The organism is Plantactinospora sp. DSM 117369 (assembly GCF_053764795.1).
On record NZ_CM132446.1, the window covers coordinates 1,755,140 to 1,812,810 of the forward strand.

The following is a 57,671-nucleotide window of genomic DNA, read 5'->3' on the forward strand; positions in this document are numbered from 1 at the left end:
GTGGTGTTCCGGATCGGCCGGTCCACCGAGGTGCGCCCGTTCGGGGAGCGGCGTAAACCCGTGGTGGCGGCGAAGCTGAAGCCCCTCTGGTCGGTGCGGCGGGCGGAGGTGACCGGGGCGCGTCGACGCTGGCACCGGCTGCACGGCGCCCGGCTCCGGGTGACCTTCCGGGACGGCTCCTGGCTGGAGCTGACCGGCCCGCTCTGCATGGGTCGGCAGCGGGCCGGCGAGCTGCGCGACGCGCTCGGCGGTTGAGCCCGACGATGCCGAGGAGTTCGCCGCTGGACGGCTGGCGTAGGGCGTTCGTGGCCGAGGCCCGGCGGTACGGGGTGCCCGGCGCGGAGATCCGCGCCGCGCTGGCCGAGGTCGAGACGTACTGCGCCGATCCGGGGGCGGATCCGACCGAGGCGTTCGGCGAGCCGACCGAGTATGCCGCAGCGCTCGCCCGCGGGCTCCGCGCGGCGCACCCGGATCCGGACGGCCGGCGGAGATCGCCCTGGCTGGGCGCGTTCGTCGCCGCCAGCACCCTGGTCGGGGTGATGGCGCTGCTCGCCGGGGTGGAGGCGGTGACCGGGTACGGGACCGCCGAGGTCACCGTCGGCCAGCTCGTCTCGGCACTCGCCGGGGTGGCCGGAATCGTCCTCGTCGTCGCGCTGCTGTTCCGGCCGGATGCGGCGTACCGGCCGACTCCGGACTGGCGATTCGGCCTGGTCGGGGCCGCCTCGATCGCTGTGACGACGGTACCGGTGCTGGCCTGGCCACAGGTGGCCGCCCGGCTGCCCGGCTGGTTGCTGCTCGGGGCCGGCGTACTGCTGCTGGTGGCCGCCTGCTGGCCGCTCGCCTCCGGCCGGCTCCTCGCCGACCGGCCGGTCGGGGCGACCCCGGGAGCTGCGGCGCCCGGCCCGAACTGGCGTACCCGGATCGTCCGCTGGGGCCTGCCGGTCGCGCTGCTCTGCGTGCTGGTCGTCGCCGTCCTGCTCGACGGTGGCGTCACCTCCTGACCCCGGCCGGTCCGTCGAGCCGAACCCGGTGGGTCCCGTCGAGCCGAACCCGGCTAGCCGGTTGGGCGGGCCGAGCGGGCGCACAGCCGGGGCAGCTCGACAGTCTCCGCCGGAGGCATGCCTGCTCCGTCCGAGGCATACCTGCCCAATCCGGGGCGTGCCGGCCGAGCGTCCGTCGCGGCACGTCCGGTACTCCGTCCGGTGTATGTGCTGCTCCACCCGCGCAGTCGCGGGTGTCGGCCGTAGGCTGACGCGCCGCCGGCCCGTGCTGCCTAGCGTCGATGCCGTCGACCTCGCGAAAGCGTGAGGCAGGCTTGCCGAAGGAGGAGGCCAGGATGACAACGACGGTCCCGCGATCACCGGACCCGGCCGGAGTGGCGGTCGAGGACGACCACGCCGTGCCGGCGCGCGACGAGCATCGGGCCGGCGGCCTCGCCGGCCGGCGCCGTCCCGCCTGGAACAACCTGAGCCTGGTCTCCCTGACCCTGCTGGGAGTGCTGGTCGGCACCGCCGTCGCCGGGGCGCCGATCACCTACGAGGGCACCCTGCCGTTGGCCACCTGGCTCGCCCTCCTTCTGCTGCTGCGCCGCCGCTGGCCGGTGGCGGTACTGCTGGCCAGCCTGGCGGCCGTCACCGCGTTCCGGGTCGCCGAGCTGACCGAGGCCGGCTGGGTCTGGCCGGCGTCGGTGATCTTCTTCCTGCTGGCGGCCGACGACACACCTCGGCGCCACGGCCTGCGCTGGGCGGTCGGGGCCGGGCTGTTCCAACTGACCTTCGCGGTGACCTGGCAATGGACGACCGAGGGTCAGGACGTGCAGCGGGCGATCGGCGAGGTCGGTGGGGAGGCGCTCGGCCTGGCCCTGACCATCGCGGTCGCGGTCGCGTTCCGGAACTGGCTGCGCTGGCGCGCCGAACTGGCCGCCGGGCTGGCCCACGCCGAACAGGAGCGACGGCTGGAGGCGGATCGCCGGGCCGCGGAGGAGCGGTTGCAGATCGCCCGTGAGCTGCACGACGTGGTGGCGCACACGCTGACCGTGGTGGGCGTGCAGTTGCGGGTGGTGGACGAGGCGCTGGACGACTCCACCGACGAGGCGCGGGCCGCGCTGCGTACCGCCCAGGAAGTCCGGGCCAGGGCGGTGGGCGACCTGCGGTCGCTGATCGACGTGCTGCGTGCCCCGGGCGACCGGCCGGACGCGGACAGCGTCCCGGCCCCGCAGGCCGACCTGGGCGGCCTGGCCGAACTCACCGCCCGCACCCGGGCCAGCGGCCTGGAGGTGGCACTCGACGTCACCGGCGATCCCGGCACGGCTCCTGCCCCGGTGGCGCTGGCCTGCTACCGGGTGATCCAGGAAGCCCTGACCAACACGGTGAAGCACGCGGGCGCGCGGCGGGCGACGGTACGGTTGGTGATCACCCCCGAATCGGTGCTGGTGGAGGTGGTCGACGACGGCAGCCGCCCCGGCACGGCGGCGGTGCCGGGGCACGGCATCAACGGGATGCGGGAACGGGTCGCCGCGCTCGGTGGCAGCTTCACCGCCGGACCGGCCGACGGTGGCGGCTACGCGGTGCGCGCCACGATTCCGGTGGCAGGCTTCCGACCATGACGATCAGCGTGCTGCTCGCCGACGACCAGGCCCTGGTGCGGGCCGGATTCCGCAGCCTGCTGAGCCGGGGCCGGGACATCGAGGTGGTCGGCGAGGCGGCCAGTGGCGACGAGGCGGTCCGGCAGGCCCGTACCCTGCGCCCGGACGTCGTGCTGATGGACATCCGGATGCCGGGCCTGGACGGCCTCGCCGCCACCGAGCGGATCGTGACCGACCCGGAGATGTCCGGCTGCCGCGTCATCATCCTGACCACCTTCGAGACCGACGAGTACGTCTTCGCCGCCCTGCGGGCCGGAGCCAGTGGATTCCTCACCAAGGAGATCGAGCCGGCCCAGCTCCGCCAGGCGGTCGGGATCGTCGCCGCCGGCGAGGCGCTGCTCTCGCCGAGCGTCACCCGCCGGGTCATCGAGCAGTTCGCGCACCGTCCGGTGGCGGCCACCGACACCGGGGCGCGGCTGGCGGTGCTCACCGAACGGGAGCGCGAGGTGCTCCGGCTGGTCGCCACCGGGCTGTCCAACGAGCAGATCGCCGGCCGCCTCTTCATCAGCCCGCTGACCGCCAAGACCCACATCACCCGGGCGATCGCCAAGCTCGGCGTCCGGGACAGGGTCCAGTTGGTGATCGTGGCGTACGAGACCGGCCTGGTCCGCCCCGGTACTCCGGCCGAGCCACCGGGCTGAATCGGGCGCCCGCCGGCTCGGCGGCGAAACCCGGGCGAGCCCGGGTCGGGCCAACGATTAGGCTTGCAGGGTTCTGTCCGGATGCCGCCGGGGGGCCGGCTGCCGCCCGAGAGCTGGAGTCTAGATGAGCACGACCGTCCTGCCCTCGTACGACGACGTCGTCGAGCGCTACGCCCCGGTGATCGGCCTGGAGACCCACGTCGAGCTGGGCACGAAGACCAAGATGTTCTGCGGCTGCCCGACCGACTTCGGCGGCGAGCCGAACACCCGGGTCTGCCCGGTCTGCCTCGGGCTGCCCGGCTCGCTGCCGGTGGCCAACAAGGCGGCGATCGAGGCGACCATCCGGATCGGTCTCGCGCTGAACTGCTCGATCGCGCCGTGGAGCCGGTTCGCCCGGAAGAACTACTTCTACCCGGACATGCCGAAGAACTACCAGATCAGCCAGTACGACGAGCCGCTCTGCGTGGACGGCTGGCTCGACGTGGAGGTGGACGGGGAGACGGTGCGGATCGGCATCGAACGGGTGCACCTGGAGGAGGACACCGGCAAGACCCTGCACGTCGGTGGCGCCACCGGGCGGATCCACGGCGCGACCGAGTCGCTGGTCGACTACAACCGGGCCGGCATCCCGCTGGTCGAGATCGTCACCAAGCCGATCCCCGGTACCGGCGCCAAGGCCCCGATCGTGGCCCGGGCGTACGTCACCGAGCTGCGGGACGTGATCCGCTCGCTGGGCGTCTCCGACGTCCGGATGGAGGAGGGCTCGCTGCGCTGTGACGTGAACACGTCGCTGTCGCCGGCCGGCTCGGCGGAGTGGGGCACCCGCACCGAGACGAAGAACGTCAACTCGCTGCGCTCGGTCGAGCGGGCGGTCCGCTCGGAGATGCTGCGCCAGGCGGCCGTACTCGACTCCGGCGGCCGGATCGTGCAGGAGACCCGGCACTTCCACGAGGACACCGGGGATACCACGTCGGGCCGGTCCAAGGAGACCGCCACCGACTACCGCTACTTCCCCGAGCCGGACCTGGTGCCGCTGGCCCCGGATCCGGCCTGGGTCGCCGAGCTGAAGGCGGCGCTGCCGGAGCTGCCCCGGGTGCACCGGCGGCGGTTGCAGCAGGAGTGGGGGCTGAACGACCACGACATGCAGTCGGTGCTGAACGCCGGTGCGGTCGAGCTGATCGAGCAGACCGTGGCCGCCGGCACCACCCCGGCCGGCGCCCGGAAGTGGTGGCTCGGCGAACTGTCCCGGCGGGCCAACGAGGCCGGTGTCGAGCTGGCCGCCGTGGGCGCCACCCCGGCCCAGGTGGCCGAGCTGCAGAAGCTGGTCGACGCGGGCAAGCTCAACGACAAGCTGGCCCGTACCGTGCTGGAGGGCGTGGTGGCCGGCGAGGGCTCGCCGAGCGAGATCATGGCCGCGCGGGGTCTGGAGGTGGTCTCCGACACCGGGGCGCTGACCGCGGCCGTGGACGAGGCGATCGCCGCCAACCCGGACATCGCGGCCAAGGTGCGGGACGGCAAGGTCGCCGCGGCCGGAGCCCTGGTCGGGGCCGTCATGAAGAGCACCCGGGGGGCGGACGCCAAGACCGTCCGCTCGCTGATCCTGTCCCGGCTCGGCGTCGAGGGCTGACCGTTCCGTTCCGGGAGGGGCTCCGGCGGCGGCGTCAGCCGGTGGGGGTCGGGTCCGGCGGCGGCGCACCGGCCGGCGGGACCGGGCTGGCCGGAGTGGGCGTACCGGGGGTCGGGGTGGCCGGGACCGGTGGCTCCGCGACCACGTGCCGTTCCAGGTTGACCTGCGCCTCGCCGGTGCCACCGAGCAGGATGTCGTCGTACGCCTGGAGCGCCCGCTGCTGGTCGAAGTAGAGCACCGACATCGCCAGCGGGGTCGGCTTGTCGCCCTCCAGGCCGCGCAGCCCCGCCCCGCCGGTGGAACCCTGCACCTGGAGCTGGGTCGGCATCGCGTCCGGCACCCGCGGCAGTTCGCGTACCTCGCGGTTGTGGGTGTGCCCGGCCAGCACCAGCGGTACGACGCCGGAGAGCGCGTCGGCCGACGCCGGATCGTGCACCAGGGCGATGTCGACCGGCTTGCCGGAGGCCCGGATCGTCGAGGCGAGCTTCTCGCCGGTCCCGGTCACCTGGTCGACCGTCTGCGGCAGACTGCCGGACCCGGCCGGCGAGGTCTCCTTGTCCGGGGTGAACCGGGGGTCCCCGATACCGGCGATGGTCAACCCGCCGACGTTGACGATCGAGTTGTCCAGCACGATCGCGTTCGGCTGCCGGCCGACGGCGGCGGCGGTGGCCGGCGAGTCGTGGTTGCCCCGGATGAAGACGTACGGGACCTTCAGCAGGCCGATGGAGCCGACGAAGGACGCCTCCGGCTCACTGCCCCAGTCGGTGATGTCCCCGGTGTCGATCACCATGTCGATCTTGAACTGCTCCACCACGGTCCGGACCACCTGCCAGGCGGTCGGATTCAGGTGCAGGTCCGAGACGTGCAGCACCCGTACGGTGCCCTGCTCCTGGTCGAAGACCGGCAGGGTGGAGACGGTGGTGTAGAGCTGGCTGACGTTGCCGACCATCCGCTGGAGCTGGTCGGCGTACCGGCCGTAGTCGTTGGCGATCCGCCGGGCGTCACCGACGATCGCCGGGGCGTTGACCAGCAACCCCTCGTACCGGGGCTCCTCGATCGAGTCCGGCCGGAAGGTCAGCGCGGCGATGCCCAGGCTGCCGCCGGTGATCACCAGCGCCAGCCCGCCGGCCCAGGCCACCCGACGGGTACGCCGGAAGACCAGCGCCGCCAGGATCATGGTGGCCAGTACGGAGACCGCGACCGTGCGTACGCCGACCCGGATCACCCCGTTGGTCACGTCGCTGACGGCGGACTGGCTGGCCCGGCTGATGCTGGCCGGATCGTCGATCAGCGCCTCGGTGCGCCGCTGGTCCAGCGAGCCGAGCCGGACCGAGAGGTGCGCCGGGCCGGCGTGGCTGCTGAGGTGGAGCGCGCCGAGCGGCGGAATGGTGACCGTGGTGCCGCCGTCAGCTGAGGGCGTAATCGCCATCTCCGCCCGGAACGGCCCGATGTCGGTCTGCATCCGCCCCCCGAGCAGGACTCCGACCACGATCCCGACCACCGTGACGCCGATGATCGACATGGCCAGTCCGGCCCGGCGGCTCGGTTTCGAGGTCAGGGCGGCGCGGCCGCCCCGTACGGCGGTACGCCCCCAGCGCAGCAGCGCCGCCGGGAGCAGCACACGCCGAACCGCCGGGGGTGGTGTGCCCCCGGCGGCTCGGGTGTCATTCCTCCGCCTGTCCATGCTCCATCATCACCTGCCCAGAGCGACATCTTCAAAACCCGCCGCAGGTCCCGCGCCATTTCCACCGCGGGTATGAGCTAGCTCTCCCACGCCCGCCGCCCCGTCGGCGGTGCCGTGCCGGCATGCTGCCGCCCCGCCCGCCGGGGAGGTCAGCTCTTTCCGGCCGCGCCACCGGAGAAGACCAGCCGGAAGATCCGGTCGTCCTCCGGAGCGGGGTCGCGCTTGCCGTCGTGGTTGGAGGTGGAGATCCACAACGAGCCGTCCGGTGCGGCGACCGCCGTGCGGAGCCGGCCGTACTCGCCGACCAGCAGCGGGCGGGGCTGGCCGAGTACGGTGCCGTTGGCGGTGAGTTCCACCAGCCAGAGCCGCTCGCCCCGCAGACAGGCCGCGACGAAGACCCGGTCGATCATCGCCGCGCCGGAACAGGACGCCTCGGCGGTGGTCCAGGTGACCAGCGGATCGACGTACTTCTCGGCGTCCGCGCCGCCTCCACCGCGCCCCTCGACCTCGGGCCAGCCGTAGTTCTTGCCCGGCGTGATCAGGTTGATCTCGTCCCACTGGCTCTGGCCGAACTCGGTGGCGTAGAGCCGCTTGTTGGCGTCCCAGGCGATGCCCTGCACGTTGCGGTGCCCGTACGACCAGACCAGGGAGTTCGGGAACGGGTTGCCCGGGGCAGGCTTACCGGCCGGGGTCATCCGGAGGATCTTGCCGCCGAGGCTCTTGAGATCCTGCGAGAGCCCACGCTCCGAGGCGTCCCCGGTGGTCGCGTAGAGAAAGCCGTCCGGGCCGAAGCCGAGCCGTCCGCCGTTGTGGATGCCGGAGAGCGGGATGCCGGTGACGATCGGTGTCGGCCTGGCACCCAGGGTCAGCTTGGCGATCCGGTTGTCCTCGGACGTCGAGTAGTAGATGAAGACCGTCTTGTCCCGCTGGTAGGCCGGGGAGACGGCGATGCCGAGCAGCCCGCCCTCGCCGGCCGCGTCGACCTCGGCGACGGTCTGCACAGTGCTGACCTTGAGCCCGTTCGTGTCGGACTCCGGGCCGACCTTGAGGATCTTGGCGGTGTCCCGTTCGGTCACCAGCGCGCCTCCGTCGGGCAGGAACGCGATGCCCCACGGGATCTGCAACCTGCTCGCGAGTACGGTGGCCGCGACCTGCTGCCCGGCCCCGCTCTGGCTGGGCGAGACGGACGGGGTGGGGAAGCTCGGCGGTTCACCGGCCGGATCCGGTTCCGGCTCGCCGAAGGCACAGCCACTGGTGAGGAGTACGGCCGCCGCACAGAGTGCGACCGCCGCGCGCCGACGGCTGAGTCTGGGGTACGGGCGAGCGCTCACCCGGACCAGGGTAGTCCGATCCCGTCGCGTGCCGTCGGTTCGCTCGATCATTGAACCTATCTTCCCGAGTCGTCGCTGGTCGGGGCGCCGGCCGGGTGATCGTGCCGGCCCGGCCGCCGTCCGTCGGGTCGCCAGGACCGGTCGACCCGCCACCGTGACGAGTCGCGGCGACCGGGGCGGGTTCCTGGCACCGACCGGGCACGGGGGGCCATCCCAGACCCGATCAATAGCCCAGCTAAGGGGCGAGTGGTGCTGATGAGAAGAATCGGGCATGTCGCCGAGCGGGTTGCCGGTCCGGCCGTGCGAAACTGCCCGGCATGGCGCTCGCCACCACCACATCGGAGCTGACGGAGCCGCCATCCCGGTCCACCCGACGGCGCCCCACTCCCGGGCTGGTCGCCGCCGTGCTCGGGGTGCTCGGCGTCGGCTACCGGCTGGGGCTGCTGCTCGCCGAGGTGCCGCCGAGCAACAGCGACGAGGCGGTCACCGGGCTGGTGGCCCGGCACGTGGCGCAGGGCCGGGAGTTCCCGCTCTTCTTCTACGGCCAGTACTACATGGGCGCCCTGGAGTCCTATCTCGCCGCGCCGCTGTTCGCGGTCCTCGGCTCGTCCACCTTCGTGCTGCGGCTGCCCAACCTGCTGCTCTACGCCGCCTTCCTGGCGCTGATGTGGCAGCTCACCCGCCGGCTCTACACCCCCTGGCTGGCGGCGGCCACCGTCGGGCTGCTCGCCCTCGGCTCGGACCGGATCGTGAAGAACCAACTCATCGCGGGTGGCGGCTATCCGGAGATGAATCCGGCCGGCGCGCTGCTGGTGCTGCTGGCGGTCAACCTCGGACTCGGCGTCGTACGCCGGCCCGGCCCGGCGTACGCGGGCTTCGGGCTGGTCGCCGGACTCACCCTCTGGGACGACTGGCTGATCCTGCCGTACGTCGGTGCGGCCACCGCGGTACTGCTCGGGTTCGGGTGGCGGTCGTTGAACCCTTTTCAAACTCCCGTTGCGGTCCGGCATGGCCGCAGGTGGAAGTCGGGACGGAGGCGTCGCGCTGTCCAGGTTGAAGAAGATTCACTGGGTGGCCGGGCCGGGCTGGCGCTCGGCACCGGGCTGGCGGTCGGACTCGTCCCGATCGTGGCGCACAACCTGACCGCCGCACCCGAACACCGCTCACTGGCCGTCTACGCCGGACTCGGCGGTGGCGGCGCCGGTTCGTGGCCGGAGCGGCTCTACGGCGGTGTCCTCCTCGGGCTGCCGATGGGCACCGGGCTCTGCCCACCCGGCCGGTGCGCGCCGTGGCAGTTGTGGTGGGGAGTCGCCTATCCGGTGCTGCTGGCGGTCGCCGCCGCGCTGGCCTGGCGGGCGCTGCGCCGGGCCACCGATCGGGCGAACCGGGTCCGGCAGGCCGGCCGACTGGCGCTGCTGGCCGGCGCGGCGCTCAGCCTGCTGGCGTACGCCGGCAGTGGTGCCGCCGCGACGACTCCGGTGGAGAGCGCCCGCTATCTCTCGGTACTGCTGATCTCGACGCCGGCCGTACTCTGGCCGCTCTGGTCGGTGCTGACCCGGCCGGACGGAACGGGTCCATCGTGGCCGGCGACATCCATCGGGACGGCCCGTCCCGGCCGGTCGCGCCCGGCCGGGGCGGCGCCGGCCGTCCGGCTGGCGGCCGCGGCCCCGCTCGCCGGGCTCGCGGCCAGCATGGTGCTGGCCAGCGCCGCCCTGGTCGCGGCAGGCCCGGAGCTGGCCCGGAAGGCCGCCCAGCGCCGCGACCTGGTCGCCGGGCTCGACCGGCTGGGCGTACGCCGGTTCTACGCCGACTACTGGACCTGCAACAACATCATCTTCCTCAGCCGGGAACGGATCGTCTGCGGAGTGCTCGGTGCCGACCTGCGGGCCGGCTGGGACCGTCATCCCCGCTATCCGAGACTGGTCGCCGAGGCGCACCGGCCGGCGTTCGTGCTCGCCGAGCGGTCCGCGCTGGACGCGGCGATCCGGGCCCACCTGGGCGACACCGGCCCGCCGATCACCGTGACCGCCGTCGCCGGACACCACGTCTACCAGCCGGCCGGGCCGGTCGGCCTGCCGCTGCGTTGAGGCCCGCCGGGACGGCTCCCGGCACCGGCAACGGCAGCGGGGGAGCTGAGGGCGACCGCTGGTTCCCGGTCGCCGAGGACTATCGTCGGGGTCCGTGAAGGTGTGGATTCCCCATCCCGAGGGCCTGGAGCTGCTCGGCCAGATCCCCGACGGCGTCACCGTGGAGATCGCCCCGACGCCGGACCGGCTCCCCTCGGACCCGGCCGGGGTCGGGTTCTGGGTGCCGCCGTTCCTCGCCCAGGCCGCCGCGGTGCCGATCGCGGCCAAGCTGCCCGACCTGCGGGTGGTGCAGTTGCTCTCGGCGGGGGCGGACATCTGGGCCGGCCGGCTGCCCGAGCACGTCACCCTCTGCGACGCGCGCGGGGTGCACGACTCGTCCACCGCGGAGTGGGTGGTCACGGCGATCCTGTCGTACCTGCGGTCGTTCCCGGTCTTCGCCCGCGCCCAGGCTCGGCACGAGTGGTCGTACGACCAGGTCAACCCCACGGACGAGCTGGCCGGCAAGCGGGTACTCGTCGTCGGCGCGGGTTCGATCGGGGCGGCCACCCGGGCCCGGCTGGCGCCGTTCGAGGTCGGCCTGACCATGGTCGCCCGGACCGCCCGTCCCGCCGAGGGGGTGTACGGGGTCGACGACCTGCCGGCACTGCTGCCCGGGGCGGACGTGGTGGTGCTGCTGGTGCCGCTCACCGACGCCACCCGTGGATTGGTCGACGCCGGGTTCCTCGCCGCCATGCGGGACGGTGCCCTGCTGGTCAACGCCGCCCGTGGACCGGTGGTCGACACCGACGCCCTGGTCGCGGAGCTGGCGACCGGTCGGATCGCGGCGGCGCTGGACGTCACCGAGCCCGAGCCGCTGCCGGCCGGGCACCCGCTCTGGGATCTGCCCAACGTGCTGCTCACCCCGCACGTCGCCGGCTCGGTACGCGGGCTGCTGCCCCGCGGCTACCGGCTGGCCGGCGAGCAACTGCGTCGGTTCGTGGCCGGAACCCCGCTGATCAACGAGGTGGTCAACGGGTACTGACCCGCGGTGGGCCAGTGGCCGGGCTGGTCCGGGGTGGGTCAGTCGCCGGGCTGGTCCGGGGTGGGGCGGGGCTCGCCGAGCGGCTGGCCGCTGGCGGCGACCAGGCCGGGCAGGTCCGCGGCCCGGACCGCCGGCAGTGCTGCCGTCCGGCCGTCCCGGAGGCGCACCACCGCCTGGCCGCGCGGGTCGGACGCCAGCTCCACGATCTCCGACCAGGCGATCCTGCGCTCGCCCAGCAGCGCCCGGATCCGCACGCCGGCCCGGTCGGCGTCGGTGCCGGCCCGCCAGGCCCACCCGCCGACCGCCGCCGGTACCAGCAGCAGCGGGAGGAGATACCAGCGGGAGGTGGCCAGTGGCAGGGTGCCGAGGAACGCGATGACGGCGGCCACCCAGATCGCCTGGCTGTGCCGGAAGCGGAGTGTGCCGGTCTTACCCACCTGGCGATTTTCGCACCCCGGCCCGTCCGGCCCGGCGCGGGCCTCGGCCGGCCGGGCCGAGGGGGTGGCCCGAACCGCTGGCCGGGTCGGGTAGAGCGGGCTTGACCGGCTGGGGGAAGATTCTCCGAGCAACCCGGAGTGGGAGACCCCTACCGTTGAACCTTTTCAACCTGGACGGCGATGCACAGCCGCCTCGAAAGCCGCCTGCGGCCACGACCGGCCACGGGGGAAGGTTGAAAAGGGTTCAATACGTAACCACGCCCCCTGCCGATCGTTGGGGGTTGATAGGACTGGTTTCGGCCGTTCGGTCGGACCAGACCTGACCTGCACCACGTCCGTGCCCCCTCTGCGAAGGCATCCCGCCATGTTCGTGGCGCACATCGCGGACGACCCAGCCCGCCGGCTGATCGTCCGGGTCACCGAGACCGGTGCCCCTCTGCTCTCCGTGGGCGTCCTGATCGCCGCTCACCTCGGCGCGCTCCCGCCCTATGCGGCGGTCGCGGTGACCGTCGGCGCGGTCGCCGCCGTGGCCGCCGCCCGGCTGGTCCGGCTGGCCATCCGACTGCACCGGGGCGGCACCGGCTTCGGCCCGTGCCGGGGCGCCGGCTTCCTCGGCTTCGGCCTGGTCGGCAGCGCGCTCTCCTCGCTGGTCCTCTTCCTGGCGCCGGCCGAGGCCCGGTCGACGGTGGCGCTCGGCAGTCTGGTGCTGGCGTTCGCCCTCTACCTGTTCGGCATGATGATGCTGCCCGGCGCCGCGAGCACGGTGCCGGTACGGCTGCGCCGGGCCTTCGACGGGCTGAGTCTCGGCATCAGTCTCGCCTTCTCGGCCTGGGTGATCCCGCCGGACAGGCTGCCGCCGCTCGCCATGATCGCCGCGCTCTTCGCGGTCGTCGGTCTGCCGGTGGTCACCATCACCACGCTGCGGGCCTACGAGTACCGGCGCTCCGCCGCGCTCTGCGGCATCGGCGCCGGACTGGCGGTCTTCGGGCATTCGCTGATCGCGGTACTGGTCACCTACGGCGCACCGGCGACGTCGCTGCCGCTGGCCGCCATCTCGCTGGTCGCCGGCCCGGCGCTGATCGCCGCCGGTGCCCGGCGGGCCAATCCGGTGGCCCAGCCGACCACCGGACCGACCGAGCCGCAGACCACCCTGACCGCCTATCCGCTGCTGACGATTCCGGCGATCCTGGCGACGCTCTCCGCGCTCTGGCATCTGATCACCGTCGGCGAGTTCGACCACACCTCGATCCTGCTCGGCCTGGCCGTTATCCCGACCCTGGTGGTCCGGGAGGTGCTGGTGATGCTGGACATCCGCCGGTACGCCAAGCGGCTGAGGGACCAGGAGGCACACTTCCGCTCGCTGGTCTCCGGGGCCAACGACCTGACCATGATCGTCGGTGAGGACCTGCTCATCCGCTGGCAGTCGCCGACTGCGGCCCGGCTCTTCGGGCTCTCCGACGCGGACGTGCTGGGTCGGGCGTTCCCCAACCTGATGCATCCGGACGACGCCGCCGACGTCACCCAGGTGCTTACCGACGTGCTCGCCGGGCGTGACGTGCCGACCGGGCGCCCGCAACTGGTCACCGCCCGGCTTCTGGACGGGCACGGCGCCTGGCGGGACACCGAGTCCACCGTCAGCGACCAGCGGGCGGTGCCCGAGGTGGCCGCGCTGGTGGTGCACGTCCGGGACGTCAGCGAACGGCAACGGCTGGAGCGCAAGCTCAACGAGCTGGCCTTCACCGACGAGCTCACCGGATTGGCCAACCGCCGGGAACTGATGCGGACCATCGTCACCCAGCGGGCGATGCCGGGGCACACCGGCGCGCTGCTCGTGATCGACCTGCACGGCATGTCCGGGATCAACGACGTGCACGGGCGGCAGATGGGCGACGCCGTACTGGCCGAGGCCGGGCGGCGGCTGAAGACCGGGGTCGGTGCCGCCGACGTGGTGGCCCGGCTGGGCGGGGACGAGTTCGCGGTGGTGACGGTGGACCGGCCGGTGCTGGCGTACGCGATGGGCACCCGGCTGCTGACCGCGCTGACCGAGCCGTATCCGATGCCCGGCGCGGTGTTGCACCTCGGCACCAGCATCGGCCTCGCCGACCTGTCCGGCGGGGACGGTGTCGACGACGTGCTCCGCCGGGCCGACCTGGCCAGGCTGCGGGCCCGGCAGCTCGGTCGCAACCGCGTCGAGTGGTACGACGACGAGCTGGAGGAGCAGTTCACCCGGCGGCTCGACCTGGAGCGCGAGCTGCCCGGTGCGGTGCAGCGGGGCGAGCTGGACCTGGTCTACCAGCCGGTGCTCGACCTCGACGACCAGCAGCCGGTGGGGACCGAGGCGTTGCTGCGCTGGCGGAGCCCGGCGCTCGGTACCGTGCTGCCGGCCGAACTGCTGCCGGTGGCCGAGGACCTGATGCTGGTGGAGGAGCTGGGCCGCTGGGTGCTGGATACCGCCTGCCGGCAGCTTGCCGCCTGGTCGCAGCGCCCCCGACGGCTCTGGATGTCGGTCAACATCTCGTCCCGGGAACTGACCGCGTCCGACTTCGTCCGCTGGGTGAGCACCTCGCTGGCCGAGCACAGGGTCGAGCCGGACCGGCTGGTGCTGGAGATCGCGGAGCCCCGGGGCGGGGTCGACGTGCCGGCGGTGGTGACCCAGCTCGCCGGTTTGCGGGCGCTCGGCGTACGGACCGCGTTGGACGACTTCGGCAGCGGGCAGGCGTCGCTGGCACAGCTCCGCCGGCTGCCGGTCGACTTCCTCAAGGTCGACCGGACCCTGGTGACCGAGGGCGGCAGCCGGGAGGGCGGGGGCAAGCCCTTCATCGACGTACTGGTCAGCCTCGGCAAGCGGTTCGGCTTGGAGATCATCGCCGAGGGCCTGGAGTCGCCGGGGCAGGTGGAGCAGGCCCGCAAGGCCGGCTGCAAGCTCGGCCAGGGGTACGCGCTGTCCCGACCCGCTCCCGCCGAGCGGGTCGAGGCGTATCTGGAGGAGTTTCCGAGCCCGTCCCGCTGACGACCGCGCGGGCGGCCCGGCGGCCGGGACCCGCGCGGTCCGACCGGTCAGCCGGCCGCGTAGCCCGGCATCGGGTACGCCGCCAGCAGGTCCCGGACCTCGCCGGCGATCCGGTCGAGGGCGGCCTCGTCGTCCTTGATCGCCGCGGTGACCGCCTCGTCCATCCAGGCCGCGACCTGTGGCATCTGCTCCTCGGTCAGGCCCCGGGTGGTGAGTGCCGGGGTGCCGAGCCGGATGCCGGAGGGGTCGAACGGCTTGCGCGGGTCGTACGGGACGGTGTTGTAGTTCAGCTCGATGCCGGCCCGGTCCAGCGCCTGGGCGGCCGGCTTGCCGGCGATGCCCTTGCTGGTCAGGTCGGCGAGGATCAGGTGGTTGTCGGTGCCGCCGGAGGAGAGCGTGAAGCCCCGCTCGACCAGCGCCGCCGCGAGTGCTCTGGCGTTGGCGACGACCTGGTGGGCGTACCGGCGGAAATCCTCGGTGCCGGCCTCCCGCAGCGCGACCGCGATGCCGGCGGTGGTGTGGTTGTGCGGGCCGCCCTGCAGGCCGGGGAAGACGGCCTTGTCGATCGCGGTGGCGTGCTCGGCGGTCGTCATGATCATGGCGCCGCGCGGTCCCCGCAGGGTCTTGTGCGTGGTGGTGGTGATCACGTCGGCGTGCCCGACCGGTGACGGGTGGGCACCGCCGGCGACCAGGCCGGCGATGTGCGCGATGTCGGCCACCAGCACCGCACCGACTTCACGGGCGATCTCGGCGAAGCCGGCGAAGTCGATGGTGCGCGGCACGGCGGTGCCGCCGCAGAAGATCAGCTTGGGCCGTTCCCGGCGGGCCAGGTCGCGTACCTCGTCGAGGTCGATCCGGCCCGTTGCGGCCGAGACGCCGTAGCGGACCGGGTTGAACCACTTTCCGGTGGCCGAGACCGACCAGCCGTGCGTGAGGTGGCCGCCCATCGGCAGCGCCATCCCCAGCACCGTGTCGCCGGGGGAGAGGAACGCCAGGTAGACCGCGAGGTTGGCCGGGGAGCCCGAGTACGGCTGCACGTTGACGTGCGCGACCCCGAAGAGTTCCCGGGCCCGGGTCACCGCGAGCGTCTCGATCGGGTCGACGAACTGCTGGCCCTCGTAGTAGCGGCGACCGGGGTAGCCCTCGGAGTATTTGTTGGTCAGCACCGTGCCGCTGGCCTCGAGGACGGCGGTCGAGACGTAGTTCTCGGAGGCGATCATCCGCAGCTTGTCGTGCTGTCGGGTCGCCTCGGACTCGATCAGCCTCGCCAACTCCGGGTCGGCGGCGGTCAGGCTGGGAATCGGTGGTACGTGCACGGTGGTCGTCCTCCTGGCTGGTCTCCGCCTCGCCGCCGATGCTATCGGTTGCCGGGCGGGCGCCCGCAGTCGATGCCCCGCGCGCGGAGCTGTCGGTGTCGGGTCCCCGGACTGCCGAGGCGCGGCGCTCGGACTGCCGGTGTCGGGCGCTCGGGCTGCCGAGGCGCGGCGTTCAGGGCTGCCGGGGCGGTGCGGTGCTGCCGCGCGGGATGAGGTGCGCGGTCTCGTCCTGGAAGTCGCCGAGCGGCTGCCCGGCGATGGCGGCGAGGAGCCGGCCGGCGGCGTGCGCCCCGTACGCCGGGATGTCCCGGTGCAGCGCGGTCAGCGACGGGTGGACGAGCTGGCAGAGCGGCGAGTCGTCCCAGGCCACGATGGAGACGTCGGACGGCACGGCCAGCCCCATCTCCTGGGCCACCGACAGCCCGGCGATCGCCATCACGTCGTTGTCGTACACGATCGCGGTCGGCCGGTCGGCGGAGCTGAGCAGGCGTCGGGTGGCCCGGGCGCCCTCCTCGCCGCTGTAGTCGGACGAGACGGTGACCGTACGGTCGAGGCCGAGCCGGCGGCAGGCGGTGCCGAAGGTCTCGGTGCGGATCTCGGTGTGCAGCAGCCCGGGCAGGCCGCCGACCCGGGCGATCTGGCGGTGTCCGAGCGCGACCAGGTATTCGAGCACCTCGGTCAGGGCCACGGCCTCGTCGGACCAGACGTGGTCGAGCCCGCCGCTGTGCCCCGGCCCGCCGATCACCACCGCCGGCAGGCGCAGCTCCTCCAGCACCGGCACCCGGCGGTCGTCGACCCGCAGGTCGCAGACGAGTACGCCGTCCACCCGTCGCTCGCCCCACCAGCGCCGGTAGACCGCGATCTCGGCCTCCGGGCTCGCCACCACCTGAAGGGTCAGCGCGTACGACCGGGCGGAGAGTTCCGCCTCGACGCCGCTGATCAGCTCCATGAAGAACGGCTCGATGCCGAGGATCCGGGCCGGTCGGCAGAGCGCCAGCCCGACCGCGTTGGCGCTGGCTCCGGAGAGTGCCCGGGCCGCGCTGTTCGGGTTGAAGCCGATCTCCTGGGCGATGGCGAGAATGCGTTGCCGGGTGGCGTCCGAGACGCCGGGCTGTCCGTTCAGGGCGTAGGAGACCGCGCCCTTGGAAACCCCGGCCCGCCGGGCCACATCCGCGATTGTCGGTCGCTTCACCCGGCGCTCCTTCGTCTGCGACGACCCGAGTACCGGGTGGGCCGGTCGGGTCACCTGCCCGCTGCGTCGTCACCCGCACGCTGCGTCGTACTGCCGCACGAGCCGGTAAAGCTCGCGCAAGCCACGGGAGTGAACTTTTCCGGTTAAGCATAGCGATGCGGTTATCGTGCCGACAGTGCCGGCCGGCCGGCACGGGCTCGGGAGAGCGCCCGGATATTTCGAGGTGGAGAAGGCTGGGCAAGCGCTTACCTGGGGGACTCGGGCATCGATTGCCGGCCATTCGTGGCCGAATCGGGGGCCGTTGACAGGGCGCAGGGCCGCCCGTACGGTGACTTTACTTATCCGGTTCAGTCGACATCTCTCGATGTCTTGGGGGTGCCTCCCGGTCCGGCGACGGTGCCTCCACCAGGCAAGGCGCGCCGAGGTCGCGACCGGCCGGGACCCGAGAAATGGTCGGTCACGACCCGAGGAAGTTGAGGTGCCCGTGACGTCCTGGCAGAGCCTGCACGACGGCTGGTCGCTGACCGCGATCGGCAACCCGGAGGTCCCGGAGGCGGTCGCGTCCGCCCCGGTCCCGGCAACCGTGCCCGGCTGCGTGCACACCGACCTGCTCGCCGCCGGACTGATCCCGGACCCCTACCTCGACGAGCACGAACTCACGCTGGGCTGGATCGGCCGCACCGACTGGTGCTACCAGACCACCTTCCGGTGGGACGGCGGCGACGGCGACCGGGTGGACCTGGTCTGCGCCGGCCTCGACACGGTGGCGACGGTCACCCTCAACGACGTCGAACTCGGCCGCACCGCCAACATGCACCGGAGCTACTCGTTCGACGTCCGGCAGGTGCTGCGGCTTGGCGACAACGTGCTGCGGGTGCGGTTCGACTCGGCGTACCGCTATGCCGAGGCAGAGCAGCGGCGGCTCGGTGCCCGGCCGAAGGCGTACCCGACGCCGTTCAATTTCATCCGCAAGATGGCCTGCAACTTCGGCTGGGACTGGGGTCCCGAGCTGGTCACCGCCGGGATCTGGCAGGAGATCGGGCTCCGCACCTGGCGGACCGCGCGGCTGGCCGAGGTCCGCCCGCAGGTCACCGTCGCCGGTGCCGAGGGCCGGGTCGAGGTACGCGTCGAGGTCGACCGGGCCGACGACGGCGACAGGGCCGAACCGCTCACCGTCCGGGCCACCGTGGCCGGCGAGGTCGCCGAAACGGTGCTCGCGCCGGGGCAGCGCGGTGCCGAGCTGACCGTCACCGTCGCCGACCCCGAGCTGTGGTGGCCCCGGGGGTACGGCGGGCAGCCGCGCTACCCGCTGGCCGTCACGCTGCACGCCGGGGAGCGCGAGCTGGACGGCTGGCAGCGGCAGATCGGCTTCCGCTCGGTACGCCTCTCCACCGCCGCCGACGAGCACGGCTCGGCGTTCACCGTCGTCGTCAACGACCTGCCGGTCTTCGCCCGGGGCGTGAACTGGATCCCGGACGACTGCTTCCCGCACCGGGTGACCCGGCAGCGCTACGCCGAACGCCTCCGGCAGGCGTGCGACGCCAACATCAACTTCCTGCGGATCTGGGGCGGCGGCCGGTACGAGTCCGAGGATTTCTACGACCTCGCCGACGAGCTGGGCCTGCTGGTCGGGCAGGACTTCCTCTTCTCCTGCGCCGCGTACCCGGAGGAGGAGCCGTTCCGCACCGAGATCCGGGCCGAGGCGGCCGAGCAGGTCGTCCGGCTGGCCAGCCATCCGAGCCTGGTGCTCTGGTTCGGCAACAACGAGAACATCTGGGGCTGGCACGACTGGGGCTGGCAGGCGGAGCTGGCCGACCGGACCTGGGGCGCGGGCTACTACTTCGAGCTGCTGCCCGGCCTGCTGGCCGAACTGGACCCGAGCCGGCCGTACTGGCCGGGCAGCCCGTGGTCGGGGCGGCCGGAGATCCACCCGAACGACCCGGCGCACGGCAGCATGCACATCTGGACGGTCTGGAACCAGCTCGACTACACCCACTACCGGGACTACCTGCCCCGGTTCGTCGCCGAGTTCGGCTGGCAGGGCCCGGCCAGCTACGCCACGCTGCGCCGGGCGATCCCCGGCCGGGAGTTGGCCGAGGACTCGCCCGCGATGGCGCACCGGCAGAAGGCCGGGGACGGCCAGCTCAAGCTGGCCCGAGGGCTCGACGCGCACCTGCCGGTACCGCGCGACTTCGACGACTGGCACTACCTGACCCAGCTCAACCAGGCTCGGGCGGTCAGCGTCGGGGTGGAGCACCTGCGGTCGTACCGGCCGGTCTGCATGGGCAGCGTGGTGTGGCAGCTCAACGACTGCTGGCCGGTCACCTCCTGGGCCGCCGTCGACGGTGACGGCCGCCGCAAACCCCTCTGGTACGCGCTGCGCCGCGCGTACGCCGACCGGCTGCTCACCATCCAGCCGAGGCAGGGCGGGCTGGCCCTGGTCGCGGTCAACGACGGGGGCGCCCCGTGGACCGGGCGGGTGGACGTGACCCGGCTGACCCTGGCCGGCGAGCCGAGGGGCAAGGCGTCGGTCGAGCTGTCGGTGCCGCCGTACTCGGAGTACACCTGGGCGCTGCCGGCGGACGTCGCCGGCCCGGACGACCCGCGCGCCGAACTGCTGGTCGCCGATCCCGGCGGGGACGGCGAGCGGAGCTTCTGGTTCTTCGCCGAGGACCGCGAGTTGGCCTACCCGCCGGCCGGATACGACGCCACGGTCGAGCCCTCGCCGGACGGCGTTCTGGTGCGGGTGACCGCCCGGACGATCCTGCGCGACCTGGTGCTCGCCCCGGATCGGCTCGATCCGGCGGCAGAGGTCGACGAGGCGCTGGTCACGCTGCTCCCGGGGGAGTCGACCACCTTCACCGTACGGTCCGCGGCACCGCTGGACCCGGCGGCGCTCACCGCCCGTCCGGTACTCCGCTGCGTCAACGACATGGTGTCGCAGCACTGATCCGCAGCACCTTGATCCGCAGCACCTGATCCGCACCCCTGTTCCCGGACACCGCTCCCGGAAGGATCACCACCGCCCATGAAGCGCCATCTCCCGCTGCTGCTGGCGCTGGCCGGGCTGCTGCTCGCGGCCTCGCCGGCACCCGCCTCCGCCACCCCGGCCGGGTCGCCCGGCTCCGGAGCGCCCGCCGGCTCCGGCCAGTCCCCGGCCGGCTTCGTCGTCCGCAAGGGCGACCAGCTCATGCTCGACGGCAAGCGGTTCCGGTTCGCCGGGACCAACAACTACTACCTGATGTACAAGTCCCGGACCATGGTCGACGACGTCTTCGCCGACGCGAAGGCGGCCGGGTTCACCGTGCTGCGGCACTGGGGCTTCCTCGACATCGGCACCCCGGGCGGGACGGACTCGGTCGCCGGGCCGGCCGACGGGGTCTACTTCCAGTACTGGGACGGGGCGAAGCCGGCGTACCGCGACGGGCCGGACGGGCTGGAACGCCTCGACTACGTCCTCTACGCCGCCCGGCAGGCCGGGATCAAGCTGGTGATCCCACTGACCAACAACTGGCGCGACTTCGGCGGCATGGACCAGTACGTCCGCTGGCGCGGCGGGCAGTACCACGACGAGTTCTACACCGACCCGGTGATCCGGGGCTGGTACAAGGACTGGATCTCGCACGTGCTGAACCGGACCAACACGCTGACCGGGGTGGCGTACAAGGACGATCCGACGGTGATGACCTGGGAACTGGGCAACGAGCCGAGGTGCAAGGGCTCCGGCGTCTATCCGACGTCGCCGACCTGCACCCCGGCGGTGCTGACCGCCTGGGCGGACGAGATGACCCGGCACATCAAGTCGATCGACCGCCGGCACCTGGCCAGCGTCGGGGACGAGGGCTTCTACTGCGACGACCCGACCAGCGCGGACTGGACGGTCAACTGCGGTGAGGGCGTCGACTCGGTGGCGCTGACCCGGCTGCCCGCGGTGGACGTGGTCTCGTACCACCTCTATCCGGACCACTGGGGCACGGACGCGGCCTGGGGCGTGGAGTGGATCAAGCGGCACAACCGGGACGCCCGGCGGCTCGGCAAGCCGGTGATGCTCGGCGAGTTCGGCTACGTCGACAAGGCGACCCGGAACCCGGTCTACCAACAGTGGACGGACGCGTTCATCGCCAGCGGCGGCACCGGCTTCCTCTACTGGATCCTCTCCGGCATCCAGGACGACGGCACGCCCTACCCGGACTACGACGGCTACACCGTCTACTGCCCGAGCCCGGTCTGCACCACGCTGAGCAACGCGGGTGACACGCTCGTCCGGGGGCAGCGCTCCCGACCGCCGGTCGCCGACGCCGACACCGCGGTGACCGAGTCGGGTACGCCGGTCACCCTCTCCCCGGCCGCGAACGACATCGCGTACCGGTCGACGGTGCGGCCGGCCAGCGTCGACCTGGATCCGGCGAGCGCCGGGCAGCAGCGGGCGGTGACCGTGTCCGGTGGCGCGTTCACCCTCGACTCGGCGACCGGGGTGGTCACCTTCACCCCGACGGACGGCTTCCAGGGCCGGACCGCCGGCCAGTACACCATCCGCGACCAGGCCGGTCGTACCTCGAACCCGGCCGACCTGACGGTGACGGTGAAGCCGGCTCCCGGTGACCCGATCCTGATCGCCTCCTGGGAGACCGGGGTCGAGGGCTGGGCACCGGGCAACTGGCAGACCGACGCCGGGACAGTGGCCCAGACGACGGACTTCCACACCCACGGCACGGCCGGGCTGCGGGTCGCGGCCACCGGGGGCGGCTGGTTCGGGGTGACCCTGCCCAGCCCGGTGGACCTGTCGGCCAAGGCGACCCTGCGCTACGACCTGCGGGTCGACGCCACGATCGGCACGTCGAGTTCGATCGCCGTGCAGACCGGCGAGGGGTGGGCCTGGTGCCAGTCCACCTTTCGCTGGGTGTCGCAGGGCACCGCCACGACGGTGACGGTCGACCTGCTCACCGAGATGTCCTGTGACACGGCGGCGCTGGCCGACGTACGTGGGATCCTGATCTGGGTCAGCCCGGGCACCCACGACCTGGACCACCTGCGCGCCGAGTGACCGCCTGCGGTTGACGACGTACGACGGGCCCCTGCCGATCTGGCGGGGGCCCGTACCGTTTCGCGATTGATCGCGTCGAGTTACCCTCTAGATACTTAGAGTTGTCGATAGGGGTCGACGTGGCGCCCGATCAGACTCAATCGCTCCGTTCTCCGCTCCGGACCATCGAAGGGCTCGACCGCACGCTGCTGGCCCAGTGCGGGATCGCCGACGTCGACGACGTCAGAAGAATCGTGAACCACCCCGGCACCGGCCTCGTCGTCACCGCCTACCAGGGCAACCTTGCCGGGGTCTACCACTGGGCGCGTTACCTCGTGGAGAAGGGCTACGACCGTCCGCTCCTGCTGGACGCCAACCGGTACGGCGGGAACGGGCGACTGCCCGCCGCCACCCCGTTCAACCCGGACTGGTTGGCACGGCAGCGGGACCTGGGACTGCCGGTGCTCACCGACTCGGGGTACGTGGGGCCGGGCGACCTTGACGGGCTCGTCGCGATCCTGCGCCAGACGGCGATGATCGACGACGCGATCGCACTGCTGCCGCTGCACCTGTCCTGGCTCAGGGTGCCAGGCGCCCGAGACGCCCTGCTGCGGCAGGTGCGCGCCTTCGCCGTACCAATCGCGGTCGTCGTCGAATACCAGGCCGACCCGTTCGGCGTACGCGGCGTCGTCGACGGGCTGATCGACCTGTTGACCTGCGAGGTGCCGCTGCTCGTACTGCGCTGCGACATCTCCGCGCTGGGCGCGCTCTGCTGCGGAGCGGTCGCGGCGGCGGTCGGCACCCGCGCCGCCCTGCGCCACCTCTACCCCATGGTCCCAACGCCGTCGGGTCGCCGTCGGTCACCGCCAGCGCCGTCCGTCGTCGTGTCCGGGTGCCTGTCGTACAAGCGGCTCGGCACCGTGGCCCGGACGAAACGACGGCACCCGGACAGCAACCTGTGGTGGTGTGGCTGCTCGACCTGCGAGGGCAGGGACCTGGACTGGATACTGCACCGCCCTGAGTGGATGCGGGAGCGGCTGTCCTTCCAGCACTCGCTCAATGCCCTCGTCGAGTTGCGGGAACAGCTCGTCGGGCCGGACCCCCAGCAGGACCAGTTGACCTGGCGGGCCCGATGCGCCAATGCCGCGTACTGGCGTCGGGAGGTGGGCTGGGAGCCGCTACCCGCCCTCGACCGCTGGCAACAGGCGATCGGGCTACCCCCATCGGATGATCCGTCGCCCCCGCCATACCGTCCGGGTCGGAGCATTCCGCCGCAACGGGGGAGTGATCGGACGACATCGCCAGAGTGATCGCCGGTAATGTGCTGAGGGCCATCGTTATGGGGAGGCGATCCGGCGCGTGACTGTGCCACCCACGTTGCAGCAGCTCGGCGACTACCGGCTCATCCGTCCACTTGGGTCGGGAGGCATGGGAGACGTCTACTTCGGTGTGTCGCCGACGGCGGACCGGGTCGCGGTCAAGGTCATCCGACGGCATCTCCTCGCCGATTCGACGGTGCGGCAGCGGTTCGCCGCCGAGGTGGAGAGCCTGCAACTCGTCTGGGGCTCGCGGGTCGCCCGCCTGGAGGCCGCCGATCCGCTCGGTGATCCCGCCTGGCTCGCGGTCGAGTACGTTCCCGGCTCGACCCTGATGCAGCACGTCGAGCAGCGCGGCCCACTGTCGATGCCGCTGGTGGCGATGGCGGGAGCGATGCTCGCCGACGGGCTGGACCGGGTGCACCAGGCCGGTCTGGTGCACCGGGACCTCAAGCCGCACAACATCATCCTGGGCCGGGACGGTCCGGTACTGATCGACTTCGGCCTCGCGGTGCTCACCGAGCGGGGCGACTACCTGACCGATCCCGGTGGGCTGGTCGGCACTCCCGACTACATGTCCCCGGAGCGGATCCAGGGCGAGCGAAACATGGCCGCCGGCCCGGACATCTACGGCCTCGCCGCGACGCTGGTGTTCGCGCTCACCGGGCACAAGCTCTACTCCGCCGGCAACGGACTGCACGGACTGCTGCTCCAGATCACCGACCCGGACGTGCTGCCGGATCTGTCCGGCGTCCCGGTCGAGGCGGTACCGGTGCTCGGGGCGATGCTCGCGCACGATCCGACCGCCCGGCCCAGCCTGGCCGCCGTCCGGACCCGGCTGCTCGCGATCGCGACCGCTGGCGGGGTACCGGTCATCGAGATGCGTCGCCGGGTGGGCGAGCTGACCTTCGACGGCAGCACCGAGATCGTGGTGCCGCCGGAGTTCGCCGATCCGTCGACGGATCCCGAGGACACCCGGCCGGACAGTGACGGCAGCCCCGACGCCGGGCCGGACACGGCGCTTGACCCGGATCCGCCGGTACGGTTGCCGACCACGCTGGTCGACCCCGATCCGCCGGACAAGCCACGTGCCGAGGTCGGCTGGCTGATCGACAAGCTGCGTCAGCAGTACGCCCGCCGCCCCACCCTCTGACCCCGTACGCCGCTCGACACCACTCCGCTCGACACAACAGAACATCCCCTCCCGCGAAGGACGCCCACCCCATGACGCCTCCGCCCCCGCCCGCGGCCATTCAGTTCGCGCCCGGATCGCGCATCCTCGTCCGGGACGAGGAATGGCTGGTCCGGACCGCCAAACCGGCCCGAGACGGCACGATGGTCAAGGCCGTCGGGGTTTCCGAGTTCGTCCAGGACGTCGAGGCGACGTTCTTCACCGAGCTGGACGACGTCCGGGCGATGCGGCCCGAGGAGACCGTACTGGTCCAGGACACCTCGTCGCGGTTCCGGAAGAGCCGGTTGTTCCTGGAAGCGGTGCTTCGGCGTACGCCGTTGCCGCAGTCGGAACGCGGCCTGGCGCTGGCCGACCGATTCCTGCTGGACCCGCTGACGTACCAGCAGCGGCCGGCGGAGCTGGCATTGTCCGGACTGCGGCCCCGGATCCTGCTCGCCGACGTCGTCGGACTGGGCAAGACCCTGGAGATCGGGCTGATCCTGGCCGAGCTGATCCGGCGGGGCCGAGGTGACCGGATCCTGGTGGTGTCGCCGCAGCAGGTGCTGGAGCAGTTCCAGCGCGAGTTGTGGACCCGGTTCGCCATCCCGCTGGTCCGGCTCGACTCCACCGGCATCCAGCGGATCCAGCAGGAGATTCCGGCCGGGCGGAACCCGTTCACCTACTTCAAGCGGGCGATCATCTCGGTCGACACCCTCAAGGACGCCGGCCAGTTCGGTCACCACCTCGACGCGATCGAGTGGGACGCGGTGGTGATCGACGAGTCGCACAATCTGATCAACAAGGGCACCCAGCGCAACGAGCTGGCCCGCCGGCTGGCCGCCAAGACCGACGCGTTGCTGCTGGCCAGCGCCACCCCGCACAACGGGGACAAGAAGTCGTTCGCCGAACTGATCTCGTTGCTGGACCCGGCCGCGATCGCCGACCCCGACGACTACTCGGCCGAGGACATCGCGCATCTCTACCTGCGCCGGACGAAGATCAGCCCGGAGGTACGGGACCAGATCGGCAACCGCTGGGCCGACCGGGGACCGTCCCGGGCCCTGCACTGCCCGGCCTCCGCCGCCGAGGAGCGGATCTTCGCCGAGCTGACCGAGGTGTGGCTGGCCGGCGGGTGGACCGACGCGCCGCTGCGCGGGCAGGACCGGCTGTTTCCGTACACCCTGTTGAAGTCTTTTCTCTCCTCGCACGTCGCGCTCGCGGCGACGGTGGCGGCCCGGTCGAAGAAGGCGACCGGCCGGGAGCGGGTCGCGCTGGACCGGCTCGCGGAGCTGACGGCGGGGATGTCCGACGACGATTCCAGCAAGCTGCGCCGACTGGTGGCGGAGCTGCGGGAGATCGGGGTCGGGTCGGGCAGCCCGGTCCGGGCGGTGGTCTTCTCCGAGCGGGTGCCGACGCTGAAGTGGCTGGCCGAGGTGGTGCCGCGCTGGCTCGGCCTCAAACCCTCGGCGGTACGCACCCTGCACGGCGGACTGACCGACGCCGAGGAGCAGCAGGTGTTGCAGGAGTTCGAGTTGGCCGGGAGCGACGTCCGGCTGCTCTTCACCGGCGACGTCGCCTCGGAGGGGGTGAACCTGCACCAGCAGTGCCACCACCTGGTGCACTACGACATCCCGTGGAGCCTGATCCGGATCGAGCAGCGCAACGGCCGGATCGACCGGTACGGGCAGCGGCACGAGCCGCAGTTCCGGGCGTTGATCCTGACCTCGAACGTGGCGGGCGCCAAGGACGACCGGACGGTGGCGGAGAAGCTGCTCGACCGGGAGGAGGCGGCACACCGCAGCCTCGGCAGCGTGGAGGCGATGACCGGCCTCTACGACGCCAAACTGGAGGAGGACCGGCTGGTCCGGGACCTGCTGGAGGGCAAGACGGTCGACGAGTCGTACGCCGCCGGTGCCGAGGTCGACGTGCTCGCCGACCTGATGGCCTCGGTGGGTGAGGCGCCGGTCGGTGCGGAGCCGAAGCGGGTGCAGGTGCCGAGACTGTTCGACGCGACCAGCGACTTCGTCGACACCGCCCTCGCCGAACTCTACGACGACCGGCCCGACGACCGGATCGGGTTGCGCCGGGAGGAGGAGCTGATGTCGTTCCTCGCCCCGCCGGATCTGGTACACCGGCTGTCCGACCTACCCCGGTCCTATCTGCGGGCGCACGCCGAGGGTGAGGACCTGCGGTTGAAGGTGACCTTCGACCGGCGGCTCGCGCAGCGGAAACTGGACGAGGCCCGGCAGTCGAAGAAGCCGACCTGGCCGGAGATCGCGTTTCTCAGCGACGTACATCCGATGGTGGAGTGGCTGGTCGACAAGGTGCTGGCCCGGCTCGGCCGGCAGCAGGCGCTGGTGCTGACCGCAGCCGTACCCGAGCCGGTCTTCCTGGTCCAGGGCGTCTACTGCAACCGGCTCGGCCAGCCGACGGTGGTGGAGTGGATGGCGGTCGCCGGGCTGCCGGACGCGCCCCGGGTCGGCCCGATGGTCGACGCGCTGACGGACGCGAAGGTCGGGCCGCAGCTGGCGAACCCGGGCCGGCGGATCCCGCTGGACAGGCTTCAGACGCTGGTGCCGGCGGCGGTCGAGGCGGCCCGGGTCGACCTGGCGGCCCGGCGGGCCGAGTGGGACGCCGAGATCGCCGCCCCGCTGCGCGAGCACCGCCGCAAACTGGAGCGCTTCGAACAGGACAGCCTGTTCGGCGAGCTGGCACCCGGGCAGCGGGAGCGCCGCCGACAGCGGGTGCACCGCACCGTACGGGAGCAGACCGACCTGGTCACCCGGCTGGAAACCGTCGGTGAGCCGCTGCTGCGGGTGCTCGCCGTCCTCGTCGACGACGCCTCGGAGGGTGTGGCATGAGTTTCGAGTCGCTGACCAACCGGGGTGAGTATCTGTCCGCGCACTACCTGGCCGAGGTGCTGCCGACCACGCTCAAGGGCGGCCTGGTCAAGCGCTGGTCGGAGGAGGAGCGGGGTGGCCGGCTGACGCCAAGGGCCGGGCTGCGCGGCTTCCGGCGGGACTACTTCGACCGGAAAATCGAGCTGGCCGACCCGGAGCTGTTCGACCCGGAACGGCTGCGCAAACTGCACTTCGAGCTGCTCAAGGTGCTCGGCTTCGGCGATCCGCAGGCCGGCACCATCACCGTCGAGCGGGCCGGGCAGGAGCAGGAGATCCCGGTCGCGCACGCCGAGCTGGGCACCGGTAGTGGGCCCGGGATCGTGGCGGTGGACTGCGGCTGGGCGGTGGACACCGACGCGGCGCAGGACCCGACCGAGGCGGGCCGGCTGCTCAGTCCGGTCGAGCTGGCCGGCGGGGAGCGGCTGGAGACCGGGGCAAAGCTCGCGTCGTGGCTCTTCGCGACCGAGGCGCCGCCGAGGTATGTGCTGATCATGAGCGGTGGGGTGATCACCCTCGCCGACCGGAGCGTCTGGGGCGAGGGGCGCTACCTGGCGGTCAGCCTCGACGTGGCGTACGGCCGGAACGACGAGCGGGAGCTGGACGTCGTCGCGGCGCTGTTCGGCGCGGACTCGCTGCGCCCGCCGGCCGAGGGTGGCACCGAACCGCTGGCCGACCTGGTCGCCGGCTCCCGGCAGCACGCGGTCGGGGTGAGTGGTGAGCTGCGCGAGGGGCTGCGCACCTCGGTCGAGCTGATCGCCAACGAGGTGCTGGACCGGATCCGCCAGGCCGGCTACCGGCCGGAGGAGGTCGCCGACCTGGACGAGCTGGCCCGGGACCTGAGCCGGGAGGCGTTGCGCTACCTCTACCGGATCCTGTTCCTGCTCTACGCCGAGGCCCGGCCCGAGCTGGGGGTGCTGCCGGTCAACGATCCCGAGTACGTCTCCGGCTACAGCATGGCCCGGCTCGGTGACCTGATCTCGCGGCGACTGCCACCGTCGGCCGAAGGTGGCTTCCACCTCTACGAGTCGCTGGACCTGCTGTGCCGGATGGTCAACGAGGGTTACCGGGCACGTGGGGCCGACGAGGAGGTGGGGGAGAAGACCAGCGAGGACGTGGGGCTGCGGTTCGAGCCGATGCGTTCCGACCTGTTCCTGCCCGAGGCGATCCGGCTGATCGGCCGGCAGGTCCCGCAGCCGGGCAGTGACGAGGACGATCCGGACGGGCCGAAGCTGGACACCCGGCTGCGTAACGGCACCCTCTACGAGGTGCTGCGCCGGCTGATGATCACCAAGGGCGGCAAGCGGAAGCGTGGCGGCTTCATCTCGTACGCCCAGTTGGGGATCAACCAGCTCGGCGCGGTCTACGAGGGGTTGATGTCGTACACCGGATTCGTCGCCACCGAGCGACTGTATGAGGTGGCCAAGCACGGCGACCCGAAGGACGGCTCGTGGATGATCCCCGAGTCGAAGGTGGACGACTACGACGACGACGTCTTCGTGTTGAAGGAAAACCCGGTAACCGGGGCGAAGAGCCGGATCCCATACGAGCCGGGCTCGTTCGTCTACCGGCTCGCCGGGCGGGACCGGCAGACCAGCGCCTCCTACTACACCCCGCAGTCACTGACCGAGGTCACCGTCCAGCTCGCGCTCAAGTACCGGATCGAGGAAGCTGGCGACGGGCTGCGCGCCCGGGACCTGCTGGACTGGACGATCTGCGAGCCGGCGCTCGGCTCCGGCGCCTTCCTCAACGAGGCGATCAACCAGGTCGCCGCCGAATACCTCCGGCGGCGCGCAAAGGAACTTCGGGTCGAGCTGGAGCCGGAGAGGTACCACCTGGAGTTGCAGCGGGTGAAGGCGTACATCGCGCTGCACAACTGCTATGGCGTCGACCTGAACCGGACCGCGGTCGAGCTGGCCGAGGTGTCGTTGTGGCTGAACGTGATGCACGCCGGGTTGCAGGCACCCTGGTTCGGGCTGCACCTCAAGCGGGGCAACTCGCTGATCGGCGGTGGGCGGCGGCTCTACCGGCCGGAACAGCTTGCCGACAAGTCGTGGCTGCACACGGCACCGGAGGACCGGCCGTTCCGGGACGGGGCCATCGAGCCGGGCACCATCCACCACTTCCTGCTCCCGGCCGACGGCTGGGGCGCGGTCGCGGGGGAGAAGGAGGCCCGCGAGCTGGCGCCGGCCGAGACCGAAAAGCTCAAGAAATGGCGTACGGCGATCAAGCGCGCGCCGTCGGCCAAGGGGACGAGGAAGCAGCCGTCGCAGGTGGTGCGGTTGCAGGCGTTGGCTGGGCGGGTGGAGTTCCTGTGGAAGCTGGTGCGGCGGCGGCTGGAGATCTCGGAGCGGGAGATCCGCCGGAACATTGCGGTCTGGGAGGTGGATCCGGAGCGGCCGTTGCCGGCGGCCGATGGGGCGGTGGCCAGGGAGAAGATCCTGGCCGACCTGACGGCGGCCGGTACGCCGTACTGGCGGTTGAAGACCGTAATGGACGCCTGGTGCGCGCTGTGGTTCTGGCCGCTGGACGTCGCCGAGCTGCTGGACGGGTCGGCTGAGGTGTATCCGGCCGAGCCGGTCGAGGTCACGCACGTCCGGGAGGTGCCGGCGTACGAGGATCCGGCCGTCTACGAGAAGGTCTCGCTCTGGGACGAGGTGGAGCCGCAGCAGTTGAAGATGCCGAGCCGGCCGACCGGGACCCGGAAGGTGAGCTTCGCCGAGCAACTGCGTCGACCGGTGCCGCTGGCGAACCTGGACGGCTGGCTCACCTTCGCCGAAGCCCTGCTCGGCCGGGCCGACATCCCGGAAGACTCGCTGGTCTCACAGCTCACCTCGCTGAGCGAGCTGAGCGAGTACGAGGGTCGGCTTGAGGGGCTGATGGGGATGGAGAACCCGTTCCGGCTCGAAGAACGGTTCCCCTGGCTGCACACCGCGACCCGGATCGCCGAGGAACAGGGCTTCTTCCACTGGGAACTGACCTTCGCCCAGGCGTTCGGTCGGGGCGGCTTCGACCTCCAGGTCGGCAACCCACCTTGGGTACGGCCGAGGTGGCTAGAGGATGTCGTACTGGCCGAGCACGACCCGTGGTTCATGTTGGCAGCCCACGCGTCTGTTCACGTGCGGCGTGCTCGGAAAGCCGCCCAGCTTGCAATTCCTGCACTGCGCCGGTCGTTCCTCAACGAGATAACCCTTAATGTGGGTCATGTAGCGGTCTTAGGTGGAGCTTCAACGTTTCCATTGCTTGTCGGCACACAGCCAGACCTGTATCGGGCGTTCATGTGTCGGGTATGGGGTCAGTTATCGCCCGAGGGGACGGCGGGCTTGCTGCACCCTGACTCTCATTTGACTGGTGCACTGGAGGGAAGACTTCGAGGTCAAGCCTATCGACATCTCATGCTGCACGCTCACTTCCAGAATCGTCGACTCATATTTTCGGAGATTGACTGGAACAAGCAATTCGGCCTTCATGTCTATGGTGCTGACAGTGAGATTGAGTTTGTTCATGCGAGTTGGCTCTACGATCCCGGCACCCTTGCCAGCTCGCTAACCCACGACGGTCATGGTGAGGCGCCGGGGCTGAAAGTAGGGGGGTACTGGGATCTCCGTCCTCATGCCGCGAGGATGGTTCGTGTGACGCGTGCCGTGCTCGAGGAATGGGCGAGGCTCCAACCTGATACGTCGCTTCCGGCTACCAGTGCACGCTTACTCTATCCAGTGACATCGGTCGAACAAAGCGCGATTTCAGCTCTTGCGAACTGGCCGCTACGTCTCAGTGCGGCGGAACCGTGGATCAGCAGCGGTCTACACGAGTCGGGTGCCAAGAAGGCAGGGATCATAGAGCAGAGGTGCGTGCAGCCGGATAGTTGGAGTGAGGTAATTCTGCGTGGCCCGCAAATCGGGGTAGGGACTCCCTTCGCAAAGCAGCCTCCCCACACGTCGCATACAGATAAGCCGGTGGATCTGACTGTTCTTTCCGACGATGCAATTCAGGCGACCGACTATGCGATGGCCTGCGATCGTGCGACCTTCGATGGCGCGCACTCGCGTTGGCGCGGACGACTCGAAACAGAGTATTTAAGGCTGGCTTGGCGAGAAATGATTCCAGCCTCAACCGAACGTAGTTTGTTTTGCGCGCTGATCCCTCCAGGGCCATCTCACGTGCACGGAATTCGGACGATGGCTTGTCCCGAGCCGAGGACGACGTGCCTTGTAGCAGGCTTCTGGGCGTCGTTACCCGTTGACTACGCGTTGCGCATCGGGGGGCGAGGGCACCTTGATGCGACCGACGCGAGAGTAATGCCTATCCCGGATACGCAACATCCGTTGGCTGATGCCCTGCTTCTTAGGACGATGCGCCTGAACGCCCTGACGGCACAATATCGAGAGATCTGGGCGCAGCTTTACAACACGAGCTGGCAGCGAGAGGGATGGGCCGTGGACTGGCGGGTGCCGCTTAATCTGAACGATGTTGGCCCTGCTTGGGGCAGAGCGTCGGCGCTACGCACCGAGTACCATCGACGTGCTGCCTTGGTTGAGCTGGATGCCTTGGTTGCCGTCTGGCTTGGCATTAGCGCAAATGAACTTATAGCTATCTACCGCTCACGCTTTCCTCAGCTATGCAGCTATGAATCGGAAATGTGGTTCGACAAATGTGGTCGGAGGCTGGCGGCGAACTTCAATCAGTGGGGGTCGGGTCAGACGAGAGACCACTATCGGCAGTTCATGGACTATCTTGAGAGCCAGGAGCAGAATCGGGTGCCCGACGGATACAAGGCGCCCTTCTACAAAGCGGATCGGGAGAGCGAGTACCGCCAGGCGCACGCCGTGTTCAGCCAGCGTCTTCAAGATGCGATCGACGCAGGGTGGCAACCCTCCTAGAAATTGGGGCGCCCACGGATGAGACGGGATGACTCAAACATCGAGACAGCAGGAGGGCGTTCGCTGCCTTCGTAGCCGGGTTCTCCACCTCCTTGGGCCCAAAATATCCCGATAGCGTCAAGATATATGGACAGTTAGACAACCACAGTCCTTCGCCGAGATCGCCTCACCGCATTAATGGAATCGTTGGCGATGCTGATGTCGCCGTGCAACGCCGCTGCCGAAGTTGGACCTCGCCCTCCCGTCAATGCCAAAGGATTCACATGTCAAGTGTTGATGCTAGTAGCGACCAGCGAGAGTTCGTGCCAACGAAGAGAATGCTTGAACGTTTAGCGTTGGCGCGGGAGGAATCCGATACGGCGTACTTTTTCGATCTGCTATACCTTGGTGAGATGCTGATCAAGTTCTTGGTGATCGAGCTTCTTGCTGGTGTCAGAGATGACCGAGAGCGCCATAGGTATGCCTTGGAGCATCGACTCCTGCGCGCCGATGGCATCGGAGAGTGGGCCAATGTCCTTGACGAAATGCTTTCTGGCACCGCTAGTCAGCACTTAACCTTAGTAAGCCGAGATTCTCAAAGGGCGATCAACGCCAGCTGTGGCACAGACGATCACAGTTGGCAGCGCGTTGCGGTAGATAGTCTCAACCTGGCCTGTCTTCGGCTTGATTCCAAGGTCGAGGATCTTAGCGCTCGTCGCGTGACTCTTCGAATGTGGGTGCGGAACTTTGTTTGGCTTCGCAATAGAACTCGTGGACATGGTGCGCCAAAGTCGGCTCGCCTTTCTGCGGCCTGCGAGGAGCTACACAACTCTCTGGGTATGGTCATGAACAATGCTCCGGCATTTAGTCGACCATGGGCATTCCTTAAGAGAAACTTGTCTGGAAAGTATAGGGTAAGTTGTTTGGGTGGTGATCGTGAGAAGTTCGCGTACCTTACCAGAGAGGTCGAACACTCTCTCACTGAAGGCACGTACGTTTTCCTCGATCACCCTCGACGCGCTTTTTTGTTGTTTACGGACCCTGACCTAACCGACTTTTTTCTGCCTAACGGAAACTTTCGAAAGCAAACCTTCGAAGTGCTTTCGTATGTATCAGATGAGAGGCAGGATCGGGACGGCTCTACGCACATTCTCCCCGTCGAGGCCCAACCACCTAGCGAAACTGCCGCGTCGCCCGATCTCGACGTGATAGGGAGTGTATTCACCAATGTGCCTCCTAGAAGGCATGGGTATGTCAAGCGGTCATCACTTGAGTCAGATTTGCATTCCCTTCTGGTAGATAGCCGTCACCCTGTGGTAACCCTCCAAGGCCGGGGTGGAATCGGCAAAACGTCACTGGCTCTTGAAGTGCTTCACCAAATGACTTATGAGAACAGCGTCTTCGCGATTGTGTGGTTTAGCGCACGCGATATAGATCTGCTGGCAGAGGGGCCGCGAGTTGTGCGCGCGGATGTGCTGAGCACCGAAGACATCGCTCGCGACTTTGCGAAAATGATGCGGCCCGGAGAGTCTCTCAAAGATAGAGAGGCGCTCGAATATTTAACCGCATGCCTTTCGGGTGCAGCGATGAATGGTCCCTTCATCTTTGTTATCGACAACTTCGAAACCATTCGCGGGCAGTCTGAACTCTATGCCTTTCTTAGTAATGCTGTCCGTCTGCCCAACAAAGTTTTGATCACGACAAGAACTCGCGACTTCAAGGCCGATTATCCCATTGAGGTCCGCGGCATGACGCGAGAAGAGTTTGCCGATCTTGTTGCTGACGTGGCGACGAGGCTGAATATCGGTGATCTTTTGGACGAGGCGTATAAGGAAACTCTATATGATGAATCCGGCGGACATCCTTACATCGCGAAGGTGATGTTGGGAGAGGTGGCACAGGCTAAGCGGAAGATTGCGGTCAGGAGGGTTGTAGCGTCAAAAGATGCGATGCTTGATGCTCTGTTCGAGAGGTCGTACTCTGCCTTGTCTCCTGTTTCTCAAAGGGTGTTTCTGACCCTTTGTAGCTGGCGCTCGCTTGTCCCCCGAATCGGATTGGAGGCCGTCCTGCTGCGGCCAGCGAACGAGCGCATGGATGTTGAGAAAGGCCTTGTGGAGCTCGAGCAGTCTTCATTGATTGAGCTTGTCTCGGATGATGACGAAGATAGCGAGTTTTTGTCTGTGCCGCTTGCTGCTGCTGTCTTCGGCAAAAAGAAGCTTGTTACGAGTCCGTTCAAGATCGCGGTAGATGCCGACTTGCAGCTTATCCGTGGATTTGGCGCCATGACAACGACGGACCTGGGCCAAGGGCTGGGTCGGAGAATCGAGCGTCTCGCTCGAGCTGTCGCCCAAAGGGCGGAGAATGGTGCGGATCTCACGCAAGAACTTGCGGTCATCGAGTATATTGCCACCGAATACCCGCCGGCATGGCTGACCCTGTCGGAGCTGCAGAGAGACTACGTCGGATCCGTTCCAGCTGCCATCCGTTCGCTGAATCGGTATCTAGAATCCCGCCCGAGCGACGAGGATGGGTGGCGTCGACTTATCATACTCCACAGGGCTAACGGCGATTCGCTCGCGGAAATGCATGCCAGGCTCCAGATGGCCGAGATTGCCGCTCCGCCCCTCAGCGAATTGAGCACGGCGGCTTCGCGCCTCAACGGCTTACTCGCACGGAAGGGAATCAGCCTTGATGCGGATCAAAAACAGTATGTTGTGAGGAAGCTGCGTGGCTTGCTAGAGGCTCGAGTCGAAGAGGCTGACGCAACTGACCTGTCTCGGCTTGCTTGGCTATGTATGTACGACCATGATTCGGCGGCAGCCGACAAGTGGGTATCGGCTGGGCTCGCTCTGGATTCAGAGAACCAGCATTGCTTGAGGCTTAAGCGTCGTTTGGCGGCCGACAGCGAGGCATGAGTGTAGGTGTCGGTGATGTAGCGTCTCATCGTTGAGTCATGCCTATCGCTGTAGCTTGTCGCTCGATTACTGATAGGAATCGCAAGACGAGCCCTCTTCGGGGCGCGAGTGGTTGGATGTGTGCCCGCACCCAGCACGGGATGCCAACCCCTGCGTGGTCAACCGAGGACTGTACGAAATGGTCGGGTGATGCAGTATCGTGGATTGCTTGCCGGCGTCGACTCGTTGCACCCCTATTTAGGATCGGTGACGAAGACACCCTTGCCTTGGTGGCCTTCCAGGAGCCCTTCCGCTTGCAGGATTAGCAGGGCCGAGCGGACGGGTTCGGCGGACACCTTGTAGATCGCGATCAGCTCGCGGAGCGACGGCAGCTTGTCGCCCGGCCTGTACTCACCCGACGCGATCTTGTTGCGGATGTCCTGGGCGATGCGTTGGCGATCTGAGATTCGGGGCATGGCAACTTCCTGGTAGGCCCATGCATCTTCTCATGATCGCCGACGGAGTCTCAAGACTTCGCCTGCTTTGCATGGTTAGCTCTTGCCATCCCATGCGTTGCATTGTAAGTTGCCTCTGCGGGACGCCTGGCAACGGAAAGCCTGGTAGGCAACCGGCCCTCCGGTTGGGCATCCGCTGCTGGCACGGCTAGCGATCTCCCCCTGCTGGCCGTGCCAGCCCTGAGTCACGCCCTGCTGCCGTACGTGTTGCTTCGTGCCTGCGGCGGCGGGGCGGGGCGGCCCCGGTCCGGGGTGGGGCAAGCCGACGATTCCGGCCGGGGCCACCCGTCCACGTCCTGTGCTCCGAGAGGCTGGTGAGAGGTTGTGTGTGCTCTGCTCCGGTGGTTGTTCCGGCGGGAGGGGCAGCCGCTGCGGCGGCTCGACTCGGCGTACCGGTCGGCGACGTACCGGCCGTTGTTGCCGTCGCAGGTGCGGCTGCGCCGGTTCACCCCGGTCGGCTTCGGTCGGCGGGGAGTCGATCCGGACGAGGTGCACGAGTTCCTGGAACAGGTCGCCGCTGACCTGGCCAGGGCGTACGCCGAATTGGCCGGCGTCCGGGAGCAGAACGCCCGGATCAAGGACGCGTTACGACGGTGGCAGTCCCAGCAGGTGTCGACGGCGCACGGGTTGGCGCGGCGCTGATGGCCGGCCCTGCGGTGGTGCAGTGCCGGTCGTGTGACGGCCTCTCCTTCACCCTCGACCCGTGCCGCTGCACCTACGGCGGCAACCGCATCCTGGTCAACGAGAGCGAGGAGGTTCGGCGGGCAGCGGGGGAGGCGTACCAGGACTGCCTGGAGTGTCAGGGGGTCGGCACGGTCGGCCGGCCCTGCCACGACTGCGGGCAGACTGGGCGTCGCCGCGCACAACTCGTGCTGACCATGGCGAACCTGGACACCGGGGCGGTGGCCTCGGCGAACGTCGTACCCGGGGTGGTGGAACCGGTGCCGTGGCCGGACGACGGCGGTGGGAGCTGGTATCTGCCGCTCGCCCCGCTGCTCCGCGACCTGGCCGCCGGCGCCGGCTCGTGGACGGATGTTCGCCAGCCCGGTGATTCGGACGGCCCGCTCGTCTTCCTGCCCCGCGCATGGCGGCCGGAGCACTCGGCGTCGGTCCGGGAAGTGCTGGAGGCCGAGGCCATCGCCGGGGAGAGCAACGAGGCGTGGCGGCTCTATCTCGGCCGGGCAGCGGTCGCGCCGCCCCGGGAGTCGGCGGCCGAGCTGGGCCGGCTCTGCCGGTTGGCCGATCTGCTCTGCCTGGACCTGGTGGTCGAGGCCCGCCGCCTGGTCGCCACGGACGAGCTGACCTGGGCGATCCGGTTCGAGGTGCCGGGTGGGCCGGTGCCGTCCGAGGCCCGGGGCTACGCCGACGACCTGACCACCGCGATCACCACCACGACCACGCTCGACGCCTGCTATGGCCTGGAGGAACGCGGCCTGACCGCCCCCGCCCACCACCTCACCATCGGGCAACCACCACCCGAGCCGCCCACGATCGACCTGGACCAGCTCGAACGGCGGATCCTCGCCGACTGTCTCGACCTTGCCACCGGCAGCCCGACCGCCGGGGCGCAGGCGATCTGGCGGGACGGCCGCTGGTGGCACACCAGCCTGCGCGACGCCGGCACGAGGGAAGTCCTCACCGAGTGGTCGACCGGGCAGATCTACAGCCGGCGCGCGACGAAACTGCGCCGGGGATGGCAGCCGCCGGCACCGTCGTGGCAGGACTCGCCCATCCCGTACGTCGACTGCCCCGACTGCGACCCGCACAGTCGACTCCGACGCTGCGACTGTCGACTCGGCACCGACCGCGCCGATCCCGACTGCCCGAGGTGTGCCGGTTCCGGCCGCAGCCCGTCACTGCTTCGCTGCTACACCTGCCGGGGCACCCGCCGACTCCACTCCGAGGTGGCCATCACGATCACCGATCTCGCCGGGCGGGTCGTACACCTCAGTTGGCGCAGCGACGCGTCCGGCTGGCGTACCGGTGAATTCGCCTGGCAGGACGACCCCGCCGGCCGGCCGGCCGATCGTGCCGGACCGGGCGACGGGCGGGCCGGGCCGGCGGGGGAGGAGACCTGGCGGACCGGCCAGCGGGTGCCGGCGCCGCACGTGGCAACCCACCCCGGCGGCAAGCCGCTGCACCAGCTTCCCGACCCATTCCGGCTCGCCGGCTGGGCCGACCACTTCGGCGTACGCCCGGAAGACCTGGTCGAACTCGACGGCGGCGGCGACCTCGACCACAGTCTCCGGGACGGCACCGTCACCCTGCACCGCCCCGACGCCGACCCGCTGACCGAGTATCTGCGCTGGGCCGCCCGGGGCCGACCCGGCGGCCGGCTGTTCGTGCTAGCTCGCCGACCCGACGTGCCGCCCCTGGCCGACCTGGTCCGGCTCGTCCTCGGGCTGCACCTGACGGTCACGATCACCCTCGTCGACCACATCCGGAATGCCGGGGACCTCCGGCTCGTCCAGGGCGAGGGCTGGGACGTCACCGTCAACACCCTCGGCCAGCTACCCGCCCCGGCCGACCCGCCCACCCGATCCACCCCGGAAGCCGCGATCGCGTACTGCCTCGAATACCTCGAACTCGCCATCGCCGGCAACGTGCCCGCCAACCCCGACGAGCCGATCCCGGTGCCGCAGACCCCGACACCGGTCGCCGTCGACGACCCCGTACCCCTGCTGCGCCGGCTCGCCCGCCACCACCCCGGGCAGCCCGTCGCCGTCCACTACGACGGCGTGACCTGCCAGGTGTGGCTTCGCGAGCGCGACGACGTACGCCAGCTCGCCACCGCGCCCACCCTGCCCGCCGCCATCGGCGCCCTCGGCCTCTGAATGATCGTCCTAGCCCGGTCCGTGTCCTCATATCAGGAGGACGGCAGCGTGAATCGGGGGCGGGGCCAGGGTCGAGGGCGCTCTCGGCGGTCGCGCGACCAGCGCCAGGCTTACTCGCGGATCGACCCAGCCCAATCCCTGGTCAACGTCGAAGAGCCACCATGATCCCTGTCCGCCGCGACCTTGCTCGACAGGACATCGATACCTGTCATTGACGTATGACGTATTACGAAGTTACGTTGAGGCCCTGCCCGCAGGCACCACGAAGTGCTGACGCCACCGCCTGAAACGCCGGTGCCTGGGGCAACGCGCGTCCGTCCTGGTCGCGCGTGATCTCGGTCGAAGGAGCGGATCAATGAATGGTGAGGCTCGTCCCGGCTCTCCCCCCAGACGTCGCTGGTGGTCGGCAGTGGCCGCGGTCGGCGCGGCGATACTGGCGGCCGGCACGCTCGCTGCGGTGGACAACGCGCCCGCAGCCGCGGCGACGGTGGATACGAACGCCTGGTATGTGCTGGTCAACCGCAACAGCGGCAAGGCATTGGACGTCTACAACCTGGCCACCAACGACGGTGCGCGGATCAGCCAGTGGACGCGCAACGACGGGGCCAACCAGCAGTGGCAGTTCGTGGACTCCGGCGGGGGCTTCTACCGGCTGAAGTCGCGGCACTCCGGCAAGGTCCTGGACGTGTCGAACGCCTCGACCGCCGACGGTGGGGCGATCGTGCAGTGGTCCGACCACAACGGAACGAACCAGCAGTTCCGGCTGGCCGATTCCGACGGAGGTCACGTCCGGCTGGTCAACCGGAACAGCAGCAGGGTGGTGGAGGTGCAGGGCGCCTCGACCGCGGACGGGGCCAACATCGTTCAGTACGCCGACCTGAACGGAAACAACCAGCAGTGGCAGTTGATCACCGTCGGTGGTGGCGGCCCCACCACGCCGCCGCCGACCGGTGGCCCCACCACGCCGCCGCCGGGTGGTAGTTCGAGCGCGGGGTGCGGCAAGGCTCCGACGCTGGGCAACGGCTCGCACACCATCCAGAGCAACGGCAAGAGCCGTAGCTTCATCCTGCGAATCCCCGCCAACTACAACAACAGCAGTCCGTACCGGTTGATGTTCGCCTTCCACTGGTGGGGCGGCACCGCCAACGACGTCTCCTCGGGCGGGACCGATGGGGCCGCCTGGTCGTACTACGGACAGCAGGAGCAGTCGAACAACAGCGCGATCCTGGTCGCGCCCCAGGGCATCGGCAACGGCTGGGCCAATACCGGCGGCGAGGACGTCACATTCGTCGACGACATGATCCGCCGGATCGAGAATGACCTCTGCGTCAACACGACGCAACGCTTCGCCCTCGGATTCAGCTACGGCGGTTCCATGAGCTACGCACTGGCCTGCGCCCGGGCGACCGTCTTCCGGGCCGTCACGGTCTATGGGGCCCCCGGACTGCTCAGCGGATGCAGTGGTGGCACTCAGCCGATCGCGTACTTCGGAATCCATGGAATTTCGGACAGTATCGCGAACGGGCGGTCGCTGCGCGACAGATTCGTCAGCAACAACGGCTGCACCCCGCAGAGTCCGCGTGAGCCGACGGCGGGTAGCCGTACGCACGTCACCACCGTCTACTCGGGGTGCCGGGCCGGGTATCCGGTGCAGTGGGGCGCGTTCGACGGGGGTCACACCCCGGGTCCGGTGGACGGGGGCGGTGACAGCGGCGCCAGAACCTGGACCAAGGGAGAGGTGTGGCGGTTCTTCGCGCAGTTCTAGCACGTGTGTTCATAAGCAAGGACGGAGCCACTCGTTGATCGCGGTGATGTTGAAGGTGGCCTGGTTGCGGACTGCGAGCTTGTCGTACCTGGTGGCCAGGCCACGGTTGCTTTTGAGCCGGTTGATGCCGCACTCGACGGCGTGGCGGTGCTTGTAGATCCCGGGGTCGAAGGGCGGCGGCGGTCCGCCCTTCGGCCCCTTCTTGCGCCGGTTGGCGGCCGAGCTGTACGCCTTGTCGGCCAGGACCCGGTCCGGGCGCGTCCGCGGACGCCCGCCGCCCGCACCCGCCACCGGATGCCGTCGCTGAGCTGGCGTTTGTTCCATTTCGGCGGCCGTCCTGGCTTCGTGCCCTTGGGCAGCAGCGGTTCCAGCACGTCCACTGCGCGTCGGTCAGGGCGTGCCGCCGCTCGCCGCCGGTATGGCGGCCACGAGGTCTCCGGTTCAGTTCCTTTTGGCCGTTGAACGATCTACCGGAGACCTCGCCGCTTGTCGATCATCGACACGCCTTGAGCGCAAGCCTTTCTGTAAACGCGTCCATCGCAGGTCACCTGCTGTCGAAGCCCTGAAACGTGCCGAACCCGCCTGTGGTGTCTGCGAAATCGGCGAAGTCCAGGTTCGCGATGCTCAGATTGGTGGAGACGTCCGGGAACCAGCGGGGTGGCACCCGGAAGGAACGCCCGGGTTCGTCGACCAGGTCAACCGCCAGCAGCCGGTGCTCCTCGTCAGCCATGCAGACGTCATCGGCCAGGAACAAGTAAGTGATCTTGTCCGCCTCGTCGGCTGCGGCATCTGCCTCGCCGAGCGCCTGAACCGACACCCCGGCGTATGCCTGATCCCTGACGTATGTCGCGCTGCGGTGTCCGCCGGAGCCGTCGATCGCTGCCTTGATCGCATCCCAAGCTGCATCGTCGCCAAAATCTGATCGCAGGACCAGAGACGTCAAATCCTCGAGTTGAGGCAGGGCGGCCATGTCCGTGATCTTCCCATCCCGAACCTACCCACTTTCGAAACGCTGCCTAGCTTAGCTAGTCGTCGTCGATCTGGGTGAAGGTGACGGTGTCGGGGAGGTAATTCGGGAAGTTGAGCGTGATGACGAGGACGTTGTCGACCGTGTCCGCGTCCTGCACGCTCCCCAGCCCGAATCCCTGCCAGTTGCTCCAGTTCGTCGGGGTGAACTGGAGCATCACCGGCTGGCTGATCCACCCGCCGGTGCCCCGCATCGTCATCTGGAGGAAGGCTGCCTCGGCCGGCGGGTGGCTCAGGCGTACCCGGAAGGAGGCGCCGGTGCCCTCCGGGATCGAGGTCGAGGCGGGCTCGGCGATCACCCTCGGGAAGTCGCCGACGGCGGCCTGGGCTGGTCCGGCGGGGGCGAGGATCGCGACGGCGGCGAGCGCGAGTGCGCCGACCGTGCTGAACCAGCGGCGTACGGGGATGACAGGCATCGGAAACCTTTCGGGCAGGAATGGACGTCACGACGACACCGCCGGAGCCCACCAGCGGTGCTGATCTTGCGTGCCCTACCCGCGCGAGGTATCGAGATCTTCCCATATTCCGAAGTCGATCGGTACCTGGGAGAGCCATGGCGATGGACGTGGCAGGTGCTGTCCCGCCCGCTCGACGAACTGGACCACGGCATTGAGTGCGCTAAGAAACAACGGAATGCAACAGGTGTCTGATGTCCGTCATCTTCTGGGCCGAACTCGTGTGGCCTCGCCGGCCATGGACAGGTCGATGAGCAGGGCAAACTTTCGATCCTGCTGTCCTGGACGGAGGCGACGGCCCGGCGGTGCTCGGCCGACTGTCTCGCGAGCTGTTCGGTGGCTGACGACCAGGTCATCCGGAGTGCGCCGAGCATCCCGGACGAGGGTCAACCGTTCGTCCTGCGCCGCAGGGCACTCGTGTGGATATTGGCCCTGCAACCGGTCGTGTGGCTGGGCATCCTGTCGCCGCTGTGCGTTCCGGCCATTGCTCCGTCCGGAGTGCCGTGGACCCCCCTGGTGCTCGTCCTGCCCTTCCTGATCGTGATGCTCTTCGCCATCCTCCGCGTCATGCCGAAGGTGACCGGGGTCTGGCTGGCCGCCGATCCGGGCGGGGTCTGGGTGCGGGCACGGAGTCGCATTGGCGCGGATGTCTTCGCCATCCGGGCGCCCTGGAGCCACATCGAATCCATCTTTGCGATCCAGACGAGTCGTACGGACGTCTCGGGCGGACCTTGGACGCTGGTGGTCCGGGTCAAGGACCTGCCCACCACGCTACGTCCACCGGATCAGCCGGGGGCAGATCGCGCCACGTTCACGGTGAGCACCTGGCTCTCGAACTACTCGGCCCGGGACGCGATCGACGTACTCGCTCAGCTCGCGGCTCAGCGCGCTCCGGTCGGTTGAGCACCCCACCGGGGTAGCGCCGCATCACTTGTTGAAGGTGCGGATCAGGTCCAGGAAATGCCGAAGCCTGTGCACGTCGGCGGCCTTCACCGGGTCCGGGTTGAAGTGCATCACGCCGTTGCGCACCTTTCGGAGATGGTCGAGACGGCTGATGAACACCCTGCGGTGCAGCGGCCAGCCGAGTCGCTCCCAGCATGCCGGGTTGTCCAGCACGGCCTGGTAGTTGCCCATCGTCATGGCTTCGAACGACCTGAAGGTCTGACCGGCGGCGGCGCACGCCCGCCGCACCGTTTCGGCGTCGAAGGTGCCCTGGATCAGTCGGCGCAACTCCTGGTCGACCTCACCGATCAGCAGGAACGGCGTCGCCGTCTCGTCGTACTTGTTCACCACGTCAGCCGCGGTGATGATGCCGGAGATCTTGCGGTCGAAGTCGCGGACGAAGATGAACTCCTCCCGCTGGAGCGTGTCGAGCGCGCGCAGCAGCCGTACGTCGTAGTCGAAGACCTGGGCAGGCACGATCATGCTGCTGAACGAGGCGTTCGGGTTGGCGTGCTGGGCTCGGGCGATCGATTTCCAGCTCACCGCGCCGTGCAGGGTTCGTGGATTCGTCAGCACCGCGAGCTGCGAGAAGTCGTTGAGCAGCATGGCGGTGATGGCCTCTTCCACCGAGGCGGACGGCGAGACGGATACCAGGGTGTCCTCGGCGGAGAGCAGGTTGCCGAGGGTCAGCCCGATCTCGGCATCGCTCTCCTCGACCAGGTCCGCTTGAAGCGACCCTGAGTCGTCGGCGATCGGCGCGCCGGCCGGGACCTCGTCGACGGGCTCCGGCGGGGTGATCAGTCGGACCGTCCGGTCGAGGCTGACGGCCCGGAAGTCCGGGGCGGTGGTCAGGCTGTGGTTCGCCAGATCGCCGTCGATCTGCCGGATGACGTCCCGGTCCCGGTCCTCGTGTCCCCACCAGCGGAGTAACTGGCGCACGGTCAGCGTTTCCGGGTCACCGGCCTTGGCCTTCCGGCGTGCGAGGTCGAGTCGGGCGAAGCGCTCCCGTGCCGCGCCCTGGTTGGATTCCTCCCTGGTGACGGCGTCTGGCGGAACGGGCTCGTTCGCGACCGACTCCAGTAACCGCTGGCGTAGCTCGTGCAACGTCGGACCGCCCTTGCCGACCCGCCAGGCTTCCCAGCCAGGTACGGCGACCAGCCCACTGGCGGCGCTGCCGGCGGCAGATGGCGTGCCGAACTCCCGTCCGTCGGGCAGTCTCAGCCGACCCGGCGCGATCACCGTCGCCTGGTGGGGTATCTCGCCCAGCCGCTGCTGGAAGAAGAGCTCCTGGCCCGGCTTGAGTAGTCCGGCCTCCAGCAGGTCGGATATCCGTACCCGGCGGCCGTTGATCAGGATCTCGCGGCGGGTACGGGACGAGGCGTCGGTCAGGGACATGCCGGATGCCACTCCAGGGGTGAGTACGGTGGGGGGCTGGAATGCTACTGACGGTGGCGTCGGGGTGACAAGGAACCCGGCCACCGCACCGAGAGTCTGCTCGGCGGGGCGACCCGGGTTGGGCCGGTCGGTAGCTGAACTGTCACCGTTCGTCCGTCTACCTTAGACACAAACACGACAGATCACGCTAGACATAGACGAGTAGCATGCCTGCGGTGAGTTGCTCATGAAGCCCACGATTGCCGCCGACACCCTTCGCAGGACGCTCACCCAGTACCTCACCACCACCTTCGGGCTGACCGACGAGCCGGTACGGCGCGGGTTGGAAGCCTTCCTCACCCACCCCGAGCAGGGCATCTTCCGGGGTCCGTACCTGAGGATCCGGACCCCGTTTCGGCCGGCGTCGGACGACTGGCGTTCCGCACTGGACTGGGCGCCGACCGGCTTCACGCCCTACCTGCACCAGGCGAAGGCGTTCCACCGGCTGTCCACACTAGGCAAAGGCGCCGAGCCGACCCTGATCACCACCGGCACCGGCTCCGGCAAGACCGAGGCGTTCCTGATCCCGCTGCTCGACCACTGCCGGCGGGCCAGACGGGAACGCGGGCCGGGCATCAAGGCGATCCTGCTCTACCCGATGAACGCACTCGCCACCGACCAGACCAAGCGACTCAACGAGCTGCTCGTCGAGAATGCCGCACTGCACCAGGTCACCGCCGGTCTCTACATCGGCGACGTGGCCGCCGTCGGATACCCGAGGGTGCTCACCAAGCGGTCCGAGATGCGGCGTACCCCGCCGGACATCCTGATCACCAACTACAAGATGCTCGACCTGCTGCTGCAACGCGCCGACGACCTGCCGCTCTGGGAGGGCGCCCAGCCGGCGTACGTCGTACTGGACGAGTTCCACACCTACGACGGCGCCCAGGGCACCGACGTGGCGATTCTGTTACGCCGGCTCGCCGCCGCGCTCGGCCTGTCCACCGAGGACCGGCCACTCGGACCGATCTGCCCGGTGGCCACCTCCGCGACGCTCGGCGAAGGCCGGGGCAGGGACGGCCGGACCGCGATCCGCGAGGTCGCCGAGCAGGTCTTCGGGGTGCCGTTCGAGCCGGACTCGCTGATCGGGGAGGACCGCTACGAGCCGGCCGAGTTCATCGCCGAACAGGATTTCAGCCTGCCGCTGCCCGATCCGGAGACCCTCGCCGCGCTCGACGGGCGCGACACCGAACGGCTCACCGACCAGGTCGCCGAGCTGGTCCTCGGCGAGGTGCCCGCCGACCCGGCCCGCCTCGGTGCGCTACTGCGCCAGCACCCGCTGACCAAGGCGGTACTCGACTCGCTCGGCCCCGACCCGCGCACCTTCGAAGAGGTCATCGAGGTGCTGCCGCGGAAGAACGCGACGGGCTGGGGCAGCGCGATGAAGACCCGGCCCGAGGTCACCGCGCAGGCGATCGCCAGGTTCGTCGGCCTGCTGGCCCGCGCCGAGAATCCGGACGCGCCGGGCCGTCCGCTGCTCAACATCGAAACCCACCTCTGGGTACGCGCGGTTTCCCGACTGCTGCGCGGGGTCGGCCCGGAAACCACCTTCGGCTGGTACGGCGAGCCGGAGCGCGACGCCGACCCGTTCGCGCCGGAGATCGACCAGGTGGTGGCGGACAGCCGGTACGAGCGGCTGCCCGCCATCTACTGCCGGCACTGCGGGCGCTCCGGCTGGGCGGCGCTCTCCCCGGAGAAGGACCCGCAGGAGCTGGAGACCGACCCGGACAAGATCTACCGTGGCTCCGTCGGCCGGGACAAGCGGCGAATCCGGGCGTTCATCGCGGCCACCGCCGACGAGATCCAGCACCGCGACCGGGGTCTGCTGGTCCTGGAGTACGGCCGCCGGGTCCGCCCGTTCGACCCCGCCCGGGACCGGGCCGGGCGGCTCGGCGACGAGTCGACGGTCGTCCTCGGCGACCTGCTCGCGCTCGACGCGGCCGAGAAGGACCGCTGCCCCTCCTGCGAACTCGACCACGGCATCCGCTACCTCGGTGCCGGCCTGGCCACCCTCGCCTCGGTCGCGATCACCCAACTCTTCACCGGCGGCGAACTGGCCGGCGCCGAACGGAAGACGCTGCTGTTCAACGACTCCGTACAGGATGCCGCGCACCGGGCCGGCTTCGTCGCCAACCGCTCGTACGCGTTCTCGCTGCGCGCCCTGCTGGCCCGCCAGCTCGAACCCGGTAGGCCGGTCGGACTGGACGAACTGATCGTCGACATGATCGGTGCCGCCGTCGAGCCGGAGATCCTCTCCACCGTCGTCCCGCCCGACCTGCACGACCAGCCCGGCGTGGACAGCCTGCTGGCCGGGGACAACCTGCGGGACCGCAAGGCGTGGACGCTCGTCGGCGAACGGCTCGCCTTCGCCGCCATCCTGGAGACCGGGCTGCGGGCCCGGCAGGGCCGGACCCTGGAGCTGACCCGTACCGTCGCGGTCGAGGTCGGGCTCGACGACCCGGCCGCGGCGGCGGCGCTGTGCCGGGACGTACACCTGACCGGGCCCGGCGCCGACGGCGGCCCGCTGCCCGACGACGCCCGCTACCTCGCCTTCCTGCGTGGCCTGTTGGAACGGCTGCGTACCCGGGGCGCGATCTACCACGAGTGGCTGGTGCCCTACCTGCGGCGCGGCGGCGCCCGCTGGCAGATCTGGGGCGGTCGGCCGGAGGGGATGCCGGCCTTTCCGCGCGGGCTCTCCGGGCCGGCCTTCCTGCTCGCCAGCCCCAAGTCGCGCTCCGAATTCGACGCGGTCACCGCCAAGGGCAACTGGTACCAGGACTGGACCAGCCGGTGCCTCGGCCTCGACGCGTCCGGGGCCGCCAGATATCTGGACCGGCTGATGCCGGCGCTGGCCACCGCCGGAATCGTCGCGGCCGGCAACACCGAGGACGGCAACCGGGCGTACGGACTGCTGCCCGGCCACGTCCGGGTGACCCTGCTCGGCGACGCCGCCGCGATCACGGCCGGGATCGGCTGCGACACCTGCCACTGGCAGCAGACCGAGCACCCGGACCGGGTCGCCGGCTGGACCGGGCAGCCGTGCCGGCAGTACCGCTGCGGTGGGCGGCTGCGGCCCGCCCTCGACGACACCGCGCCGGACGACTACTACCGGCGGCTCTATCTGGAGAGCCCGGCGTTCCGGGTGGTCACCGGCGAACACACCGGCATGCTCACCCGGGCCCAGCGGGAAACCGTCGAGGAACGATTCCGCACCGGCGACCGGTACACCGACCCGAACGTGCTCTCCTGCACCCCGACCCTGGAGATGGGCATCGACATCGGCGCCCTCTCCGCGGTGGTGCTGGCGTCGCTGCCGACCGGGCCGGCGAACTACGTCCAGCGGGCCGGCCGGGCCGGCCGGAAGAGCGGCAACGCCCTCGTACTCACCCTGGTCGGCCGCTCCGAACGGGACCGTTACTACCTCACCGAGCCGCGCGACATGATCGCTGGCCAGATCGTGCCGCCCGGATGTTTCCTCTCCGCCGTCGAGATCCTCCGCCGGCAATATCTCGCGCACCTGATCGACCTCGCCGCCCGGGGCCGGCTGCCGGGCGTACTGCCGCTGCCCCGGCGTGCCCACCTGCTGTTCGGCACCACCGGCTGGCTCGGCACGCTGGCCGACGCCGGCCAGCGGGACGGTGCCCGGCTGGTCGAGGGATTCCTCGGGCTGTTCGGCGACAAGGTCTCGGACGTCGCCGCCGAGCAGCTCCGGCACTTCGCCGACGCCGGGCTCACCGACCGGGTGAAGCGGGCCGACGCGGCCTGGGAGGACCGCCGGGGCGACCTGCAACGGCGGCTCGCCGGCATCGACGCCGTCGCGGGGACGCTGGTGAAAAGCGATCCGGACCACGCCCGCGAGCTGAAGATGCTCAAGTCGGAGGCCCGCGAGGTACGCAAGCTGCTGCACCGGATCGCCGGTGCCGCCGCACACGGCACCCTGGTCGAGTTCGGGCTGCTGCCCAACTACGCCCTGATCGACAACCGCACGCTGCTGGACGCCACCCTCACCTGGGAGGAGAAGATGCCGGACGGCAGCCGGCGGTTCCACACCGAGTTGCGCGAGTACGACCGCCCGGCCCGGCAGGCCCTGGTCGAGATCGCGCCCGGCAACGCCTACTACGTACGCGGTTACAAGCACGAGATCTCCGGGCTGGACCTCGGCCCGGCGAACCGGCCCGCATACGAGCGGTGGCGGATCTGCGCCCGGTGCGGGTACGCCCGTACGCACCTGGCACAGGAGGACACCAGCGCCTGCCCGCGCTGCGGCGACGACGGGCTGGCCGACCAGAGCCGGGTCTTCAACGTGCTGCAACCGACCCGGGTACTCACCCGGGACCGGCGCGACGACGCCCGGATCCGCGACGACAGCGACGACCGGGAGCGCCGCTTCTACGTCACCCCGATCACCGTCGACGTCGACCCGGGCCAGATCGACTCCTCCTGGCGACACACCGGAGACACCTTCGGGGTCGACTACACCCGGCACGCCATCATCCGGCACTTCAACCTCGGTGCCCAGCGGTACGACCGGGCCAGCGAACTCTTCGCCGGCGACGAGGTGCGAATCAACCCCTTCCACACCTGCGACTCCTGCGGCGGAACGACGATCGACGGCCAGCCCACGGTGAGCCAGGAGGTCGCCGCGCACCTTGCCGGGTCGGCGGTGGCGAAGGAGGCGGAACACCACCGGCCCTGGTGCCCGCACCGCCGGTCGCCGGGCACGGCCAGCCACATCCCGCTGATCCTCGCCCACGAACTGCGGACCGAGGCGCTGCGCATCCTGATCCCGGCGGTCACCGCGCTGGTGGAGGAGCGGGTCGTCTCGTTCGCTGCCGCCGTCCGGCTCGGCATCGCCGCCGAGTACGGCGGCGACCCGGCCCACCTGCGGGTGCTCTCGGCGACCATGCCGGATGCGCAGAGCGGCGGCACCCGCAACTACGTGGTCGTCTACGACACCCAGCCGCAGGGCACCGGCTACCTGCACCGACTCGCCGATCCGGACCAGTTCCGGCAGATCCTTGCGCGGGCCCGCCAGATCATCGGCAGCTGCGTCTGCCAGCACGAGGGCCGGACGGCCTGCCACCGGTGCCTGCTGCGCTACGCCCGCAACAGCGAGTTCAACCTGATGAACCGGGACGAGGCGCTGGGGATGCTGAGCCGGCTGCTCGACACCTGGGCGGTGCTGCCGGGCACCCGCACCAACGACATCTCGCTGATCCACCAGGTGGAGAGCGAGCTGGAGATGCGGTTCCTGAACAAGCTGCTGGCCTGGGCCGGCGAGCCCGGCTCCGGCGTACGCCTTGAGAAGCGTACCGACCACGACGGCGCCCGAATCGCGGATCTGCGGTTCACCGCCCCGAACGGGGTCGACGTCACGCACTGGCAGATGAAACTGCAGAACACCATCCGGGGCACCCGACCGGACGTGCACTTCCGGCGGCTCGACGCGCCGGCCCCGGAGATCGCGGTCTACCTCGACGGGTTCAAGTACCACGCGTCGCCGGAGTACAACCGGCTCGCCGACGACGCCGAGAAGCGCAACCGGCTCCGGGCCCACGACTTCTACGTCTTCGGCATCACCTGGGACGACGTCGACGGCTGGCGGAACAACGCGGACGGCACGAGCGCCATCACCTGGGAGCCGTACGGCGGGCTGGCGAAAAAACGGGCCCGGGACCTCTACCGGCAGTCCGTACCCGACGCCGACCCCGCCGACCTGGAGCGGTACGTCTGGACGAACCCGGTCGACCTGCTCCTGCGGTTTCTGGCCGAGCCCGACCCGGACCGCTGGCGGCGTCGTGCCGAGGCGGCCCTGGCCGGCCTGCTCGTGCAGGCCACCGAGAAGCCGAGCACGGCCGACTCGAGCGGCATCGGCGAACGGATCCTCGCCGCTGTGCGCGGCGAGCCCCTGCCGCCGGCCCGACCGGGCCGGATCACCCTGGTCCGGTCGGTGGATGCCGCCGACTGCCCGGTTACCGTCGTCGTCGACGGCCGGGCCGCTGACCGTGTCTGGTCGGCGTTGGCTGTCATCGACGACCGGCCGGAGGCCGTGAACGCCGGAAGCGACGAGCGGCGCGAGCGGCACCGCCGCCGCTGGGCCGGCTGGCTGGCCTGGGCGAACGTCGTCCAGTTCCTCGCGGCAGGCGGCGGCGACGGCGCCCAACTCGCCCGGACCGCCCTGGACGACTTCGATCCGGCCTCGATGGCGGTCTCCGAAGGCACCGGCCTGCGGCTCACCCAGCGGCCGATGCCGATCGACGCGGAGACGACCACCTGGCTCGGCCTCTCTCCGGAGGCGCCCCCGCCGGACGACGATCTCGCCGACGTGGATTCGCCGTGGCAGGACGTGCTGCACTACTTCAACCGGGACGAGTCCGCGCTGGAGGCGCTGGTGCAGACCCTCATCCGGCGTGGCCTGCCCGTACCGGTCGTCGGTTACGAACTCGGTGACCAGGGGTGGCCGGCCGAACTCGCATGGCCGGAACAGCGGGTCGCGGTCGTCCTGTCCGGCTCCCCGGACGATCCCGAGATCACCGATCGGGACGGCGCGTACACCGCTGCCGGTTGGCGGGTCGGTACCGCTCGGGAATGGTCGGCGGAGGAGCTGACCGACCGGCTCGTGCACGGGGATGGGGGAGGGCGTCAGTGATTGCCAAGGCCGCGACGTTGCGGATGCTGGACCGCGCCGACAAGGAGGTCATGAAGCTGTCCCGGGCCGAGATCGGCGCCGTCTACGAGTTCATGCACAAGTTCCGGCACAACCCGAACAACCCGGGCCTGCGACTCAAGCAGCTCGGCGGAAGCTCCCGACTGTGGTCCGCACGGATCAACCAGGACCATCGGGCCCTGCTGTTGCACATCGTCGACCAGGACTACCTGCTCGTCGCGGTCCGGCACCGCAGGGACGTCTACGAGAACCTCGACCGGTACTCGTACCGGATCAACCGGGTGACCGGCGGGATCGAGGTGATCGATCTGGAGCCGGTGGGCGACAGCATCGTCGGTCGGGTGGTGTCGGCCGACTCGTCCGTGGCCGTACCGGAGAGCGGGCCCGACGTGGTCGAGCCGGGCGGGCCAGCCGTCTCGACCGGATCGGGCGGCCCGGCGGCCGACGGCCTGCCGGTCGAGCCCGCCCCGACAGCGGCGCCGCTGTTCGAGCGGTTCACCGACGCGCAACTCGTCGAACTGGGGGTCGCCGAGCCGCTGCTGCCGCAGATCCGCGACCTGACCAGCGAGACCGGGCTGCTGGAGCTGAGTGAACGGGCTCCCCAGCTCACCGCCGACGTGCTGCTGTCGTTGCACGACGGCAAACCGTACGACGAGGTGCTCACCCACATCACCGAGCCGGTCCGGGCCGGTGAGGCGGTCGACCCCGACGACTACCGGACGGCGGTGGAGCGGCCGGCCACCCAGGTCTCGTCGGACGACGAGGCTCTGCAGGCAATGCTCGCCGAGTCCTTCGACCGGTGGCAGATCTTCCTGCATCCCACCCAACGCAGGCTGGTCGAAAAGTCGTACCGGGGGCCGACCCGGGTCGGGGGTGGTCCGGGTACCGGTAAGACCATCGTCGCGCTGCACCGGGTAGCCCACCTGGTCCGGAGACTGCCTCCAGGGGTGGACAAGCCGATCCTGCTGACCACCTTCAACCGCAACCTCGCGGCGGACCTCCGTACCCGGTTGATCGCGTTGGGCGGGCAGGAACTGGTGTCCCGGGTGGACATCGTCAACATCGACCGGCTGGCCAGCCGGGTCGTCGCCGAGGCGAAGGCCGGAGCGGGCAAGCGGATCGTCGACGACAACAAGGTGCCCGAACTTTGGCAGAACTTCCTGCTGGAGACCGAGGAGGACTCCGGCTGGGACCCGGAATTCCTGGCCGCCGAATGGACCCAGGTCATCCTGGGCCAGGTGCTCGGTTCCCGGGCCGAGTACTTCAGCGCCCGCCGACCCGGCCGGGGCCGCACGCTCAGTCGTGCCGAACGGGACCAGGTCTGGCAGCTCACCGAGCGGTTCACCAAGTGGCTCGACGACCAGGGCAAGTGGACCTGGCGGCAGGTGGCCGAACGGGCGGCCCGGCTGGAGATGGACCGGGCCGCGCGCAGCGAGGGCCTGCCCCCGGAGGACTCAGGTGGATTCCTGCGGCACCGCTACCGGCACATCGTGGTGGACGAGGCGCAGGACCTGAGTGCCGCGCACTGGAAGATGCTGCGTGCCATGGTCGCGTCCGGACCGGACGACCTGTTCCTGGCCGGCGACACCCACCAGCGCATCTACGACAATCACGTCACGCTCGGCAGCCTCGGCGTCAACATTCGCGGCCGGTCCGCCCGGCTGACCCTGAGCTACCGCACCACCCGGCAGATCCTCGCCGCAGCCCTGGAGATCATGAGCGGCGAGACGTACGACGATCTCGACGGTGGCGCGGAGAACCTCGCCGGCTACCGTTCGCTGCTTCGGGGCGGGGTGCCGACGTTCCGAGGCGCCGGGTCGTGGCATCAGGAACGCGAACTGGTCGTCGGGCAGCTGGCGGCGTGGGGAACTCCGGTCGATGGTTCGGTGGCGATCGCCGTGCCCACTCGGGAGCTGGCCGGCGAGGTCGCCGCGCGGCTGGAGGCCGACGGGATACCCGCGGTGGAGATCGGTCCCGACGGGCCGAAGCGACCCGACGGCGTACACATCGGCACGATGCACCGGTTCAAGGGACTCGAATATCAACGAATCATCATCGCCGGAGTCAGCGACGGACTGGTCCCCCGGCAGATGATCAGCCGGTACCGGGACACTGATCCAAAGCGCTACCAGCGGGAACGGCAGCGTGACCGTTCCCTGCTCTTCGTCGCCGCCACTCGGGCCCGTGACGAGTTGGCCGTCTTCTGGCACGGTAAGCCGAGCCCGTTTCTCACCAGTCGGTTGGTGCAGCCGCGTCCGGTCGAATAGCCGCTGGTCGACGTACCCGCGATCCCGATCTGGGTCAGTCCTCGGGATATCGACCTGGAGCATCTGCATCCGAAGTGAGCGGAGGCGGCCGACCGGTCGCGGCGACGGGCCGACTCTGGTTTCCGGGTCGGCCCCTCGCGATTTGTGGATGCGGGACAGTCCGGCGGTGGTGCCCGTGTCGATTCTCAAACCGGGAAAGTGATTAATCGTCACTATAGGGATTCATTCGAATCTAAAGCTAGAATCCTGACGAACAGCGACGTTCCCCTCTTAGGCCAATTATCGGAAACGCAGTCGTGTCCGGACCGGCAACGACCTCCGCCGTTCGTGTGGCGGAGCCGGAGGAGGAACCATGTCGCCCACGATGTTCGGCCTGGCCGAGACATCGCACCGGCTCCGCTCCTGGGCCTGCGGAAGCCTGCGGTACGACCTGCCGGCCTCGCTCGTCGTCTTCCTGGTCGCGGTGCCGCTGTCGCTGGGCATCGCGGCCGCCTCCAACGCCCCGGTGGCCGCCGGACTGATCGCGGCCGTGGTCGGCGGAGTGGTCGCCGGCCTGCTCGGCGGGGCGCCGCTCCAGGTCACCGGCCCGGCGGCCGGACTGACCGTGGTCGTCGCGGAGCTGGTGAGCCGGTTCGGCTGGGCAGCCACCTGCGCGATCACCGCTGCGGCCGGGCTGTTGCAGGTCGCGTTCGGGTTGTGCCGGATCGCCCGGACCGCGCTCGCCCTCTCGCCCGCGATCGTGCACGGCATGCTCGCCGGGATCGGTGTCACGATCGTGCTCGGGCAACTGCACGTGCTACTCGGCGGCGAACCCGGCACCACACCGCTGCGCAACCTGATCGACCTGCCGGCCCAACTGGCGACCCGGCACGACCACGCGGCGCTGATCGGGCTCACGGTGATCGGGCTGCTGGTGCTCTGGCCCCGGCTGCCGAGACCGGTCCGCCGGATACCCGGCCCGCTCGTCGCGGTCACCCTGGCCACCCTCGCGGCCGTGGTCTGGAACGACGTTGACCTGGCCCGGGTGGAGATGCCGGGGTCGCTGCTGGCCGCCGTACACCTGCCGGCGCTGCCCGATCGGGACTGGTCGGCCGTTGCCGCCGCGGTACTCACCGTCGCCGTGATCGCCAGCGTGGAGAGCCTGCTCTCCGCCACCGCCGTCGACCGGCTGGCCGCCGACCGGGCCGCCCGGGACGGCCGCCGTACCACCCCGACCAATCTGGACCGGGAGATGATCGGCCAGGGCCTGGCGAACGGCTTCTCCGGCCTGCTCGGCGGGCTGCCTGTGACCGGCGTCATCGTGCGCAGCTCCACCAACGTCAACGCGGGGGCCCGGACCCGGGGCTCCGCGGTCCTGCACGGGGTGTGGGTGCTGCTCTTCGCGGTCCTGCTGGTCGTACTCGTCGAGCGGATCCCGATGGCCGCGCTGGCCGGGCTCCTCGTCGTGGTCGGCCTGCAACTGGTGAAGATCTCCGACATCCAGCGGGTACGTCGGCACCGCGAACTGACCGTCTACGTCGTCACCGCCCTCGGCGTGGTGGTATTCAACCTGCTGGAGGGGGTCCTGATCGGACTCGTTCTGGCGGTCGTGCTGATCCTCCGCCGGGTGGTCTGGGCCACGGTGCACGCCGAGCGGGTACGCGCCTGTCCGGCGGGCCGCGAGCACTGGTCCGTGCACGTCGAGGGGACGCTCAGCTTTCTCGCCATCCCGCGGCTGGCCATGGTCCTCGGGCGGGTGCCGCCGGGCAGCACCGTCGACCTGGAACTGGTCACCGACTTCCTCGACCACGCGGCCTTCGACCACCTCGACTGGTGGGTACGACAGCACGAGAGCACCGGCGGGCGGGTACACCTCGACGAGGTGGGCCCGGCTGCCCTGCGCGGCGACCACCCCCGGCCGTCCCGGCGGATCCACGCCCTGGTGCCGCCACGCTGGTTTTCGCCCTGGTCGAGTTGGCAGGCCCGGCACCCGGACGGGGCGGGCGAGCCGAACCGCGCCGACCAGCCCGGCTCGGCGCTGGCCGCGCTCCGGCCGCTGCACGTCGGGGTACGCGAGTACCACCGCCGTTCGGCCGCCCGGCTGCTGCCGTTCCTCATCGAGATGGGCGGCGGGCACAAGCCGCACAGCCTCTTTCTGACCTGCGCCGACGCCCGGATCGTGCCCAACGTGATCACCAGCAGCGGGCCGGGTGACCTCTTCACGGTGCGCAACATCGGCAACCTCGTCCCCACCGACCACACGGCGGAATCCTCGGTGGCGGCCGCCGTCTCGTACGCCGTCGAGGTGCTCTGCGTGCCGGCGCTGCTGGTCTGCGGGCACTCCGGGTGCGGGGCCATGCAAGGGCTGCTCGGCGGGCGTGACGAGGAGGAGAGCCACGTCGGGCGCTGGTTGCGGTGGGGGCGGCCGAGCCGGGCGGCGTGGCGGGCGGGACATCCGGTCGGGCTGGCCGCCGCCCGGGACGGCCGTGCCGAGGTCGACCAGTTGGCGATGGTGAACGTCGCCCGCCAGGTGGCGGTGCTCCGGGAGTTCCTCGCCGCCCGTGGCGTCGAGCCGGGGAAGGTGTCGGTGCAGGGGCTGTTCTTCGACATCCCGACCGGCCTGCTGCTGGTCCTCGACGAGCAGCGGCAGCGGTTCACCTCGCCGCCGGACCAGGAGTTGGAGATCAGCGGCACGGGTTTCGTCCGACCCTAGGGCGGCTCGGCACTGGGGCCAGTGAGGACCTCCTCCGGGTCTGGGGCTTCGGCAGGGTAGTGCCACGGCAGTGGCGTCCGCAAGGGACTCCGGCCTGATTCCCACCGACCGGTGAACCTTTTTCAACCTGGACCGCGCGGCGCTCACGCACCGCGTCCGACCTTGCGGTCCGCCGGGCCGCAAGGGGAGGTTGAAAAAGGTTCAGTGTGGAGGGCGCCGGACAAGTGGCGCAGGCAACTCCCGACGGTCATTCAGGTTCGGCGTAGGGCGGCGTACGTTCACGGCTTGTGAAGATTTTTCCAGAAAAGTCGACCCTCTCCCGACGTTCGCTGCTGGCCGCCGGTGGACTGACCGCCGTCGGTTCCGTCGCCCTCGCCGGGCCGGCCGCCGCGCAGCCCCCCGGCGACGCACCCGTCGACAACCCCCGGGCCGCCATCGCCCGGCTGCTGGACGGCAACCGTCGCTTCGTCCAGGGCCGGGGGCGGCATCCGCACCAGTCCCCCCGGCACATCCGGGATCTCGCCGACGGGCAGGACCCGTTCGCGATCGTCGTCGGCTGCGCCGACTCGCGGGTACCCCCGGAGGTCCTCTTCGACCAGGGCCTCGGTGACCTGTTCGACAACCGGGTCGCCGGCAACATCGTCGACACCATCATGCTCGGCAGCATCGAGTACGCCGTCGAGCACTTCGCCCCGCCGGTGCTGCTGGTCCTCGGCCACGAGCGGTGTGGTGCGGTCTCCGCCGCCGTCGAGACGATCGAGAGCGGTGGTACCGCCCCGGGCGCGATCCAGGCGATCGTCGAGGCGCTGCGCCCGGTCGTCGAGCCGCTGCTCGGTGGGCCGGGCGACGTGGTGGAGGCGGCGGTCCGGGCCAACGTACTGGCCCAGGCACGGCACCTCGCCGAGGCCAGCGAGATCATCGGCGAGAAGGTGCACGCCGGTGAGCTGGCGATCGTCGGAGCCCGGTACGACCTGGACAGCGGCCGGGTCACGCTGGTCGACTGAAAACCCGTACCGGTCGACCGGGCGGCCTGCGATCCTGGGCGGGTGGCGCCGATCCGCACCGCCGTACTCGTGGGACTCTTCTCGGCGAAGGTCCGCGATCACCAGGACCAGTTCGACGCCCTCGAAGCCCGGCTCGGCGCGCTCGGCGTGCGGGTGTGCGGACGCTTCCTCCAGCGCCGGGGCGTCTCCGACGGCGGCGTACGGCTGCTGACGGCGCCACTGTCCCGCAGGTTCCTGATCCGGTCCGGAAAGCTGGCGCAGGTCGCCGAGGTGTGTGAGACGGACCACGTCGACGTGGTGGTGTTCGTCAACGACCTGACCGGTTACCAGCGTGCCTCTCTGTCGGTGCGGCTCGGGCGTCCGGTACTCACCCGGGCCGACGTGACGCGGTCAGGGCAGTCCCTGGTCCTGGCCGGCAAACGGCATCGGCGCCCACGCCGCCACTGACGGCGGCGCGGGGGCCGCGCGGCGACCGCTCGGACCCGGACTATCGGTGCGGGCCGTTGGCCCGGGACCAGAGCGGGACCCAGCCGCCGTCGGTCAGCCACGACGAGGGCAGCAGCAGCCCGTGCGCGGCGATCCGGTCCCAGAACCCGTCGGGTACGCCGCCCAACTCGATCGCGTCGGGCCAGCCGGACTGCCAGCCCTCGTCCCGGAGCGACGACTGCGGATAGCCCGGCACCCGCACGCGGCGACGCGGCACCACGACGGTCACGTCCGGAGTGGACGGCAGGGCGTGCGGGTTCCCGGTGGGCGGGCCGCCCCAGGAGGTCACCGCCAGCGCGGCTGCCCGGAGCAGCCCGAGGTGCGGCCGGGCCCGTACCGCGTCGGCCAGCTCGGCGGCGTCCTGCCTTAGCAGGGTGCCCAGGGCACCGCGCAGCCGCAGCGCGACCAGGTCGGCGGTACGGGCGACGGCGACC

At 70.0% G+C, this 57,671-nt stretch carries 34 protein-coding genes and 1 pseudogene (2 of these 35 running past the window's edge); 24 read left to right on the top strand and 11 right to left on the bottom strand.

Going from position 1 to position 57,671, the window contains the following annotated elements:
- From ACSMXO_RS07935 to gatB, 5 genes are all read left to right on the top strand, one after another.
- Window positions 1-255 carry the 3' end of a hypothetical protein gene (locus ACSMXO_RS07935; protein WP_455417229.1) on the top strand. It extends 363 nt beyond the left edge of the window, so only the last 255 of its 618 coding nucleotides appear in the window; the start codon falls outside the window, past its left edge; it ends in the stop codon at window positions 253-255.
- Between the two features lie 8 nt (window positions 256-263).
- Complete coding sequence (locus tag ACSMXO_RS07940; RefSeq protein ID WP_455417230.1) at window positions 264-1,001, top strand: hypothetical protein; 738 nt, start codon at window positions 264-266, stop codon at window positions 999-1,001.
- Window positions 1,002-1,336: 335 nt separating this feature from the next.
- Entirely contained in the window at window positions 1,337-2,605 is a 1,269-nt protein-coding gene (locus ACSMXO_RS07945) for a sensor histidine kinase (protein WP_455417231.1), read from the top strand.
- Window positions 2,602-3,285 (top strand): response regulator, encoded by a 684-nt coding sequence (locus ACSMXO_RS07950; RefSeq protein WP_455417232.1) that lies wholly within the window; start codon window positions 2,602-2,604, stop codon window positions 3,283-3,285. The genes ACSMXO_RS07945 and ACSMXO_RS07950 overlap by 4 nt, the downstream gene beginning before the upstream one ends.
- 124 nt (window positions 3,286-3,409) lie before the next feature.
- Window positions 3,410-4,912, top strand: coding sequence for an Asp-tRNA(Asn)/Glu-tRNA(Gln) amidotransferase subunit GatB (gene gatB / locus ACSMXO_RS07955; protein ID WP_346256177.1), 1,503 nt, complete (start codon window positions 3,410-3,412; stop codon window positions 4,910-4,912).
- Between the two features lie 34 nt (window positions 4,913-4,946).
- Here the strand turns inward: gatB and ACSMXO_RS07960 are convergent, their stop codons facing one another.
- Window positions 4,947-6,596: a metallophosphoesterase family protein gene (locus tag ACSMXO_RS07960; RefSeq protein ID WP_455417233.1), complete on the bottom strand. Its 1,650-nt coding sequence runs from the start codon at window positions 6,594-6,596 to the stop codon at window positions 4,947-4,949.
- A gap of 149 nt (window positions 6,597-6,745) precedes the next feature.
- Window positions 6,746-7,927 carry a PQQ-dependent sugar dehydrogenase gene (locus ACSMXO_RS07965; protein WP_455417234.1) on the bottom strand — a complete coding sequence of 394 codons (1,182 nt, stop codon included), beginning with the start codon at window positions 7,925-7,927 and terminating at the stop codon, window positions 6,746-6,748.
- Between the two features lie 317 nt (window positions 7,928-8,244).
- Between ACSMXO_RS07965 and ACSMXO_RS07970 the strand changes: the two genes are divergently transcribed.
- A complete protein-coding gene (locus tag ACSMXO_RS07970; RefSeq protein WP_455417235.1) occupies window positions 8,245-10,014 on the top strand; it encodes a hypothetical protein in 1,770 nt (589 codons plus the stop codon).
- A gap of 94 nt (window positions 10,015-10,108) precedes the next feature.
- Window positions 10,109-11,035 (top strand): 2-hydroxyacid dehydrogenase, encoded by a 927-nt coding sequence (locus ACSMXO_RS07975; RefSeq protein ID WP_346256181.1) that lies wholly within the window; start codon window positions 10,109-10,111, stop codon window positions 11,033-11,035.
- 38 nt (window positions 11,036-11,073) lie between these two features.
- Here the strand turns inward: ACSMXO_RS07975 and ACSMXO_RS07980 are convergent, their stop codons facing one another.
- On the bottom strand, window positions 11,074-11,472 hold the full coding sequence (locus ACSMXO_RS07980) for a PH domain-containing protein (protein ID WP_455417236.1): 399 nt from the start codon (window positions 11,470-11,472) through the stop codon (window positions 11,074-11,076).
- A 364-nt stretch (window positions 11,473-11,836) separates the two neighbouring features.
- On the opposite strand from ACSMXO_RS07980, the gene ACSMXO_RS07985 reads away from it, so the two are divergent.
- Window positions 11,837-14,482, top strand: coding sequence for a putative bifunctional diguanylate cyclase/phosphodiesterase (locus ACSMXO_RS07985; RefSeq protein ID WP_455417237.1), 2,646 nt, complete (start codon window positions 11,837-11,839; stop codon window positions 14,480-14,482).
- A 47-nt stretch (window positions 14,483-14,529) separates the two neighbouring features.
- Here ACSMXO_RS07985 and ACSMXO_RS07990 read toward each other — a convergent pair whose 3' ends face one another.
- Both ACSMXO_RS07990 and ACSMXO_RS07995 read right to left on the bottom strand, forming a co-directional pair.
- Entirely contained in the window at window positions 14,530-15,798 is a 1,269-nt protein-coding gene (locus ACSMXO_RS07990; protein WP_455417238.1) for a serine hydroxymethyltransferase, read from the bottom strand.
- Between the two features lie 172 nt (window positions 15,799-15,970).
- Window positions 15,971-16,990, bottom strand: a complete 1,020-nt coding sequence (locus tag ACSMXO_RS07995) for a LacI family DNA-binding transcriptional regulator (RefSeq protein ID WP_455417239.1) — start codon at window positions 16,988-16,990, stop codon at window positions 15,971-15,973.
- 484 nt (window positions 16,991-17,474) lie between these two features.
- Between ACSMXO_RS07995 and ACSMXO_RS08000 the strand changes: the two genes are divergently transcribed.
- The 7 genes from ACSMXO_RS08000 to ACSMXO_RS08030 all read left to right on the top strand — a co-directional run bounded on the left by ACSMXO_RS08000 (window position 17,475) and on the right by ACSMXO_RS08030 (window position 35,171).
- On the top strand, window positions 17,475-19,940 hold the full coding sequence (locus ACSMXO_RS08000; RefSeq protein ID WP_455419191.1) for a glycoside hydrolase family 2 protein: 2,466 nt from the start codon (window positions 17,475-17,477) through the stop codon (window positions 19,938-19,940).
- A 78-nt stretch (window positions 19,941-20,018) separates the two neighbouring features.
- Window positions 20,019-22,034, top strand: a complete 2,016-nt coding sequence (locus ACSMXO_RS08005; RefSeq protein ID WP_455417240.1) for a cellulase family glycosylhydrolase — start codon at window positions 20,019-20,021, stop codon at window positions 22,032-22,034.
- 119 nt (window positions 22,035-22,153) lie between these two features.
- Window positions 22,154-23,323, top strand: a complete 1,170-nt coding sequence (locus ACSMXO_RS08010) for a hypothetical protein (RefSeq protein ID WP_455417241.1) — start codon at window positions 22,154-22,156, stop codon at window positions 23,321-23,323.
- Between the two features lie 49 nt (window positions 23,324-23,372).
- The gene (locus ACSMXO_RS08015; protein ID WP_455417242.1) at window positions 23,373-24,482 is read left to right on the top strand and encodes a serine/threonine-protein kinase; all 1,110 of its coding nucleotides are present in this window, start codon (window positions 23,373-23,375) and stop codon (window positions 24,480-24,482) included.
- Window positions 24,483-24,553: 71 nt separating this feature from the next.
- Complete coding sequence (locus ACSMXO_RS08020) at window positions 24,554-27,361, top strand: helicase-related protein (RefSeq protein ID WP_455417243.1); 2,808 nt, start codon at window positions 24,554-24,556, stop codon at window positions 27,359-27,361.
- Entirely contained in the window at window positions 27,358-32,277 is a 4,920-nt protein-coding gene (locus ACSMXO_RS08025) for a class I SAM-dependent DNA methyltransferase (protein WP_455417244.1), read from the top strand. The genes ACSMXO_RS08020 and ACSMXO_RS08025 overlap by 4 nt, the downstream gene beginning before the upstream one ends.
- Window positions 32,278-32,669: 392 nt before the next feature.
- Window positions 32,670-35,171 (top strand): NB-ARC domain-containing protein, encoded by a 2,502-nt coding sequence (locus ACSMXO_RS08030; RefSeq protein ID WP_455417245.1) that lies wholly within the window; start codon window positions 32,670-32,672, stop codon window positions 35,169-35,171.
- Window positions 35,172-35,404: 233 nt separating this feature from the next.
- Here ACSMXO_RS08030 and ACSMXO_RS08035 read toward each other — a convergent pair whose 3' ends face one another.
- The gene (locus tag ACSMXO_RS08035; RefSeq protein ID WP_455417246.1) at window positions 35,405-35,626 is read right to left on the bottom strand and encodes a winged helix-turn-helix domain-containing protein; all 222 of its coding nucleotides are present in this window, start codon (window positions 35,624-35,626) and stop codon (window positions 35,405-35,407) included.
- A 384-nt stretch (window positions 35,627-36,010) separates the two neighbouring features.
- Between ACSMXO_RS08035 and ACSMXO_RS08040 the strand changes: the two genes are divergently transcribed.
- The 3 genes from ACSMXO_RS08040 to ACSMXO_RS08050 all read left to right on the top strand — a co-directional run bounded on the left by ACSMXO_RS08040 (window position 36,011) and on the right by ACSMXO_RS08050 (window position 40,264).
- Window positions 36,011-36,307 (top strand): DivIVA domain-containing protein, encoded by a 297-nt coding sequence (locus ACSMXO_RS08040; protein WP_455417247.1) that lies wholly within the window; start codon window positions 36,011-36,013, stop codon window positions 36,305-36,307.
- On the top strand, window positions 36,259-38,499 hold the full coding sequence (locus ACSMXO_RS08045; RefSeq protein ID WP_455417248.1) for a hypothetical protein: 2,241 nt from the start codon (window positions 36,259-36,261) through the stop codon (window positions 38,497-38,499). The genes ACSMXO_RS08040 and ACSMXO_RS08045 overlap by 49 nt, the downstream gene beginning before the upstream one ends.
- Window positions 38,500-38,854: 355 nt before the next feature.
- Window positions 38,855-40,264, top strand: coding sequence for an RICIN domain-containing protein (locus tag ACSMXO_RS08050; RefSeq protein ID WP_346256198.1), 1,410 nt, complete (start codon window positions 38,855-38,857; stop codon window positions 40,262-40,264).
- 9 nt (window positions 40,265-40,273) lie between these two features.
- On the opposite strand, the pseudogene ACSMXO_RS08055 reads toward ACSMXO_RS08050, so the two are convergent.
- The 3 genes and pseudogenes from ACSMXO_RS08055 to ACSMXO_RS08065 form a co-directional block, all read right to left on the bottom strand.
- Window positions 40,274-40,709: pseudogene (locus tag ACSMXO_RS08055) on the bottom strand (transposase).
- A gap of 99 nt (window positions 40,710-40,808) precedes the next feature.
- Window positions 40,809-41,234, bottom strand: a complete 426-nt coding sequence (locus ACSMXO_RS08060; protein WP_455417249.1) for a DUF6924 domain-containing protein — start codon at window positions 41,232-41,234, stop codon at window positions 40,809-40,811.
- A 55-nt stretch (window positions 41,235-41,289) separates the two neighbouring features.
- Window positions 41,290-41,706 carry a hypothetical protein gene (locus ACSMXO_RS08065; RefSeq protein ID WP_455417250.1) on the bottom strand — a complete coding sequence of 139 codons (417 nt, stop codon included), beginning with the start codon at window positions 41,704-41,706 and terminating at the stop codon, window positions 41,290-41,292.
- A 375-nt stretch (window positions 41,707-42,081) separates the two neighbouring features.
- On the opposite strand from ACSMXO_RS08065, the gene ACSMXO_RS08070 reads away from it, so the two are divergent.
- Window positions 42,082-42,648 (top strand): hypothetical protein, encoded by a 567-nt coding sequence (locus ACSMXO_RS08070; protein ID WP_455417251.1) that lies wholly within the window; start codon window positions 42,082-42,084, stop codon window positions 42,646-42,648.
- A 24-nt stretch (window positions 42,649-42,672) separates the two neighbouring features.
- Here the strand turns inward: ACSMXO_RS08070 and ACSMXO_RS08075 are convergent, their stop codons facing one another.
- A complete protein-coding gene (locus tag ACSMXO_RS08075) occupies window positions 42,673-44,082 on the bottom strand; it encodes a restriction system modified-DNA reader domain-containing protein (RefSeq protein ID WP_455417252.1) in 1,410 nt (469 codons plus the stop codon).
- Window positions 44,083-44,308: 226 nt separating this feature from the next.
- Between ACSMXO_RS08075 and ACSMXO_RS08080 the strand changes: the two genes are divergently transcribed.
- The 5 genes from ACSMXO_RS08080 (at window position 44,309) to ACSMXO_RS08100 (ending at window position 57,198) form a co-directional block, all read left to right on the top strand.
- Window positions 44,309-50,770, top strand: a complete 6,462-nt coding sequence (locus tag ACSMXO_RS08080; RefSeq protein ID WP_455417253.1) for a DEAD/DEAH box helicase — start codon at window positions 44,309-44,311, stop codon at window positions 50,768-50,770.
- Window positions 50,771-50,793: 23 nt separating this feature from the next.
- Complete coding sequence (locus ACSMXO_RS08085; RefSeq protein ID WP_455419192.1) at window positions 50,794-53,055, top strand: UvrD-helicase domain-containing protein; 2,262 nt, start codon at window positions 50,794-50,796, stop codon at window positions 53,053-53,055.
- 352 nt (window positions 53,056-53,407) lie between these two features.
- Complete coding sequence (locus ACSMXO_RS08090) at window positions 53,408-55,747, top strand: SulP family inorganic anion transporter (RefSeq protein WP_455417254.1); 2,340 nt, start codon at window positions 53,408-53,410, stop codon at window positions 55,745-55,747.
- A 287-nt stretch (window positions 55,748-56,034) separates the two neighbouring features.
- Window positions 56,035-56,751 (top strand): carbonic anhydrase, encoded by a 717-nt coding sequence (locus tag ACSMXO_RS08095; protein ID WP_346256206.1) that lies wholly within the window; start codon window positions 56,035-56,037, stop codon window positions 56,749-56,751.
- Window positions 56,752-56,793: 42 nt separating this feature from the next.
- Window positions 56,794-57,198 carry an HflX-like GTP-binding protein gene (locus ACSMXO_RS08100; protein WP_455417255.1) on the top strand — a complete coding sequence of 135 codons (405 nt, stop codon included), beginning with the start codon at window positions 56,794-56,796 and terminating at the stop codon, window positions 57,196-57,198.
- Window positions 57,199-57,238: 40 nt separating this feature from the next.
- On the opposite strand, the gene ACSMXO_RS08105 is transcribed toward ACSMXO_RS08100, so the two are convergent.
- On the bottom strand, window positions 57,239-57,671 hold the 3' portion of the coding sequence (locus ACSMXO_RS08105; RefSeq protein WP_455417256.1) for a hypothetical protein. 2,513 nt of this gene lie beyond the right edge of the window; the window shows 433 of its 2,946 coding nt (coding positions 2,514-2,946); its start codon lies beyond the right edge, outside the window; it ends in the stop codon at window positions 57,239-57,241.

Bases quoted from the DNA above. Each gene is read 5' to 3' on its own strand.
- ACSMXO_RS07940 (WP_455417230.1), top strand. From the start codon at position 264: ATGCCGAGGAGTTCGCCGCTGGACGGCTGGCGTAGGGCGTTCGTGGCC.
- ACSMXO_RS07945 (WP_455417231.1), top strand. From the start codon at position 1,337: ATGACAACGACGGTCCCGCGATCACCGGACCCGGCCGGAGTGGCGGTC.
- ACSMXO_RS07950 (WP_455417232.1), top strand. From the start codon at position 2,602: ATGACGATCAGCGTGCTGCTCGCCGACGACCAGGCCCTGGTGCGGGCC.
- gatB (WP_346256177.1), top strand. From the start codon at position 3,410: ATGAGCACGACCGTCCTGCCCTCGTACGACGACGTCGTCGAGCGCTAC.
- ACSMXO_RS07960 (WP_455417233.1), bottom strand. From the start codon at position 6,596: ATGGACAGGCGGAGGAATGACACCCGAGCCGCCGGGGGCACACCACCC.
- ACSMXO_RS07970 (WP_455417235.1), top strand. From the start codon at position 8,245: ATGGCGCTCGCCACCACCACATCGGAGCTGACGGAGCCGCCATCCCGG.
- ACSMXO_RS07985 (WP_455417237.1), top strand. From the start codon at position 11,837: ATGTTCGTGGCGCACATCGCGGACGACCCAGCCCGCCGGCTGATCGTC.
- ACSMXO_RS08005 (WP_455417240.1), top strand. From the start codon at position 20,019: ATGAAGCGCCATCTCCCGCTGCTGCTGGCGCTGGCCGGGCTGCTGCTC.
- ACSMXO_RS08020 (WP_455417243.1), top strand. From the start codon at position 24,554: ATGACGCCTCCGCCCCCGCCCGCGGCCATTCAGTTCGCGCCCGGATCG.
- ACSMXO_RS08025 (WP_455417244.1), top strand. From the start codon at position 27,358: ATGAGTTTCGAGTCGCTGACCAACCGGGGTGAGTATCTGTCCGCGCAC.
- ACSMXO_RS08030 (WP_455417245.1), top strand. From the start codon at position 32,670: ATGCTGATCAAGTTCTTGGTGATCGAGCTTCTTGCTGGTGTCAGAGAT.
- ACSMXO_RS08035 (WP_455417246.1), bottom strand. From the start codon at position 35,626: ATGCCCCGAATCTCAGATCGCCAACGCATCGCCCAGGACATCCGCAAC.
- ACSMXO_RS08050 (WP_346256198.1), top strand. From the start codon at position 38,855: ATGAATGGTGAGGCTCGTCCCGGCTCTCCCCCCAGACGTCGCTGGTGG.
- ACSMXO_RS08060 (WP_455417249.1), bottom strand. From the start codon at position 41,234: ATGGCCGCCCTGCCTCAACTCGAGGATTTGACGTCTCTGGTCCTGCGA.
- ACSMXO_RS08065 (WP_455417250.1), bottom strand. From the start codon at position 41,706: ATGCCTGTCATCCCCGTACGCCGCTGGTTCAGCACGGTCGGCGCACTC.
- ACSMXO_RS08075 (WP_455417252.1), bottom strand. From the start codon at position 44,082: ATGTCCCTGACCGACGCCTCGTCCCGTACCCGCCGCGAGATCCTGATC.
- ACSMXO_RS08080 (WP_455417253.1), top strand. From the start codon at position 44,309: ATGAAGCCCACGATTGCCGCCGACACCCTTCGCAGGACGCTCACCCAG.
- ACSMXO_RS08085 (WP_455419192.1), top strand. From the start codon at position 50,794: ATGCTGGACCGCGCCGACAAGGAGGTCATGAAGCTGTCCCGGGCCGAG.
- ACSMXO_RS08090 (WP_455417254.1), top strand. From the start codon at position 53,408: ATGTCGCCCACGATGTTCGGCCTGGCCGAGACATCGCACCGGCTCCGC.